Here is a 57,671-nt window from a genome sequence, read left to right on the forward strand (position 1 = left end):
GGTGTGAGTACTGCCCTCGCGGAGGCCCTCTCCGCCGTTCTTCTCGTCGTCGTGCTGGCGTGCGCTGTCATCCGTCCGTTCGGCTGGCCGGAGGCCGTCGTCGCCGTCCCGGCCGCCGGTGTCGTCATCGCCACCGGCGCGATCTCGCTGGACCACGCGGCAGACGAAGCCGCCCGGCTGGGGCCGGTGATCGGCTTCCTGGCGGCCGTACTCGTCCTGGCCCAGCTGTGCGACGACGAGGGGCTGTTCCACGCCTGCGGCGCGTGGATGGCCCGCACCGCGGCGGGACGGCCGCGCCGCCTGCTGGCGCAGGTGTTCGCCCTCGCCTCGGTGATCACCGCGGTGCTCAGCCTGGACGCCACCATCGTGCTGCTGACCCCGGTCGTGTTCGCCACCGCCGCGCGGCTCGGGGCCCGGTCACGGCCGCACGTGTACGCCTGCACCCACCTGTCGAACACCGCCTCCCTGCTGCTGCCGGTCTCCAACCTCACCAACCTGCTGGCGTTCGCCGCCAGCGGGCTCAGCTTCACCCGGTTCGGCGCCCTGATGGCCCTGCCCTGGCTGGTGGCCATCGGCGTCGAGTACGTCGTGTTCCGCCGGTTCTTCGCCACCGATCTGGACGCCGGCTCCGCAGCCCCGGCCACAGCCCCGCCACGCGAGGTGCCGTTGTTCGCCCTGGCCACGGTGGCGTGCACGCTGGCCGGGTTCGTGGTCACCTCCGCGGTCGGCATCGACCCGGCCTGGGCGGCGTTCGCGGGCGCCGCCGTCCTCGCCGTACGTGCCCTCGTAAGGCGCCGCACCACCCCGGCCGCCATCCTGCGCGCCGCCGCGCCACCGTTCCTCGCCTTCGTCCTGGCCCTGGCCATCGTGGTCCGCGCCGTCGTCGACAACGGCCTCGACACGGCCCTCGGTCACCTGATCCCCGACGGCACCGGCCTGCCGGCCCTGCTGGGCATCGCCGCACTGGCCGCCGTACTGGCCAACATGATCAACAACCTGCCCGCCGTACTCGTACTGCTGCCGCTGACCGCCCCGTCCGGACCCGGCGCGGTCCTGGCGGTGCTGCTCGGGGTGAACATCGGCCCCAACCTCACGTACGCCGGCTCGCTGGCCACCCTGCTGTGGCGGCGCATCGTGCACGCACACGACGCCGAGGTGGAGCTGAAGGAGTTCACACGGCTCGGCCTGTACGCCGTACCGGCCAGCCTGGGGGCCGCGGTGCTGGCACTGTGGGTCTCACTGACCGCGATGCAAGGAGGCTGAAACCCATGGCCGTGCTGGTCTGGATCGCCGAGGGCACCTGGCCCGCCTGTGTCGACGCCGCCCGCGACCACACCCCCGCCGGCGCGGACGTCGTCCTGCTCCACGTCACCCCGGTCGACGTCCCCGGCGCGGCGCACGGCGCGTTCGCCGGCCTGCTCGGCCGCGGGCACCCCGAACGCGACCCCGGCACGCGGGTGGAGCACCTGGCCGCCGCCTCCGCCGATCGACTCCTCGCGGACGCCGCGCGGCGCCTGGGCCGCCCGTGCACGCGGCAGGAGCGCACCGGCCGTGCCGAGCGCGAAGTCGTCGCCGCCGCCGCAGATGCCGACCTGCTGGTCCTCGCCCGTGACGGCGACCGTACCCACCTCGGACCCCGCAGCCTGGGACCCGCCAGCCGTTTCATCGTCGACCACGCGCCCTGTCCCGTCCTCCTGGTCTGGCCCGAGACGGCGCCCACCACCACCCCGCCCCCGCCGCCCCCGCACCCCCGGTAGGGACGGCCGGTGCCACGCCCGCCCGGCGGCGGTCGGCCGCAGGGCGCCCGCACCCTGCCACATGCGGCCGCCCGACGGGGCGGAATCGGCGAATCCGGGGCGCGGGCGTGCGCTGATCGGCAGGATGGGGGCATGGACCGTGGGGATGTGGGGCGATCGGCCGGATCGCGGCCGATGGTGGTGCGGGTGCCCGTGGAGCCGGTGGAGGCCGCGGCGGAGGCCGACGCGGCCGATGCCAATGCCCGTGCGGGCGATGTGGTCGTACGCGGCCCGGTGTTCGGGGTGGCGGTGCAGGGCGCCGGGGACGGGCCCCGCTGGCGGGTGGTGAGCGCAGTGACCGACGGCTGCCCGCAGCAGGCCCGCGACGGCCTGAACTCCCTGTTGTGGTTCCGCGCGAAGGACGATGCGTACGACAGGGCGGAGCGGCGCGCCCTGCTCGCGGCGGTCGCCCGCCTGGAGAGCGAACGGGTCGACGAAATCGCGGTGGCCGGGAGCCGGTACCGGATCGTACGCGCCGAGGAGTACGCCGTCACGGGTCCGGACGGCATCGAAGGGCCGCGCCCGACCGATCCGGAACCACCGGTCCCGGACTGGTCCCACGGCAAAACGGGCCCGGACGTCGACGACGACCTGGTACTGGACCCCGACGCTCCGGTCACCCCGGCACAGGCGATCGAACAGCTGGCGCTGCGCGGCCTGTCCTACTCCGGCGGCCGGTTCCCCAAGGACGTACGCTCCGAATCGCAGCGGGCACTGGACAGCCATCCGGACGTACTCCTGCTGCCGCCCTCGTTCACGATCGTCGAGCGGTCGTCGGACGGCTGGACACCGGTCAACGGCCCACACGTGAGCGCGCACGCCGCCCGCAAGGCGCTGGACTTCTCCCTGACGTGGATGTGGCCCCGGATGCGCGGCCTCATCCCGTACGACGCCGACATGCACGCCGACGCCCGCACCTTGGCCGCCGCCGGCGCGGCCTCCGCCGGCCCGGCGGCCGCGGAGCTGGCCGAGTACGCCGCGGCCGCCGACACACTCCGGGCCGGCAGCCGCGTCAACCGGCTGGAATTCCAGGGCAGCGCGTACGAGATCGCCCGCACCCGCCGCCTGGTGCGCTGGGGCCCCGACGGCCCCGAAGGCCCGCGCCCGTCCGACGTCAACACCCAGGACCCCACGCGGCTCCATCCCCCGCTCGACGAGGACGGCCGGGTCCTGCCCGACAACTGCGCCCCGGAGGGCGGCGGGTAGTCTCCCCGGATGTTCTGGAAACGTCCGGGGGAACGGGGCCCGGCAGCGCGCGAGAGCGCCGTCACGGACCTGGAGCGCGCCCCGTCGGCCGAGGAGATGGATGCGGTGGTGCTCGCACCGCCGGAGCCCTGGGACCCGGCCGCTCCCGTCGCCCGGCTCCCGGTCACCAACGGCGCGCGGAACCCGCTGGAGCTCGTCCTCGAACCGCACTGCTGGAGCGAGTGGCTGGAACCGGGCGCCAAGGTCACGGTGGTCACGGTCGGCGACGCGGACGCGGAACGGCCGTGGTCGGGAACCACCGCACCCGATGAGCCCTTCGAACTGGACTACTACCCGGACCAGTTGGTGGTCTGGCCCAACGGCCGTCCGGTCCTGATCCTCGACGCTGCCGGGAACGAGCTGTACCGGTTCTGAGCCGCGCTTTCGCGCTTCTACCGTGGCCCCTTCGGCCGGCCGGGGACGGTCCGGCCCGGTGTCTGCCGGAACTGGCTCCGGTAGGTCGAGGGGCTGACGCCCATCGTCTTCCGGAAGTGGTGGCGGAAGCCGGCGACCGTCAGGCCCACCCGGCCGGCGACCACGTCGACCGGATGGTCCGCGGATTCCAGCAGCACGGCGCCGGCCCGGATCCGCTGGTCCGTGAGCCAGCGTCCGGGCGGCACACCGGTCGTGTCGACGAAGCGGCGTTCGAACTGCCGTACCGAAAGGTGCGCGACGCCGGCCAGTTCGCCGACGGCGAGACGCCGGTGGAGGTTGTCCAGGGCATGGCTCATGGCGCTGCCGATGGGATCGTCCGCCAGGGCCTCGCCCACCACGGGATGCTCAGCGAACTGGGCCTGGCCGCCCTCGCGGTGCGCCGCCACGACCATACGGCGCGCCACGCGGGCGGCGACGGCGGAGCCGTGGTCCTTGCGGACGAGGTGCAGGCAGGCGTCGATGCCCGCGGCGGTGCCGGCCGCCGTAATGAGCGAGCCTTCGTCGATGTAGAGCACGGAGGCGTTGACCCTGACCTGCGGATGGCGCGCCTGGAGCAGCCCGGCGTGCCGCCAGTGCGTGGTCGCCTCCCTGCCGTCCAGCAGGCCCGCGGCGGCAAGGGCGAACGCCCCGCTGCAGATCGACATCACCCGCGCCCCTCGCGCGTACGCGGCGCGCAGCGCGGCCAGCACCGCGGGCGAGACGTCGCGGCGTACGTCCGCCACTCCCGGGACGATGACGGTGTCGGCAAGCCGGAGCCGGTCCAGGGGGTGGTGCACCACGATGTCGAAGCCGCCTACGACCCGGTGCGGTCCGGGTGTCTCGGCGCACAACTCGAACCGGTACCAGCCGTCCACGTCCAGCTCCGGCCGTGGGACCGCGAAGACCTCGGCGACGGTGGCGAGCTCGAACGGCGCCATCCCGTCGAAGGCGAGGCAGGCGACCCGGTGATGTTGCATGACGGGATCCTAGCGGTGCGCGCCGTTTGCGACACTGTCACCGGGGCCCGTCCACCCGGAGCCTGGTGCCATGAACCACGACACCCTCGCCCCGCTCACGCCCGCCCCGCTCACCTTCGGCGTGCTCGTCTTCGACGAGGTCGAAGTCCTCGACCTGGGAGGCCCCTTCGAGGTCTTCAGCACGGCCGGCCGACTGGCTCGTACCGCCGCGGACGAGCCCCTGCTGCGCGTCGTCACGGTCGCGGCGGCCGCCCGGCCGGTCCGCGCCCGCGGCGGACTGAGGGTGGTGCCGGACCACACGCTCGACGAGGACCCGCCCTTCGACGTCCTGGTGATCCCCGGCGGGGTCACCACGGCCGTCGAGGAGGACGCGCGGGTCATCGACTGGCTGGCCCGGCGCCACAAGACTTCCGAGCTCACCTTCAGCATCTGCACCGGCGCCTTCCTGCTGGCTGCCACCGGCGCCCTGAAAGGCCGCCCGGCCACGACCCACTGGGAGGACCAGGACGAACTGACCGCCCGCCGGCCGGACGTCCGGGTGCGCCGTGACGTGCGGTGGGTGGACGACGGTGACATCGTCACCTCCGCGGGAATCAGCGCGGGCATCGACGCCAGCCTCCACATCGTCGGGCGCCTCTACGGTGCCGAACTCGCCCACCGCACGGCCCGCCAGATGGAATACACCTGGAACCAGTGAGGCGCTCACACCGCAATCGGCAGGCAGGGAGCCGGTTTCGGTTCGCCTTGTTGTCTACTACAAGGCCTTGTCCCTGTTGCATCTGGTTCTCAGGAGGTCTGGAAATGGCCGAGCTGTACCCGCCGATCGAGCCGTACGAGACGGGGATGCTCGACGTCGGCGACGGCAACCTCGTGTACTGGGAGGTCTGCGGCAACCCTGACGGCAAGCCGGCACTCGTCGTTCACGGCGGCCCGGGATCCGGATGCGGGACCGAGGCACGCCGGTACTTCGACCCGGACCGGTACCGGGTGGTCCTGTTCGACCAGCGCGGATGCGGCCGCAGCTCACCGCACGCGAGCGACCCCGCGACCGACATGCGGCACAACACCACCCAGCACCTGATCGCCGACATGGAGCGGCTACGCGGGCACCTGGGTGTGGACCGCTGGCTGCTGTACGGCGGCTCGTGGGGCTCCACACTGATCCTGGCCTACGCCCAGACGCACCCGGAGCAGGTGTCGGAGATCGTCATCGCCGCCGTGACCACCACGCGACGCTCCGAGATCGACTGGCTCTACCGCGGGGTCGGCCGGTACTTCCCCGAGCAGTGGGAACGCTTCCTCGCCGGAGCCCCGGGCACACCGCGAGACGGTGACATCGTCGCGGCCTACGCGCGCCTCGCGGAACACCCGGACGCCGCGGTACGGGAGAAGGCCACCGCCGACTGGTGTCGCTGGGAGGACGCGGTCCTGTCCGGGGAAACGAACGGCGCCTCCAACCCGTACGGCGACCGCCCTGCATCCGCGCAACTGGCCCTGGTCCGCATCTGCTCGCACTACTTCTCCCACGGCGCCTGGCTGGAGGAAGGCGCCCTGCTGCGCGACGCACATCGCCTGGCCGGTATCCCGGGCGTGCTGGTCCACGGCAGGCTCGACATGGGCGGACCGCTCGACACCGCGTGGGAACTCGCCCGGGCATGGCCCGACGCGGAACTGACCGTCGTCGCCAACGCCGGTCACCTGGGCAGCGACACGACACGCGCCCACGTACTCCATGCCCTCGACCGCTTCGCTCACCAGAGAGAGGTCAAGAAATCAGGGGCAGGCCTCCTCGGTCTTGGCGACAGTGAAGGCGACGGGCTGGCCGGCTAGCGCCACGCCGGCCTTCGGGTCCTGGGTGCACACCTTCCAGTTCGACTCCTGAAGCACCATGCGGCTCTGCACCGCGTCCTTGACGGTGATGCTCGCGTTCGCGGGCAGGGCGCCACGGACGGCCTTCATCCCCTGGCCGACGAAGTTCGGCATGGTGTCCCCTGCGGGCTTCGGTGCCGGGGCATCAGCCGCAGGGCATGTCTCTTCGAGCTTGACCGCGCCGAAGTCGATGGTGGTGCTGGTGTCGATGCTCGCGCCGGCGGCGGGGGTCTGCGAGCACACCTTCCAGTTCCGATCGAGGGCCTGGAGTCGGTCGCGGCCGAGCGCGTCGTGGGACTTCAGAATGAGAAACCCGGCGGCCTGCGCCTCGTCCTGGGCCGTTTGAAGGCCCTTGCCGACGAGGTTGGGAAGAACCGCGGCCTTGGCGGCGGGCCCGCTGGTCGCGTGCGCGGAGGGAGCGGAAGGTGCCGCGCTCGGGCCGCCGGCGGTCCGGTCCGGGGCGGGGGCGCTCTGCGGGTTGCACGCAGTGAGGGCGAGGGCGGCAACTGCCGCGAGCAGGGCGACGGTTCGGTGTGTGCGCATCGCGCCATATTCGCCGGGATGGAGCCGCTGTGTGGGTGCTGTGACCGGTCTGTGACACGTGAAGGTGCGTTCTCGCGAGTACGGGTGGGCTATCGACAAACCGACCCGGCGATGGTCACCGGCCCGGCGGTGATCGAGGTGCACCAGCCGGCTCCCCGCACAAGTGCGGCGAGACCCCCGGTCTTCCACGATCCCGCTGCAGGCGCGCGGGGACCGCACTACGCTCTGGTCAGCGCACCGCAGGAAGCGTTTCAAGGAGGCCTGCATGGAACCGATCACCCTCGCCGTTGTCAGTTCCCTCGTCCTCACAGAAGGCGTCAAGTTCCTCTACCAGGAGGCCGGTCAGCTGCTCCAGCGCCGAAGGGGGCAGGGCGCAACGGACGGTGGAGAGGGCACCGGTGCGGGCGGCCCCGTGACGCTGGCCGTGACCGAGCCGGGCCTCTTCGCCGGGGCCGTGGCACCCGCCCCCGCGGATGCCGAAGTCGTCCTGCGGTTCCGGGAGGACCTGACCGCGCTCTGGCAGGTGCTGGCCCCGTACGCCCACGGCATCACCGACATCGACCCTGCCGACCGCAACCTGTTGGACACCGCCGACGCCGTCCGCAACATCCTCGAAGCGGTCTACGGGCAGCGCCTCACCTTCGCGGGCGAGACACGCGCCGAGGAGGGGCCCGTGGTGTCGGGACTGGTGCGGGCCGAGGAGATCGCCGGTGACGTCGCCGGTGTCCGCGCCCGAGGTGTCCGTACGGGAAGGGTGGTCGGGCAGGTCGAGGCCGGGAGGGTCACGCAGGACGGCACCGTGTCCGGGATCGAGATCCAAGACGACATCGGCTGACGGCGCCGGGGCCAGGGCCGGGGGCCGGGGCCCGGCGGTGAGGATGAGCGCAGGGACTCGTGGGGAGGAACGCGTCGGGATGAACGAATTCGTTGGGCGCTCCTGGATCGTGGAGCGCGCTCTCGGTCACCTGGCCGCACGGCAGGACGAGCCACTGCTCGTCGTCGGGCAGCCCGGTTCCGGCAAGTCGGCCCTGGCGCGCGAGCTCGTGGACAGGATCGGTCCGGGCGATCCGTCGACGGTGGTGGTCGGGCACCTGTGCCACGCGGACGACGACACGCTCCTGGGGCGTGGCCTCGTCGAGGAGTTGGTCGCCGCCCTGATACGCCGGGACGGGCGCTTCGCCGAACTGATGGGCGCGGAGCCCACCCTGTCTCTGAACGCCACCGTGACGGTCGGCTCCGCCGCGCCGGACGCGCACGTCCGGGGAATCAACATCGAGTCCCTGCACCTGGGGCGGGAATCGGCGCGCTCGGCCTTCAACCGCCTGGTGCGCAAGCCGTTGGAGAACATGCCGGACCCGCCGGCGGTGATCCTCATCGTGGACGCCCTCGACGAGGCCCGGTCGGTCGACTCCGCCGACGGCATCACCGCGCTGCTCGCCCATCTGACCTCGGGCCTGCGCCGTACCGGCCTGGACTTCCGCATCCTGCTGACCAGCCGCGAGGTCGAGCAACCCGCGCTCCGGAGCCTGGGCGGCCACCGCGTGCACCTGACGCGCGACGCGCCCCCCGAGTCCAACGACCTGTACGACTACTGCCTCGCCCGCCTGACGAGCAACGGAACCGCCGCCACGCCGGCCCGGCGACTCCTCGCGTCGAGGATCGCCACCCGGGCTGCCGGAAACTACCTCTACGCCCGCCACGTCATCTCGTCCCTGGCCCTCGACGAGCACGACCGGCACGACGTGCACCTGGACGACATCAGCGACCTCAGGCTTCCCGAGGACCTCTCCGAGGTGTACGACGACTTCCTCGACCGGACGTTCGCGTCCGTCGCCTGGCGCACCGTCCGGCCGATCCTCACCCTGCTGGCCGTCGCCCGCGCACCCGGCATGACCCCCGGGCTCCTCGCGGCAGCGACCGGACGGAGGGACTCCGAGGTCGCGGACGCCCTCGCCGACATCGGCGAGTTCACCCACCGCCAGGGCGATGCGGTACGGCTCTACCACGAGTCCTTCCGCGCCCACCTCCTCACCGGACGCCGGCACCCCCTCTATCCGGCCGAGGCCCACCGGGACGTGGGTACCGCCTTCCTCACCGGGCGGACCGAGGCCCCCTACCTCGCCAGGCACTACAGCCACCACCTTCACCAGGCGGGCATGGACGCCGAGCTGTGCGGACAGGTGCTGGCCACCGTCGGTGGACCGGGTACGACGGGTTCCGCGTTCTCGCGCACGGAGCTGGAGCACCTCCGGAACGCCTTCGCGTCCGCAGTACGCATCGAGGACCTGCCGGCCGTGGCTGCGCTGCTGCTGCGTCGGGCCGAGGCCGCCCGCGGGCTGACCGAGGACCCGCTGACGGTGCTCGCCGACAGTGGCCCCGAGGCGGCCGACGAACTGGCCTCGGCCCACTCCTACGAGGTCGGCGCCCTGTGGCAGCTGATGATCGCGCACAAGCTCCGGGTGACGGGCCGGTCCACCGAGTGCGCCGAGCACCTCCACCGTCTCGACGGCGCGTACCGCGACGAGCTGCCCGGACGACTGCAGGGCCTGGCGGCGGTGCTCATCGCACAGTCGCAGGCGGGCGAGGAGGACGGGGACCCGGCAACGGTCCACGGGGCCGGTCTGCTCGGCGAGTTCCACACCGGGATGCTGGCACGGTACCTGAGCGACCTGGGCGACCCCGAGCGCGCGATGACCGTGGTGGCACGGCTCGAATCCGGCCCGACCCGCGCCAAACTCTTCGACCAGGCACTGGAGTGGTCGGCCGAGCGGTCGGGGCCCGCCCGGGCCCGCCGTGTCGCCGAGCGCGTCATCGCCGCTCTCCCCCGGCACTCCTACGGCAGGAACGCGACCGTCGAGGCGGCCCACGCGACGGCCCTGACCTGGGTGTCCCGGGCAGACGCCGGCAGCCGTCCCGGCATCCTCGCGCGGCTGTCGCGCTTCCCCGTCGAGTACTCCGCGGTGCTGGCCTCCGTACGCCCGCTCACCAGCGCGGCGGGCCGCCGCGAGGCCGAGTGCGCGACGGGGTCGATGGAGCTGCTGCGCGCGCGGGCCGTCCGGTCGTACGAGCGGCTGTGGGTGGAGCTCAACGGGGCCCGGCTGGCGCGGCGTTCCGGGGACAACGTCCTGGCCGACCGGATCATGCGGGAGCTGCTGAAACGCCGGCCGAGTCTGCTCGACACGGAGGCCGACGGCCACTTCGTGAGCCCGCCGCACGACGACTCCGTGCACGGGCCGTGCCTGCAGGGGCTGGTCCTGGAGACGGCCCGCGAATGCGTGCGGGCCGGACGGATCGCGGACGCGGTGGGCCTCGCCCGGGAGATGCACGCCTTCCACGGCCACGACAGCGTGACCCTCACCGTCGATCTCGTCCGCTGGCACCACCGGCACGGCCAGGACCTGCGGGCGGTCGCGCTCCTGGACGACTCCCTGGAGCTGCTGCGCACGGTCGACCAGTCCCGTTCGTACTTCGCGACCTACCTCCTGCGACTGGCCGGTGAACTGTCGGGTTCCCTGCCGGAGCAACGCATCACGGCCCTGCGGGCAGAGGCGGAACGGCACGTGCGGGAGCTCCTGCGCGGCACAAACCCCGGATTCCGCTTCGACGCCTCCCGGATGGCCGACCTGCACGCCCGGCTGGCTCGCGCTTATGAAGGGCGTGCGGACCACGGACGCGTCGAGCAGTGCGTCACCCAGGCATTGCAGTGGGCGGATCTCCCGGATCCCGCAGAGCAGTCGGACACCACCGACCTCGACGCACGGTACGAGTCCCTGGCCGTACACCTCTCGGGGGTCCAGCAGGGAGCCGCCGCCCGTACGGCCCTGGAACGGGTGAGTCGGCGGCAGCGTGAGCGCCGGGTGACGACCGTGGCGAATCGGCTGGCCGCGCGCGGTGACCGGACCGGCGCCCTGGCACTCCTCGACTCGTACGGCTTCTCCGACGACGGCATCCGGATCCTCGCGCTGGCCGAGCAGCGCCGGCCCGAGGAGGCACTCCGGCGGGCGACGGACCCGGACGTCTCGGTCCGTACGGTACTGGAGCTGCGGAGGGTCCTGCTGGCCCAGGGCGACACCGAACGGGCGCGGCTGCTGACCAAAAGGGTGCTGGAGCACACGTCGGCCCTCGGTCGGAAGGGCCGCACCGGGGGATTCTCGGACAGCGGGAGGGAGTTCTCCCTGGCCCAGCTCTACGCGCACATCGGAAGGTACGACAAGGCGCAGGCCCATTTCCGGCGTGGGGGTGCGCTCTTCAGCGACCAGGCCGGCATGTGGCTGGCCATGAGCATGTCGCTCGGCGGTGATCCGTACGCACCGGGCGTGGAGGACCAATCCTTCTACGACAGCCAGCAGGAGGCGCTCGACGAGGAAGCCGTCCGGGTGCAGTCCGCGTTCGCCGAGGCTGTGTGGGCAGGCGGTCAGGTGGACCGGGCCCGTGAACTGGTCGCGGGCATGAACCCGCCGGGATTCGGACGCTTCGGATACCCCTTCACGGAGAGCGGCCCACTCGCCCTCAGGGTCAAGACTCAGGCGGCCGCCGCCTGCGGATTCCTCGATCTGGTGGCCGAGGGCCTGGACCAACTACCGTCCGAGGCACCTCACTTGGCGTCGTTCCTTGCCCTGCGCGCGCCCGAGACAACATACGGGCGCGAGCTGAACAACCTGCGCAGGATCGTCCTCGCTCTGGCCCCCTACTGTATGGGCGACATCGACGCCACACTCGGCCTGTGCACCACGCTCCTGGACGCCGCCCCGGAGACCGCCGACACCATCTACGCCGAGGTACGGGAGTGGCCGGCCTGACCTCTGCCGTGTAGCTGGTCGGCTCACCGGCCAAAAGCCGAGGCATCAGCGAATTCAGGCGACAGGACGACGGAATTGCCGGACGATGACGGGCGGTGGCGGGCAGGACGACGTGATGGTGATCGAGGCAGTGGTGACGGGGATGTCGCGGGCAGCGCTGGATGCCGTGGTGTGGGACGGGCTTGAGACGATTTCTCCGATGGATCCGGTCGAGGACGTACCGCGGGCGCTCCGCCGGCTCCTCGCGGCGGGTGCGGAGGCGGTGGAGGAGGACTGCTACCCGCTCTACTCTCTCGTCACGCTCGACGGGCGCGAAACGCCGTCCGCGGCGGCGGTCGCCCTCCCGTTCGTCATTGCGCTCGCCGCCGACCCGGCCATGGGTATGCGGGTCGACCTCGTCGAACTGTTGGCGGCGATGCACGCACCGGCCCTGGCGGGCGAGGACTGGTCCGGGGCGTGGGCCCTGCTCGCGGACCCGGATCCGGCGGTGCGGCGGGCGGCGATGGCGCTGCCGGCCGGGATCGCACGGCTGCTGGAGCGGTGGCGGGTCGAGGCGGACCCGACGGTACGGCTGCCGCTGCTGCTCGCCCTCGGCGAGGCCGCCTCCGGAGAAGCCGGCGAGCATACCGACGATGCGCGAACGGTGCTGGCCGGCGTACTGGACGGCGATGACCCGGTGCTGTGGGTCGCGGCCGTGCACGCCTCGGCGGAACTCGACCGGGAACTGCCGGTCAGGCGGATAGACCGGCTGATCGAGGTGTTCTCCGATCTCGCGCTGCCACCACGGTTCGAGAGCGTCTGGTACACCCCGGCCGTCGAGACTCCGTGGACCCGCGAGGACCTGGTCCGATCGACGGCCTGGCTGCTCCAGCACGACCCCGAGGCGGAACTCTGCTTCGCCGTGCGGCTGGTCGAGACGGCGCAACGCTCCGGGGACGCCGCGCTGTGCCGGGAGGCGCTGGACGTGGCGTGGCGGCTCCTCACCGATCGGCGATCCGTGGAGGCCGCCCTGCTCCCTCTCGCGGGCGGGCTGCTGACCGATCCGGACGGCGCCGTGCGGCTGAGGGCGGCGAACATCCTCGCGGTGCTGGGCCCGGCGGCCGCCCCGTACGCCGACGGGCTCGCCGACCTGCTCGACGACGACGCGGCCGACCCGTACCTCGACGGAACGGTCCGGGAAATCGCCCGGTGGGCCCTGACCCGGATCGATGACCCGCGCGCCCTGCCGGGGCTGGTCGAGCAGCTGCGCGCGCAGGAAGAGGAGCAGGGGCGGGGCTACTGCATCGGTGATCCCCGGAGGCCGGAGATCCAAGAGGTGCTGATCCCCCTGCGCAGGCACGCGGACATCCTGCTGCCCGCGATACGGGAGGCGATGCGGGAGGGCACGACCCGAGGGTTCCTTGAGGTGCTGGAGGCCTGGGGCGAGGACGCGCTGCCCGCCCTGCCCGAGCTCATCCCGCTGCTTGCAGACACCAGGACCTCTGTCACCGTGCTGACGATACTGCTGGCGATGGGGCCGGCCGCCGCCTCGGCCGAACCCGCCGTACGGAACTGCCGGGTTCTGGACTACCCGGGCAATCACCACTTGGTGGCGAGGACCGCCGCACACATCTCCGCGGACCGCGGGGCAGCTGCGAGGCTCGTCGGCGAAGCGGTCATGGCAGAGGAGGAGCCCGCGTTCGGCCGCGACGCGGCGTCCGATGCGGACCGGGTGCGTCTCGCGATGGAGAACAGCGCGCATTGGCCGCGGCTCACCGCAGCGATCACGCTCTGGGAGCTCACGGGCCAGGTCGAACCGAGCATGCGGGTCCTGGAGGAGTTCGTCCTGCCGATCGCCGACGGCGGTGACCACTTCGGGTTCTTCGGCGACGCGCTCCGGGCCCTGATCCGGATGGGCGAGATCAGCCCCGCGATCCGGGAAGCGCTGCTGGCGGTGCGCCAGTCCCAGTCCCGCCTGTCCACGCACGGGGGATACCCGATGATCCTCCACGACAAGGAACTCCGCGGCTTGGTCGAGGAAGCCCTCGCGTGCACGAGTACCGACTCGGCGGTGGGAACGGCTGCCGCAGGCAATCCGTGACCACTTCGGCGGCCGGCCCGGGGCCCGTGAGCACGAAGGCCGCTCACCGCGGTGGGGACGCGATCGGGCCGGAACATCGGGAGACGGATGTTCCGGCCCGAATGCGGATCAGACGGTTGCGCTACCGGTTTCCGTGCGGACTTGGTGGGCTGCGGCCACCAGGTTTTGCAGGGAGGTGCGGGTCTCGGGCCAGCCTCGGGTCTTCAGGCCGCAGTCGGGGTTGACCCAGAGGCGGTCGGCCGGGATGGCCTCCAGACCCTTGCGGAGCAGGGCCGCCGCCTCCGCGGCGGAGGGGACGCGCGGCGAGTGGATGTCCCACACGCCGGGGCCGGCCTCGCGCGGGTAGCCGTGCGCGGCGAGCTCGGTCGCGACCTGCATGTGGGAGCGGGCTGCCTCCAGGCTGATGACGTCGGCGTCGAGATCGTCGATGGCCTGCACGATGTCGCCGAACTCCGCGTAGCACATGTGCGTGTGGATCTGGGTCTCCGGACGCACCCCCGAGGTCGTCAGCCGGAAGGCCTCCGTGGCCCACTCCAGGTACTCGGCATGGCCGTCGGCGCGCAGCGGGAGCGTCTCCCGCAGCGCGGGCTCGTCGACCTGGATCACAGAAGTACCGGCGGATTCCAGGTCGTTGACCTCGTCCCGCAGGGCGAGTCCGACCTGGCGGGCGGTCTCGCCGAGCGGCTGGTCGTCGCGCACGAAGGACCAGGCGAGCATCGTGACCGGGCCGGTCAGCATGCCCTTGACCGGCTTGGCCGTCTGCGCCTGGGCGTACGTCGTCCAGCGCACGGTCATCGGTTCCGGCCGGGAGATGTCCCCGGCCAGGACGGGCGGGCGCACGTAGCGTGTGCCGTAGGACTGCACCCAGCCGTGCTGGGTGGCGAGGTAGCCCGTCAGCTGCTCGGCGAAGTACTGGACCATGTCGTTGCGTTCGGGCTCGCCGTGTACGAGGACGTCGATGCCGGTCTTCTCCTGGAAGGCGATAACCTCACGGATCTCGTCCTTGATGCGCTTCTCGTAGCCGATGGTGTCGATGCGGCCGGCCCGCAGGTCGGCTCGGGCCACCCGCAGTTCGCCGGTCTGCGGGAAGGACCCGATGGTCGTCGTGGGGAGCAGCGGCAGGCCCAGGTGGGCCCGCTGGGCGGCCGCCCGGTCGGCGTACGGCTGGGCCCGGCGGCCGTCCGCGTCGGTGATCGCCGCGGTGCGGGCCCGGACCGCGGGGTCGCGGGTGATCGGGGACGTGGCCCGGGAGGCCAGGTCGGCGCGGTTCGCGGCCAGTTCGGCGGTGATGGCGTCGGCGCCCCTGGCGAGTCCGCGGGCCAGCGTGGTGATCTCGTTCGTCTTCTGGCGGGCGAAGGCCAGCCAGCGGCGGACCTGCGGATCGATGTCGCGCTCGACGGCCGCGTCCAGCGGGACGTGGAGGAGGGAGCAGGAGGCGGCGACGTCGACGCGGTCGGCGAGACCGAGGAGGGTGCCGAGGAGGGACAGCGACTTCTGGTGGTCGTTGATCCAGATGTTGCGGCCGTTGACCACGCCCGCGACCAGGCGCTTGCCCGGAAGTCCGCCGACGGCGGCGAGGTCGGCGAGGTTGGCGGCGGCCGCATCGGTGAAGTCGAGGGCCAGGCCTTCGACGGGTGCCTTGGCCAGGACGGGCAGGGCTTCGCCGAGGCGGTCGAAGTAGGAGGCGACGAGCAGTTTGGGGCGCTCGGTCAGGGCGCCGAGCTCCCGGTAGGTGCGTGCGGCGACGTTCAGCTCGGCCGGGGTCCGGTCCTGGACCAGGGCCGGCTCGTCGAGCTGCACCCACTCGGCGCCGGCCGCGCGCAGGTCGGCGAGCACTCGGGCGTAGACGGGCAGCAGCCGGTCCAGGAGGGTGATCGGCTCGAAGTCGGCGGCGACGCCGGGCGCGGGCTTGGCGAGGAGGAGGTAGGTGACCGGGCCGACGAGGACCGGGCGGCCCGCATGACCGAGCGCCAGGGCCTCCTTCAGCTCGGCGACCTGCTTGGCGGAGTCGGCCGTGAAGACGGTGTCCGGCCCCAACTCCGGTACCAGGTAGTGGTAGTTGGTGTCGAACCACTTGGTCATCTCCAGCGGGGCCACGTCCTGGGTGCCGCGCGCCATCGCGAAGTACCCGTCGAGCGGGTCGGCCGTGACGGCCGCCCGGTGGCGGTCGGGGATCGCGCCGACCATGACCGTGGTGTCCAGGACGTGGTCGTAGTACGAGAAGTCGCCGGTCGGAACCTCGGTGATGCCGGCGTCGGCCAGCTGGGCCCAGTTGGCCCGGCGCACGTCGCGGGCGGTCTCCCGGAGGGTCTGCGCGGTGACGCGGCCCTTCCAGTAGCCCTCGACGGCCTTCTTCAGCGCGCGGTCGTGGCCTTGCCGGGGGTAGCCGTACACGGTGGCCTGTACTGCCGCGGCTGCGGACTGGGTGGTCACGGAACTCTCCTTCGCGAGCGTGTCTCCATGGACCCGGTGAGGGCCGAGGACGCGAAGGGTGCCGCAACGGGCGGACCCCCGGGGCCACGTACGACGGGTACGCGACGGGGAAGATCCGCCTGGAGCACGCCGACCCGCCCACGAGGTCACCGGGAAACCGGGCGCGGTCGTTCGCGCACGGGCAACGGGCAGGTCTTCGGACTCGCGGGCACGTCTCGTCGTACGAGACTCCTACTGGCCGTCGCTTCCCAGGACCGGTTCCGGTCCCAGTGCGTATGACGGCGGTCGTTCCCGCTCACCGCTGCGGGGCAGTCCCGGATTCCCACCGGGTTCCCTCTTACGACGCATCCCGCCTGGCGGACGGGGCGAACCAGCTGCGAGGCCCACAGTAGGTCGATGACCGGGGAATGAACACCGCTTTCCACATGTCGGACGCTGAAATGAGACACGGTGGGGGTGCGGCGACACCACTCGCCACACCCCCACCGCTCCCGCGCGCCTCCGGAGCACCCTCGGCCCGGAGACCGTGCCGGGGCCCTCAGTCCCGGCCGTACGTGTGGAACCCGCGGCCGGTCTTACGGCCGAGCAGTCCCGCCTGCACCATCCGCCGGAGCAGCGGGGGCGGGGCGTAGAGCGGTTCCTTGAACTCTTCGTAGAGGGACTCGGCGATCGCCGCGACCGTGTCGAGGCCGATCAGGTCGGCGAGCTTGAGCGGTCCCATCGGGTGGGCGCAGCCCAGTTCCATCCCCGCGTCCACGTCCGCGGCGCTCGCGAAGCCGGATTCGGCCATCCGGACGGCCGACAGGAGGTACGGGATCAGCAGCGCGTTGACGACGAACCCGGCCCGGTCCCGGGAGCGGACCACGGTCTTGCCCAGGGTGTCGCGGGCGAAGTCCTCGACCGCGGCGAGTGTGTCCGCCGACGTGTGGAGCGAGGACACGACCTCGACGAGCGGCAGGACGGGCACGGGGTTGAAGAAGTGCAGGCCCACCACCCGGTCCGCGCGGCTCGTGGCCATGCCCAGCCGCATGATCGGGATGGCCGACGTATTGGTGGCGAGTATCGCCTCCGGGTCCTCGACGATCTTGTCGAGCGCGGCGAAGACCCCCGTCTTGGCATCCGGGTTCTCGGTCACCGCTTCGATGACGAGCTGCCGGTCGGCGAGGTCCTCCAGGTCCCCCGTGAACACCAGCCGGGCGAGGGCGTCCTCGGCGGAGATCCGGTCGAGCTTCCCGCGCTGCACGGCACGTTCCAGGGAGACGGCGACGCGGTGACCGGCGGCGCGGGTCGCGGTGGCGTCCGCCTCGGCGACGACCGTGTCGAGTCCGGCACGCGCGCACACCTCGGCGATGCCCGCGCCCATCCGACCCCCGCCGACGACTCCGACGCGCCGGATCCGGGCCGGCCGCACTCCGGCGTTCACGCGTTCACCTGCACGATGGTGCGACGGACGAGGTGGCGGGTGTAGGCCTCGGAGGTGAAGAAGGCGGGCAGCTGCACCGAGAGCGCACAGTCCACGAAGACCTCCCGCGCCTCGGCAACGAGGGCCCGCAGGTCCTCCGCTTCCAGGGCCGCACATTCGGCGTCGAGGAGGTCGGTGACCACCACCCGGTCCACCCGGTCGTGGCGGAGCCACTGCCAGATCTGGACGCGGGCGATCTCGGCGGTCGCGGCGTCCTCCATCAGCCCGTTCAGGGCGACGGCTCCGCTGCCGCGCAGCCAGGCGTCGAAGTAGCGCAGAGCCACGGCCACGTTGGAACGGATGCCCTCCTGCGTGGGCGGGGCGGCGACCCGGCGTACGGACAGCAGGTCGCCGGCCGTGACCTCGACGTCCTCGCGGGTCCGCTCCCGCTGGTTCGGACGGTCTCCCAGGACGTTGCCGAAGACCTCGCGGCAGACGGGGACGAGCCCGGGGTGGGCGACCCATGAGCCGTCGAAGCCGTCCTGCGCCTCCCGTTCCTTGTCGAGCCGCACCTTGGCGAGGACGGCGTCGGCGTCCGCGTCCCGGCTGGGGACGTGTGCGGCCATGCCGCCGATGGCGTGGGCGCCGCGCCGGTGGCAGGTCCGTACGAGGAGTTCGGTGTAGGCGCGCATGAACGGGGCGCTCATGGTGACCTCGGCGCGGTCCGGGAGCTGGAAGTCGGTGCGGTGACCGAACGTCTTGATCAGGCTGAAGAGGTAGTCCCAGCGGCCGGCGTTCAGCCCCGCGCTGTGCTCGCGCAGCTCGTAGAGGATCTCCTCCATCTCGAACGCGGCCGTGATCGTCTCGATCAGGGCGGTCGCGCGCACGGTGCCCCGCGGGATCCCGAGGAGGTCCTGGGCGTACACGAAGATGTCGTTCCACAGGCGGGCCTCGTACCGGTTCTCCAGCTTGGGGAGGTAGAAGTACGGGCCGTACCCGGCGTCGATCTGCCGCTGCGCGCAGTGGAAGAAGTACAGGCCGAAGTCGACGAGGGAGGCGGACACGGGCCGGCCGTCGATCTCCAGGTGCTCTTCGAGGAGGTGCCAGCCCCGCGGGCGCACCATGATCGTGGCGAGGTCCGGCCCGAGGCGGTACTCCTTGCCCTCGGGGGTGGTGAAGTCGATGCGCCGGTCGATGGCGTCGATCAGGTTGATCTGGCCGCCGATGACGTTGTTCCAGGTGGGGGCGGTGGCGTCCTCGAAGTCCGCCATCCACACCTGCGCACCGGAGTTGAGGGCGTTGATCGCCATGCGGCGTTCGGGCGGTCCGGTGATCTCGACCCTGCGGTCGTTCAGACCGGGGGCGGGCGGGGCCACGCGCCAGTCGGGGTCCGCGCGGACGGCGGCGGTGGCGCGGGAGAAGTCCAGGGGTGAACCGGAGGCCAGGTGGGCCGAGCGGCGCCGGCGCTCCTTGAGGATCTCCGGGCGGCGCTCCGCGAACGCGGCGTCGAGCCGGCTGATGAACTCCAGGGCCTCGGGGGTCAGGATCTCCTCGTGGCGCTCACCCGGCGCGCCGAGGACCTGGACACTGCGGGTCAGGGGCTTGAGTGACATGCGGTTCTGCTCCTCGGCGTGGGGTGGTCGCCGCCCGGGGCCGCAAGGGCCCCGGACACCGTCGGACGGCGGGCGCAAGGCGCCGGGTGGGATCGGCGCCGCACTCCCAGGGCGCCCCTCTCCTAGTGGAACTGCTCTTCTTCGGTGGAGCCGGCGAGCGCGGTGGTGGAGGAGGCCGGGTTGACGGCGGTGGAGACCAGGTCGAAGTAGCCGGTGCCGACCTCGCGCTGGTGCCTGACCGCGGTGAAGCCCTGCGCCTGGGCGGCGAACTCCCGCTCCTGGAGGTCGACGTACGCGGTCATGCCGTGCTCGGCGTAGCCGCGGGCCAGGTCGAACATGCCGTGGTTGAGCGAGTGGAAGCCGGCCAGCGTGATGAACTGGAAGCGGTAGCCCATGGCCCCCAACTCCCGCTGGAACTTGGCGATCTGGTCGTCGTCCAGGGCCGCCTTCCAGTTGAAGGACGGCGAGCAGTTGTAGGCGAGCATCTGGTCCGGGTACCGGGCGTGGATCGCCTCGGCGAACTCGCGGGCCTGCTCCAGGTCCGGGGTGCCGGTCTCCACCCAGATCAGGTCAGCGTACGGGGCGTACGCGAGCCCGCGGGCGATGACCGGGGCCATGCCGCCCAGAACGTGGTAGAAGCCCTCGGCGGTCCGCTCGCCGGTGCAGAACTCGGCGTCGCGCTCGTCGACGTCGCTGGTCAGCAGGGTTGCGGCGAGGGCGTCCGTACGGGCGATGATCAGCGTCGGGGTGTCCGCGATGTCGGCCGCCAGGCGGGCCGCGTTGAGGGTGCGGATGTGCTGCGAGGTCGGGACGAGGACCTTGCCGCCGAGGTGGCCGCACTTCTTCTCGGAGGCGAGCTGGTCCTCGTAGTGGATGCCGGCCGCGCCCGCCGCGATCATCGCCTTGGTCAGCTCGAAGGCGTTCAGCAGGCCGCCGAAGCCGGCCTCCGCGTCCGCGACGATCGGGGCCAGCCAGTCCGTCGTGTCGGCGCCGCCCTCGGCGGTGGCGATCTGGTCGGCGCGCAGCAGCGCGTTGTTGATCCGACGCACCACCTGGGGAACGGAGTTGACCGGGTAGAGGCTCTGGTCGGGGTAGGTGTGCCCGGCCTGGTTGGCGTCGGCCGCCACCTGCCAGCCGGACAGGTAGATCGCCTGGAGCCCGGCCCGCACCTGCTGTACGGCCTGGCCGCCGGTCAGCGCGCCGAGCGCGTGGATGTAGTCCTGCTCGTGCAGTTGCCGCCACAGGCGCTCGGCGCCGCGCCGGGCCAGGGTGTGCTCCTCGCGGACGCTGCCGGACAGCCGGACCACGTCCTCGGCCGTGTAGGTGCGCTCGATGCCCGCCCACCGCGGGTCCTCGGCCCAGCGCTGCTTGAGCTGCTCGGCCGCCGCCGTCGTGTTCGCCTCTGCCATGACCGTCACCGTTTCGCTTCCGTCCGTCGCTTGTCTTGCCAATGGCCCCAGTAGGGGATTCACGCATTGGCACTCCGTGCCTGAGAAACCCCAGAAATCAGGGCGTGAGTCGGAGATCCGAGGTCCGTCCCGGCCACCGGTTCCTGCTGGCCGCAGGACCGACTCTGACACTGGCACTGGGTGCCATCAAGGAGGTACATCTGCCAAGCTTTGCGAATCTTCGAGGCTGAAATTGCCAAGTTTGCGAAGGCCCGTGGTGAACGAGGTCCACGTATGCTGCGGAGCCTGTCCGACGGTGGAGGAGTCCGGTGAGCAAGACGTACGCGGGCGCGCGGCTGCGGAGGCTGCGCGAGGAGCGGCGGATGACGCAGGCCGACCTGGCCAGGGTGCTGGGGATCTCGCCCAGCTACCTGAACCAGATGGAGCACGACTCCCGCCCGCTGACCGTTCCGGTGCTGCTGCGCCTCACCGAGGCCTTCGGGGTGGATCCGGGGTTCTTCTCGGAGCGGGACACCGGCCGCATGGTCGCGGACCTGCGCGAGGCGCTCGCCAAGGAGGTCGCCGAAGCCCGCGTCTCCGCCTCCGATCTGGCCGAACTCGCCACCCGGATGCCGGCGGTCGCCTCGGTCCTGCTGGAACTGGGCCGGCGCAGCCAGCTCCTCGCGGAGCGGCTCACCGACGCGGCCGAGGGCCGTGGAGGTGTGACCGAGGCGCCGCGCTCGCCGCACGAGGAGATCCGCGAGTTCTTCTACCGGCGGCAGAACTACCTCCACGACACCGATCTCGCCGCCGAGGAGTTGGCCCGTGAGATCGGTGTTCGCCCCGGGGACGTCATCCGCGCCCTGACCCGGCGCCTGACCGGCCGGCACGGCGTCAGGATCGCCGCGGACTGCGACCGGCTGCACCACTACGACGCCGACGCCCGGGTCCTGCACCTCTCGAACCGGCTCCGGCCCGGCCAGCAGGCCTTCCGGATGGCCACGCAGCTGGCCCTCCTGGAGTACGGGGACGCACTGGACCGGCTGGCAGCCGAGGACTTCCCGGCCGGGTCGGCTGCGCACCCGTTGGCCCGGATCGGCATCGCCAACTACTTCGCCGCCGCGCTGATCCTCCCGTACACGGCCTTCCACACGGCCGCCGAGGAGTTCCGGTACGACATCGAGCGGCTCACCGACCACTTCGGCATCGGCTACGAGACGGTCTGCCACCGCCTCAGCACCCTGCAACGCCCCAGGCTGCGCGGGGTTCCGTTCTCCTTCGTCCGGGTGGACCGGGCCGGGAACATGTCCAAGCGGCAGTCGGCCACGGGGTTCCACTTCTCCCGGGCCGGCGGCACCTGCCCGCTGTGGAACGTGTACGAGGCCTTCACCGCCCCCGGCCGCATCCACGTCCAGGTCGCCGCCATGCCCGACGGGCAGCGGTACCTGTGGACCGCGCGCGCCGTCACCCGGCACCGCGGCGGCTGGGGCGAGCCCGGCAAGACCTTCGCCATCGGGCTGGGCTGCGAGATCCGGCACGCCTCCCGGCTCGTCTACGCGGACGGGCTCGACCTCGACAACTCGGCGGCCGCGACCCCGATCGGGATGGGCTGCCGGCTCTGCGAACGCCTGGACTGCCCGCAGCGTGCGGTGCCGCCGCTCGGCCGGGTGCTGGCCGTGGACGAGAACAGCAGCACCTTCGTCCCCTATCCCGTCGAGGGCCCGTCCGCTGCGGCCCGCGGCTGACACCGGCGGGTCGCGCCGTGGGGGTGGACTGGGCCACCCACTGCGGGGCACCCGGGGTGACGGGACCGGCGGAGCCGTGGTGAAGCCGCCGCCGGCGACCGCGCGCAGCGCGTCGATGGACGGGTAGAGGCCCGCTTCCAGGCCCCGATCCACTTCCGGCCCCGCGCGTCGGCATCCGGCGGGCTGGGCAACACGACTGCCAAGTCCTCTTAATACTCCGGTCATTGAGTGGCGCCGCCGCCCGGCGTAGCGTTTTTCGGGAGAATTTGATGACGGGTTGAATTCGCCCACCCCGCATCGGCCTCCCATTTCCGCACGCCGATCAGGAAGGCGTCATTCACCATGCCCGCTTCCGATTCCGCACCACTGCACCTCGCCGTCTCGCTGGACGGCGCGGGCGCGCACGCGGCCGCCTGGCGCGAGCCGGGGGCCCGGCCCGCCGAGCTGTTCACCGCCCGCTACTGGGCCGGCCTCGTCGCGGAGGCCGAGGCCGGGCTGCTCGACTTCGTCACCTTCGAGGACGGGCTCGCCCTCCAGTCCTCCTCCCCCGGTGGCCACGACGAGCGCACGGACCGGGTCCGCGGCCGGCTCGACGCGATCCTCACCGCCGCCCGGGTGGCGCCCCTGACCCGCCGCATCGGGCTCGTGGGGGCCGTGACCACCACCCATACCGAGCCCTTCCACATCTCCAAGGCCGTGGCCACCCTCGACCACGTCAGCCGCGGCCGCGCCGGCCTGCACGTACAGGTCTCCGGGCTCCCGTACGAGGAGCGGCACTTCGGCCGGCGCCCCGCACCGCTCGCGGAGGACGCGCTGCACGAGGAGGCCGCTGACCACGTCGAGGTGGTCCGGCGCCTGTGGGACAGCTGGGAGGACGGCGCGGAGATCCGCGACGTGGCCACGGGCCGGTTCGTGGACCGCGACAAGCTCCACCACATCGACTTCGAGGGCCGCCACTTCAGCGTGCGGGGCCCTTCGATCACCCCGCGCCCGCCCCAGGGCCAGCCCGTCGTGAGCGCGCGTGCCACCGACAGCGCGGCGTACGGGCTCATCGCCCGGTCCGCCGACATCGGGCACCTCGTGGCCCGCGACACCGAGCAGACGCGGGCGGCCGTCACCGCCGTCCGCGGGCTGCGCGCCTCGGCGGGGCTCGGCGAGCGGCCGCTGCACCTCTTCGGGGAGCTGACCGTGTTCCTCGACGAGACCGCCGCAGCGGCGGCAGACCGCCGCGGCCGCCTCGACGAGGCCGCGCGCGACCCGTACGACGGTGACACCGCCGTGTTCACCGGTACGTCGGGGCAGTTGGCCGATCTGGTCCAGGAGCGCCGGGAGGCGGGTCTGTCGGGTTTCCTGCTGCGGCCCGCGGTCATCGCCCACGACCTGCCCGCCATCACCCGAGCCCTGGTGCCGGAGCTCCAGCGGCGGGGCCTGTTCCGCCGGGAGTACGAGGCCGACACCCTGCGCGGCCTGCTGGGACTCGACCGGCCCGCGAACCGCTACGCCGCGGCCACGCTCCCGGCCGCCTGACGCCCGCCCTCTCCTCTCCTCCGCCTCCGCCTCCGCCTCCGCCTCCGGAAGGACGCACCATGACCGCCAAGCCGCTCAAGCAGATCCACCTCGCGGCCCACTTCCCGGGCGTCAACAACACCACCGTCTGGAGCGACCCGGCGGCCGGCAGCCACATCGACTTCGATTCCTTCGTCCACTTCGCCCGGACCGCGGAGCGCGCGAAGTTCGACTTCCTCTTCCTCGCCGAGGGGCTGCGCCTGCGCGAACAGGGCGGGCAGATCTACGACCTGGACGTCGTCGGCCGGCCCGACACCTTCACCGTGCTGGCCGCCCTCGCGGCCGTCACCGACCGCCTCGGGCTGACCGGCACCATCAACTCCACCTTCAACGAGCCCTACGAGGTGGCCCGCCAGTTCGCCTCCCTGGACCACCTGTCGGACGGCAGGGCCGCCTGGAACGTGGTCACCTCCTGGGACGCGTTCACCGGCGAGAACTTCCGGCGCGGGGGCTTCCTGCCCCGGGAGGAGCGCTACAGCCGGGCCAAGGAGTTCCTGGCCACCGCGCACGAGCTGTTCGACTCCTGGGACGGCGGCGAGATCGTCGCCGACGCCGGATCCGGCACCTTCCTGCGCGACGCCCGGGCCGGGGCCTTCGCCCACAAGGGCCCGCAGTTCGACATCGAGGGCCGGTTCAACGTGCCGCGCAGCCCGCAGGGCCGTCCGGTGATCTTCCAGGCGGGCGACTCCGACGAGGGCCGCGAGTTCGCCGCCTCCGACGCCGACGCGATCTTCGGCCGGTACGGGACCCTCGACGAGGGCAGGGCGTTCTACGCCGACGTCAAACGCCGCCTCGCGAAGTACGGGCGTACGCACGACCAGTTGAAGATCCTGCCCGCGGCCACCTTCGTCCTCGGCGACACCGACGCCGAGGCCCGCGAGAGCGCCCACGAGGTGCGCCGCCTCCAGGTCAGCGGGCAGACCGCGATCAAGTACCTCGAACACGTCTGGAACCGCGACCTGTCCGGCTACGACCCCGACGGCCCCCTGCCTGACATCGACCCCGTGACCGGCGAGAACACCATCGCCCTCGGCCGGGCGAGCGTGCGCCAGTTCCGCGACCCGCTGGAGACCGCCCGGCAGTGGCGCGCGCTCGCCGAGGCCAAGAACCTCTCGATCCGGGAACTGGTCATCGCCACGGCTTCCGGCCAGACCTTCGTCGGCTCCGCGGCGACCGTCGCCGAGCAGATCGACACACTGGTGCAGGCGGACGCGGCCGACGGCTTCATCCTGGTCCCCCACATCACCCCGGGCGGCCTCGACACCTTCGCCGACACCGTCGTCCCGCTGCTCCAGGAGCGCGGGGTCTTCCGCAGCGAGTACGAAGGCACCACCCTGCGCGACCACCTCGGCCTCGCGGTGCCACAGACGGACTCCGCCCGACGGGCAGCGGCCTCGTGAAGTTCCTGGCCATCACCCTGATCACCGACAACACGGACCCGGTGACGGGCGCTGGCGCCCCCACCCGGGAACGGTTCCGCGAGGTCGTCGCGAGCGCGCTGCTCGCGGAGGAGCTCGGCTTCGACGGGTTCGGCGTCGGTGAGCGCCACGAACGGCCGTTCCTCTCGTCCTCACCGCCCGTGGTGCTCAGCCACATCGCGGCGCTGACCCGGCGGATCCGCCTGTTCACCGCCGTCACCACGCTGAGCCTGCTGGACCCGGTCCGGGCGTACGAGGACTACGCGACCCTGGACCATCTCTCCGACGGCCGCCTCGAACTGATGATTGGCAAGGGCAACGGCACGGCCCAGCGCGAGCTGTTCCACGTGACCCCCGAGGACCAGTGGGAGCGCAACGCCGAGAGCTACGAGCTGTTCCGGCGGATCTGGCGCGAGGACAAGGTCAGCGCCGAGCCGCGCTTCCGCCCCGCGCTGTCCGGAGCGGAGGTGCTGCCGCGGCCGCACCAGCGCACCCTGCGCGTCTGGCACGGCAGCGCGACGAGCCGGGAGTCGGTGGATCTGGCGGCACGGTACGGGGACCCGCTGTTCTCGGCGAACGTCACCCACCCCATCGGTCCGTACGCGGAACTGGTCCGCCACTACCGGGAGCGCTGGGAGCACTACGGGCACGACCCGGCCCGTGCCGTCGTCGGCGCGGGCACGGCCGGCTACCACGCGGCACGCACCTCGCAGCGGGCCGTCGCCGCGTACCGGCCGGCCTTCGCCCGGTACCTCGCGGCGCACCGCGCGCAGGGCGTGGAGCCTGTGTTCGCGACCCTGGAGGACTTCGCCGAGCGCAGCTCGGCGCTGATCGGCAGCCCTCAGCAGGTGATCGAGAAGGTCCACCGCTACCACGCGGAGTTCGGCCACACCGTCCTGCACCTGCAGGCCGAGGCGGGCGGGCTCCGGGAGGCGGAGCACCGAGCCTCCCTCGAACTCTTCCAGTCGGAGATCGCCCCGGTGCTGCGCCGGGAGATACCCGACCCGTCGTTCCCCGATCTGTAAGGAGCCAGGCCATGTCCGGAATCCCCCTCGGGGTCCTCGACCTCGTCCCGGTCGCGTCCGGTTCGACCGCCGCCGAGGCCCTCACCAACAGCATCGACCTGGCCCGCCGTACCGAGGAGTTCGGCTACACGCGCTACTGGTTCGCCGAGCACCACCTCAATCCGGGCGTCGCCGGGACCTCCCCGGCGGTGGTCCTGGCCCTGACCGCGTCCGCGACCAGCACCATCCGGCTCGGTTCCGGCGCCGTCCAGCTCGGGCACCGAACCGCGCTGTCGACGGTGGAGGAGTTCGGCCTCATCGACGCGCTGCACCCCGGCCGCCTGGACCTGGGGCTGGGCCGCTCGGCGGGGCCGCCGCAGCGCCGCCGCCCGGTGGAGGACGGGGGCGAGCCCGCCCCGGCCACCCAGGTCACCGGCGGGTACACCCCGAACGGGCTGCGCATCCCGGACCGGTTCTCCTTCGCCCACCTGCTGGGCCATCCGCGGGTGGCGCTCCAACAGAAGCTGCTCAACCTGCCCGGCGCGCAGCCGCAGGACTACTCCGAGCAGGTCGACGACGTCCTCGCGCTGCTGCGCGGCGAGTACCGCACGCCGGAGGGCGTGGAGGCGCACGCCGTTCCCGGCGAGGGGGCCGACGTACAGGTGTGGATCCTGGGCAGCAGCGGTGGGGTGAGCGCGGAGACGGCGGGCCGCAACGGGCTGCGCTTCGCGGCGAACTACCACGTCAGCCCGGCCACGGTGCTGGAGGCCGCCGAAGGGTACCGGGCCGCCTTCAAACCGTCCGCGGAGCTGGACCGGCCGTACGTGACGGTCTCCGCCGACGTGGTGGTCGCCGAGGACGAGGAGACGGCCCACGAGCTGGCCACCGGGTACGGGCCGTGGGTACGCAGCATCCGCACGGCCGAGGGTGCGATCCCCTATCCGACGCCTGCCGAGGCGCGCACCCTTCCCTGGTCGGAGGAGGACCGCAAGCTGGTGGCGGACCGGGTGGAGACCCGGTTCGTGGGCTCACCCCGCACCGTCGCCGACCATCTGGAACGGCTGCGGGAGGCGACCGGCGCCGACGAACTGCTGATCACGACGATCACCCACCGGCACGCGGACCGGGTCCGCTCCTACCGGCTGCTGGCGGAGGAATGGCGGCGGCGCGGCTGACGGCCGGCCGTGGGAATCGTGCACGCCGGGTCACCGGCCGAGTTCCTCGCTGCCGGCTGAGGTGACGAGGACGACGCGCCAGCCGCGCCGGTCGAGGGTGCGCAGCAGTTCGTCCGCCGCCTCGATGCGGGGCAGCCGGTCGAAGAAGGTGCCGTAGAGGGTGTCGTGCGCGGTGCTGAGCACATCGTCTTCGCCGGTGTCCCGGCCGTCGCCCAGCAGGTGGGCGAGCAGGTCCTCGCCCGGCAGGCCGGTCGCCCGGTGGATGGCGTGCACGGAGACGTCGTGGCCGGCCTGGCGCAGTGCCTCCCACCAGCACACGCCATGCAGATGATTGGTGTCGGCGAGCGTCCCGTCGACGTCGAACAACGCGGCTCGGTCCATGGGCGGCGCCTACCCGTCTCCGACCGTGCAGTCCTTCCGCAGGCGTACGAGGTTTCGGCGGCGCCGGACCGGCAAGGCGCAACCGTGCAGCCCGCAGCGGGTGCGCCGTCCGCTCAGCTCCGCTCCCCGTCGAAGAGAACTCCGGGGTTCAGGATCCCTGCCGGGTCGAGTGCGTGTTTCGCGGCCCGCAGCGCCCGGGCGAACGGCTCCGGGCGCTGCCGGTCGTATCCGGGGCGGTGGTCGCGGCCGACGGCGTGGTGGTGGGTGACGGTCACCCCGTGTGCGCCGAGCACGTCCATCGCGGCGGCCTTGATCTCGTCCCACATCGCGACCTCCGAGCCTCGCCTCGCCGGGGCTATGACGGTGAAGTAGGGGGCGGGGCCGTCCGGGTAGACGTGGGTGAAACGGCAGTTGATCATCCCCTCGGCGCCGGTGACCCTGCGTACGACGGCGCCCAGGTCCCGGTGCACGGCCTCGTACAGAGCCCCGGCACGGTCCCAGGTGCAGGCCGTTTCGAAGGTTTCGCTGATCACGCTCATCCGCGCGAGTCCGTCACGCAGGTAGGGCATGCGAAGGAACGCGGAGCGCCACGCGCCGGCCGCGGAGTCATCGGCGGGACCACCCGCCGCGGACGGTGTCAGGGCCGGGGTCACGGACGGCGAACCGCCGTGATCCCGCGCCAGGGCGACCAGTTCGGCGAGCCGGTCGGCGACGGGGAAGTGCGCGGACTCCACCCCGAGGACCAGTACGCTCCGGCAGCCGCCGGCCACGCCAGCGAGCGCCGCCTCTCCCGGGTCGAGCAGCCGGCAGTTGGCCGGGTGCAGGCCCGACTGCGCGATGGCGCGGACCGCACCGGCCGCGGCCTCGAAGTCGTCGAACAGGACCGAGGCGGACGCCTTGTGGCGGGGCCGGTCCTGGAGCCGCATCCACGCCTCGGTGATCACCCCCAGCGTGCCCTCCGATCCCAGGAACAGCCGGTCGGGGGACGGGCCCGCACCCGAACCGGGCACGCGCAGCGACTCGTTGACGCCGACCGGGGTGACCACACGCAGGGACTCGGTCAGGTCGTCGATGTGGGTGAGGAGCGTGGCGTAGTGGCCGCCGGCCCGGGTCGCCAGCCAGCCGCCGAGGGTGGAGAACTCGAAGCTCTGCGGAAAGTGGCGCAGGGTCAGTCCGTGCGGCCGTAGTTGGGCTTCCAGGTCGGGTCCGAGCACGCCAGCCTGGATCCGTGCCGCCCTGCTCGCGGTGTCGATGTCCAGTACGCGGTCGAGGGCGGCGAGGTCCAGGGACACCACGCCGCGGCGCCGGTCGCCGCGGTACTCCACTCCCCCGACCACCGAACTGCCGCCCCCGTAGGGCACGACGACCACGTCCGCGCTCTCGGCCCAGTCCAGGACGTCCACGACGTCCTGCTCGCGGCGGGGGAAGGCGACCTGGTCCGGAGCCGCCCCGAGTTCGCCGCGCAGAGCCCGTACGACGTCGCGGTAGGCCTTGCCGTAGGTGTGGGAGGCCCGGGCCGGCGGGGTGTCGGACATCAAGTGGGCGAGGGAGGACGGCGGGGTGACCCGGGCCTTGGGCAGATCGACGGACCGGATGTCGGGTACGGGCAGCGGGGTGTCGGCCGCCCCGGGGACGAGCGTGCCGAGGGCGACGCACTCGCTGTCGGGCAGGGCCTTGTCGTCGGTGCCCCAGCCCCACCAGGAGCGGCGGCGCCCGGGCGAGGTGAGCGGGGCGGCGGGCACGGTCTCGGCCATGGCGATATAACCCTTCGGTAATTTACCGCTTGGTAATTTACTCCACCGTATAGTTCCCTTCATGGACTCCACAAGCGCCGGCGCCGCGCCGGGCAGCCCCCCGACCACCTCGTCGCCGCCGGGCAGGCGCCGGGGCAGACCGGCGGGGACGAAGGGCGTACCGCGCGCCGAGCGCGAGGAGCAGATCCTCACCGCCGCGCTGGAGGAGTTCGGCCGGCACGGGCACGCATCCGCGTCGATGGCCGCGATCGCCCGCAGGGTGGGCGTGACGAAGCCGATGCTCTACGCCTACTTCGACTCGAAGGACGGGCTCTACCTCGCCTGCCTCGAACACATCGCCGCCCGCGTCATCGCGGCCATCGACGAGGCGATGTCCCGCGGACCGGCCGCGACCGACGAGGAGCAACTCCCCCACGCCGTCCTCACCGGGCTCTTCACGGCCCTCGAAGAACGGCGGCACGCCTGGTTCGTCCTCTACGACAGGACCTTGCCGCCCGGCTCCGAACTGCGCCTCGCCGCCCAGCGGCACCGCGAGGCCGTCGACGTACTCGCCGCGACGGGCACCGCGGCGCTGCTCAGCGGCCGCGGCAACGAGGACCCCCTCGACGCCGACGCCCTCAAGCACGTGTGGACGGGCACCGTCAGCGCCCTCATGGGCTGGTGGATCGCCCACCCCGACCAGTCCGCCCAGGACATGAGCAGCCGCTGCGCCCGTCTGCTGACGGCCATCCGCAACGCCTGAGGAGCAGCCTCCGATCGGCTCGTTCGGCACCCCCGGGCCGGAGGCAGAGCCGACAGGCCCGGGGAAGCACCGCGTGGTGGCGCCCGCAGTACGGGACGGTCAGGTGGTGGCCGGCACCGGAGTGTTTTCCGTCTCCTTCCCGGCCACTGCCTCTTCTGCGGCAACCGGGGCCCCGGCCGCCTCGCCGTGGTGCGGGAGGGCCGTGTAGTACACGGTGGCGCCCTGCTTGACGCGCTCCGCCAGGCTGCGGGCGACCAGACGTTCGGTGGTCGTGCGCACCAGGTTGTCGCTGACACTGCGGTCCGGCTGCGCGGTCTTCAGGGCCTGGGCGATCTCGCGGGCCGTCTTCGGCTCCGCCTGGCCGCTCAGGTGCCGGTGGATCAGCTCGGTCAGCGGGACCTGCTTCTCCTTGGACGCGACGGCCTTCTCCTTGGGAGCGGCAGCCTTCTCCTTCGGCGTGGCGGCCTTCGCCTTCGCGGGCTCCTTCGCCGCGGCCTTCACGGCGGTCGTCTTCCTGCCGGTCGACTTCTTCGCCGTCGCCTTCTTCGCGGTGGTCGTCTTCGCGGTGGTCGTCTTCGCGGTGGTGGTCGTCGCGGTGGTGGTCGTCGCGGTGGTGGTCGTCGCGGCCTTCTTGCCGGTGCGCGGGGCGGGCACCGCAGTCGCGATGCCACCCAGGGCCGCCCGCATCCCGACCAGGAGTGCGTGGTCCTGCTCCAGACCGGCCAGGCGCCCCTGGAGGGAGGCGATCTCCTCTCGGATGCGCTCCTGCTCGCCGGTGTTGAGGTCGAGGTCGGCGGCGACCTTCTCTGCGTACTGGGACTTGAGGGTGGGAATCTCCTGAGCGGACATGCGGGCTCCTTCGATGGACGGTGTTGGGTGCGGACTCTACTCAGGTGACCTGTGAGGTGTGTGAGTTTGAGCGGTACCGGGCCCAAAGGAAGCGCCTGCGGTCGGAGTTGCTCGCCTCTCGAATGTGTGGCCTAGGGACGGGTGGCGGTGACCAGGTAGTAGTCCAGGATCTGCTGCTCCCAGGCGGCCAGGAAGTTCCGCGGCCAGGTGCCCGGCTCCCAGAGGCGCGCGAGCCAGCGGTCCCAGCCGGGCCAGACCTGCGGACCGATCGAGTCGATCCGTACGTCGACGAAACCGGCGTCCGTCAAGGCTTCGTCGAGGCCGGAAACGGGCCTGGCGATGTCCAGGCCACTGGCGAACGAGTCGAGCAGCCCCGCGAGCCGCTGCGCCGGCGCGGGCGCACCGTCGACGCTGAAGAAGCTGGCGATCGCCACCCGCCCGCCGGGGCGCAGTACCCGCGCCGCCTCGCGGGCGAACGCGGGCAGGTCCGGGAAGTGCTGGGCGGCCTCGACGCTGTACAGGCAGTCGAACTCGGCCTCGCCGAGCGGCAGGCTCTCCGCCGCCCCGAGCACGAAGCGCAGCCGGGGCGGCCGGGCTTCGAGGAGGAGGGAGTTCGCTTCGCGGGCCCGCCGGAGCTGGTGGGGGTGGACGTCCACCCCGGTCATCTCCGTGGGCCCGTACTCCTCCAGGGCAAGGGCGCACCCGAGGCCGAGACCGCAGCCGACCTCCACGGCCCGACCGCCCGCGGGTCCGACCGCGTCGAGTACGTGCCGGTAGAGGTCCTGCTCGCTGCGGATCCGGTCACCTTGGGACAGCGGCTGTTCGAGATCGACCGCCTGCCAGTAGCCGAAGTTGATGAACCCTCCGGCGAACACCGGCACGGCGCTGAGATCGGCCGGCCCGTAGGTCTCCCACACCTCGGGCCGCACGACCGGAGCGGGCTGTTCTGCAGGGGTTCCCGACAACACCGCACCACCTCCTCGTGACGGGGCGTTGCGCCCCGGAGTCCCCAGTGTGGCGTGTGGGCCCCCGTCGCGACAGAGGACCCGCCCGGCCTGCGGCCGAAGGCGCGGGTCCTGGGGGATCATTGGCCGACCCGGAAGGCGCTTTCGTCGTGCGGGTCGGCGAGGATGGCGGGGTCACCCGTCCGCAACACCTGAGGAGTCCGCGCAGATGCCCGCGTCCGGTCCCGGCCCCAAGCCTCCGACGATCGCCGATGTCGCGCGCGTCGCCGGGGTGTCGCGCACGACGGTCTCGCACGCCCTCAACGGGCTCGGCAAGGTCGACCCCCGCACCCGGGAGCGGATCAAGCAGGTTGCCGTCGAGCTCGGATACCGGCCCAACCTCCGCGCCCAGCGGCTGCGGCACGGGCAGGCCAAGGCCATCGCGCTCGCCTCCTCGATGCCGTTCGCGGTGGCCGGCGGGCCCTCCCGGCTCGGGTTCTACATGGAGATCGCCGCCGCCGCGGCCGAGAGCGCCCTGCTGCACGACTACGCCCTCGTGCTCGTACCGCCCGTCCAGTCGGGTTCCGGGCTGCACTCCGTCGACATCGACGGGGCCATCGTCGTCGAGCCGGACGTGAACGACCCCGCCACGGCCCGGCTGCGGGAGCGCGGGCTGCCGTACGTGGCGCTCGGCAGGCCCGTCTCCCCGGACGAGCAGGCTCCGTACGTGGACCTGCGCGGCGGGCTCGTCGCCGAGATGCTCCTCGCCCACCTGCGCGAGCAGGGTGCCGAGCGGCCCGCACTGATCATCGGGTCCGGCGAACGGCACTCCTCCGTCGACGCGCGCGAAGCCTACGGACGCATGGCCGCTGAACACGGCTGGCCGCCGGTCGTGGAGACCGCCCCCGAGGCGGGCGGCGAGCAGGCCGGATACGAGCGCTGCGCGGCCCTGCTCGCCGAGCATCCCGGGATCGACGCCGTCTGCGCGCTGGTGGACGCCTTCGCGGTCGGTGCGGTCCGGGCGATCCGGGACAGCGGGCGGACCGTACCGGACGACGTCATGGTCGTCACCCGGTACGACGGACTGCGCGCCCGTACCTGTGATCCGCTGCTCACCGCCGTCGACCTGCATCTGGACCGGGCGGCGGCCGACGCGGTGGAGCTGCTGCTGGGACGGCTGCGGGGCGGGGCGGAGCCCGCCGTGCCCGTGACGGCGGCGCCCGCGCCCCGGCTGGTCGTACGGGCCTCCTCGCTGCGGATCACACCCCCAGCATGAGGACCACACCGGAGACCAACGCGAACAGCAGGACGAACAGGCGCATCCTGCGGGCGTCCAAGCGGTGGTGCACCAGCCGGCTCAGCCACGCCCCGGCGGCGATCGCCGGAAGCAGCAGGACGGCCGGGCCCAGGTCCTGGACACGGCCCTGCCCGGTGGCGAACAGCAGTACCAGCGAAGCCACTTCACCGATGAGGAAGCAGACGGCGACGGTGGCGCGCAGCTCCGCGGGCGGCCGGTGCTGGTAGACCAGGGCGAGCGGTGGGCCGCCCACGCCGGTCGCGGTCTCCGTCAGCCCCGTCACCGCGCCCGCCCCGACGTAGGCGGCGCGGCCGGGGGTGAACGCGGGTGCGGCGAGGCTCACCGCCGCCGCCAGGACGGTGGCGATGCCCACGAACAGGCCGAGGCTGCGGTCCGGGATCAGCCAGAGCAGTGCCAGCCCGCCGGGGGTCGCGGCGAGCCGGGCGACGGTGATCCAGCCGGCGCCCCGCAGATCCAGCGCGGCCCGCTCGCGCCAGGCGACGTACAGGTTCAGCGGGACCATCGACGCCAGGACGAACACCGGGAGCAGGCCCGGATCGAGGATCCCCGCCACGGGGGCGACGATCAGGGCGAAGCCGAGCCCGCTGCTGCCCTGGACGAAGGCGGCCACGGACACGGTGAGGGCGAGCACCGTCAGCGTCGCGGGGTTCATCGTGCGGTGTTCCGCTCACGGGCGGCCGTGGAGGTGGGGTGGACCCGGGTGATGGGGGCCCGTTCCACGGCGACGCGGGCCAGTTCGGCGGCTCGCCGTACGAGCGCGGGACCGTCCCATCCGGTGGGCCGGCCGCGCCACAGGCGCATCCGGCCCGCGACGAACACGGCGGTGATCTGGTCGCGGTTGCCACGGCGTACCAGCTCCCACGGCAGGTCCCAGGACAGCGCGAGTTCGGGGTTGGTGACGTCGACGAGGAGGAAGTCGGCGGCCAGGCCCACCGCGACGGTGCCGGTACGGGAGGCGAGGCCGACGGCGTCGGCGCCGCCGTGGGTGGCGTGTTCGAGCCAGGTCCACCCGGCGCCGCAGGAGGAGTCGCCGGTGGCCAGGCCGTACGCGATCCGCTGGGCGAACTCGGCCGCGTCGGCGAGCCGGAACCCGTCGCCCCGGGTGCCGTCGGTGCCGAGCCCGAAGCGGATGCCGCGCTCGGCCATGGCGGTGGCCGGGGCAACGGCGTTGCCCTTCCAGGCGCTGGCGACGGGGTTGTAGCTGACGGCGGTACCCGTGTCGGCGAGCAGGGTCATCTCGCGGGGGGTGAGCAGGGTGGCGTGTGCGGCGAGCAGTTGCGGGCCGAGCGCGCCGATGTGGTGCAGGTGCTCCAGCGGGCGCATGCCGTGGCGTATCAGCGAGCGTTCGACTCCGGCCAGGTGCTCGTTGACGTGGATCTGCACGGTGGCCCCGGCTTCCGCGGCGAGCCGGGCGGTGCCCCGCAGGGTGGCGTCGGTGGCGGCCTCGGGGACGGAGACGGCGAGGGAGGCGTGGACGAGCGGGTCGCCGTCGTACCGGGCCAGGTGCTCGCCCGCGGCGTCGAACACGGAGGGGCCGTCCGTCGCGGCGCCGGCGTCGTCGCAGACGAGTCCCAGGACGCAGCGGATGCCCGCGTCGCGGGTGGCCGAGGCCACGACGTCGACGTCCACGCCGGTGCGGTTGCCGGCGTCGGCGACGGTGGTGAACCCGCCCCGTAGTGCTTCGAGCGCCGCCAGTTTCGCCGCGGTGTACGCCGACTCCTCGTCCAGGGCGCCCTCCAGCGGCACCCAGACCCGGCGGAAGATCTCCGACGGCTCCCCGTAGGCGAGAGCGGAGCCGAAGCTCTGCGTGAGGTGGTGGTGGGCATCGACGAAGCCGGGCATCAGGAGGTGGCCGGGCAGCCGTACGGGTTCGAGGTCCGGGTGCGTGCGCCCCAGCTCCTCGGCGGGGCCGACGGCCCGAAAGGTGCCGTCGGCGACGATGACCGCCGTGCCGTCGCAGGGGCCTTCGGGCAGCAGTACGGCATCGGGTACGAGGAGGAACGGGCCGGAGCCTTCAAGGAGGTCGCGGTGGTCGCGGTGGTCGTGGATGAGCTGGTTCATCGGTCGCTTTCCGTACGGGCTGTGGCGACGCGCGCGGCGACGCCGGGCCTGACGTGGTGGAAGAGGAAATGGAGCAGGGCGGCCACGAACGCGCCGACGGCGACGCCGCTCTCCAGGAGGATGCGGAGGTTCGGCGGGAAGCCCGCGTACACGCCGGGGATGAGGATGGGCAGCAGGCCGAGCGCGAGGGCGACGGCGCAGACGAACGTGTTGGTGTGCTGGTCAAGGTCCGAGCGGCCGAGCATCTGCACGCCGAGCACCGTGATGACGGCGAACACGACCATGGCGGTGCCGCCGATGACCGCGGACGGGATGACGCTGACGGCGCGGGTCACGGGCGCGAGGAAGCCGATGGCGATGAGGACGACGCCGGCCGCGGCGGTGACAAAGCGGCTGCGCACGCCGGTGACGCGGACGATCCCGATGTTCTCGCCGCTCGTCACCATCAGCGGCAGTCCGAGGAATCCGCCGGCGAGGGAGGTGAGCGCGTCGCCCCTGATGGTCTTGGGGACGGCGGTGCGCCGGTCGATCTCCTTGCCGACGGCCTCGGCGTTGATGACGGTCTGCCCGGTGGCCTCCGCCATGGAGGCGAGGCTGTAGAGCATCAGCGGCAGCGCGGCCACGAGGTCGAACCGCGGTGAGCCGAACGGCAGCAGCTGCGGGGCGTTGAACAGGCCGCCGTCGGCGGCGCGGCCGAGGTCCACGGTGCCGAGGACTGCCGCCAGTGCGGTGCCGGCGAGCAGGCCGAGCATGACGGCGAGCCGGCGCACGATGCCGGTGGACACCAGGTAGAAGACGACGGTGAACCCGATCGTGGCCATGCCGAGCCCGAGATGCGCGGGATCGGCGAATCCCGGCTCGCCGGGACGCCCGGTGACGAGGACGGCGCCGACCTTCACCAGGTTGACGCCCACGATGACGATCATCGTGCCGATGACGAGGGTGGGAAAGAAGGCCAGCAGCCGCGAGAAGACGGGGAGGACGACGAAGGAGAAGAGCGCGGTGAGGATAACCGCCCCGGTGGCCGTGCGCAGGCCGTGCTGCTCGGCGATGGCGAGGAAGAGCACGAGGGGCGCGCCGCCCGGCAGCATCACGAACGGGAGCCGGGGACCGAACTTCCAGGGCCCGAGCGACTGGATGAGGGAGCCGACGCCGGAGAGCACGAAGGCCGCGGAGAGCAGGTTGACGGTCAGGCGCGGGTCGAGGCGGAGGGTGGCGCTCATCAGGAAGATCGCCGAGATCGGTGTGGCCGCCATGACGAGGACGTGCTGGATGCCGAAGAGGAGGATCCGGCCGAGGGGGCGGGACTCGTCGACGGGGTGGACGCCTTGGGGGTGTGTGGCTTCCGGGTCGGCGGTGTGGGAGTCGGGCGGCTGCGGCGTCGGGGGCTGCTGGGTACCGGGGATGGTGTGGCGGGGACTTGACACGTTCGAGCTCCGATCGGCGTTCGACACGCATGAGTTCAGCCGCGATCCGGCCCTGGACGGGGAGCCAAATCGATTTGGCCAAATCGATTTGGCCGCCAGTATGTGAGGGCCCCGGACGGCCGTCAAGGGTCCCGGCAACCGACGCGCGGCCCTCGGGCGTAGGCTTCGCTGAGCACGGGCGCGACGGGGGCGGGGCGGGGCACATGACGAACAAGACGGCACGGACCTGGGGTTCGACCCTCGATTCGGTCGTGGTGTACGCGCAGGGGGCGGTCTGCCGCCGCCTGGTCCGCGGCAGCATGCCGCCCGGCGCCCGGCTGCGGGTGACGGGACTGCCCCGCTCGCTGGACCCGGGATCCCTGCGGGCCCGTGTCCTGAACACCCCCGCAGTACGCGTCACCGAGGCCCGGGTGGAGGTCGAAGCCGAACCCCTCGGCGCCGGCACACCCGACGCGTTGCGGCGCGAGGTCGTGCGGTTGCGCGAGGAGTGCGCGGCGGCGCAGGGCCGCCGGGAGCGCCAACTGGTCCTGATCGAGGAGGTCAGGGGTCTGCACCCGGTGCCGCCGGAGCGCAGGCGCGGGGACCCGCACCGCCGCACCCCGGTCGACGCATGGCTGGAGCTCGCCGAGTTCGTGGACGCCCGGCTGACACGGCTGCACGCGCGTCTCGTCGAACTGGAGGAGGCGCAGCGCCTCGTCGAGCACGAGCTCTCCGTCGCCGCGGACAGGCTCGCCCGCGCCTCCACCGACGCGCCGTCGGCGCACGTGGAGACCACGGTCTGCGCGGTGCTGACCCTCGACGGCGCCACGGACGCGGAGGAACCGGAACCGGAGCTGGAGCTGGAGCTGGAGCTGGAGTACGCGGTGCCCGGCGCCGTCTGGGTGCCCGGCTACCGTCTCACCCACCGTCAGGGCGACGGCGCCGGCCGTCTCCTGCTGCGCGCCTCGGTCGCCCAGCGCACCGGCGAGGACTGGACCGGCGTACGCATCGCCCTGGCCACCGCCGACCTCCGGCGCCGCACCGACCTCCCGAAGCTGCGCTCGCTGCGGATCGGACGCCGTCAGCCCGCCCCCGCACCGTCCGGCTGGCGCGAGCCTCCGGCGGGGCTCGCCGGCCTGTTCGCCGGGTACGAGGCGGCCGGCGCGCGTCCGGCTGTCGGGGCCGGCTCCGCGCCCGGTGCCGTTCCGCCACCGCCGCCCGCTCCCGTACCCGTACCGGTGTCGGCACCGCCGCCGGCCCCGCAGGGTTACGGCGCGCGGCCCGCTGCATTCCCGGTACCCGGCGGCGCGGACGGCGCCTCCGGCTTCGGCGCCGCCGTGCCCGCCCCCGCACCACCGGCCCGCTCACGGGCCGCCGGCAGGCCGGGTGGCGGCGGCGCGGGCTTCGCCGGGCGCGCCCCGCCGCCCTGGCATCCGCACCGATGGCCCCCGCGGCTCCCGGCGGGGCACCGCCGCCGCCCACGCCGCCGGCCGGTCCGCCGCGGCCGAGCGGCGCCGAGCTCGACTACGCGGCCCTCGTCCTGTGCGGCCCCGACGAGCAGAGCGGTCGCCGGGGCCGGCTGTTCCCGGACGCCCCCTTCGACCCGGTCGCGGCCGAACACCGGCGCCGCGCCGAGGCGGTGGCCGCGCTGCCGCTGCCCGGACACGCCGTGCGTCCCCGCGAGTCGGCGGGATCCTTCGACCACCGCTTCGATGCCGCCGCCCGCGCCGACATTCCCTCGGACGGCACCTGGCACACCGTCACCGTCGGCGAGATCCCCCTCGGTCTGCGCACCGAGTACCTCTGCGTGCCGTCCGTCGAGCAGACCGTGTACGCGACGCTGGTGCTCTCCAACGCCACCGACCAGGCCCTGCTGGCCGGCCCGGTGGAGGTCACCGTCGACGGCCAGTTCCTGCTGACCGCCGCCCTGCCCACGCTCGCCCCCGGCGGTGTCCGCCGGGTGGGGCTCGGGCCGGCCGAGGGCATCGCGGTCACCCGCCGTACGAACCTGCACGAGTCGACCGCGGGCCTGCGGGGCAACACCACCGTGCTCGACCACCGCGTCCACGTGGAGCTCGCCAACCGGCTCGCCGGGCCCGTCACGGTCGAGGTCCGCGAGCGGGTGCCGGTCACCACCGAGCCGGACGTCCGGATCGAGGAACGGGCCGACTGGACGGCACCCGAGGAGGGCGCGGGCCCCGAGCACCACGCACCGGGTACCCGCATCTGGCGGGTGGACCTGCCCGCCGGCGCCACCACCGCCCTCGACGGCGGCTACGAGATCCGCATCCCGGCCGGCAAGGGCCTGGTCGGCGGCAACCGCAGGAGCTGACACAGCCATGTCCACGGCCCCCATGCCGATCGCCCTCCCCGTCACCGCGGTCACCTGTCTGGAGGACCGGGCCCACGTCGAGCGCACCGCCGTGCTGGACCTGGAGGCCGGCGTCCAGCGGCTGCGTCTCGGACCGGTCAGCGCACTGGCCGTCGACCGCACCCTCCATGCCGAGCTGACCGCCGATCACCCGGCGGCCGTGCTCGACGTACGGATGGTCCGCACCTGGACGCCCGGCGGACCGCTGCCGTCCCCCGACGACTCCGCCCTGCGCCGCCGCGTCCACGAACTGGAAGGCGAGCGGTACGCCGCGGAGCAGCGGCGCGACCGGCTGCACGCCCGCCTCGACGTGCTCGGCCGCCTCGCCGCCGATCTGCTGCGGGACATCGGCGAGGGAGCCGGCTCCGGGGAGAGCGACGGGCCCCGCTGGGCCCGTGAACTGGACCGGGTGGACGGTGAGCGCGAGGAGTTCGGCGAGGAACTCCGCTCGGCCCAGGCCCGGTTGGTCTCGCTCGATACCGAACTCGATGCGGTCCGACGGGCCATGGCCGGGTCCGGGACGGAACCCGCCGAGCTGGTCGGCCATGTCGAGCTGACCGTGGACGCCTCGGCCGCCGGGCCGGTCCGACTGCGCCTGAGCCACCTCACCCCGTGTGCGCTGTGGCGTCCCGCCTACCGGGCCGTACTCGACGGCGACCGGCTGACGCTGGAGACCGACGCGATGGTCTGGCAGCGCACGGGCGAGGACTGGTCCGACGTACGGCTGACGTTGTCGACGGCCCGGTCGGCGCTGGCCACCGATCCGCCGCGGCTCGGCGAGGACCGGCTGACGCTGGGCGACCGTACTGCCGCCGAACGCCGTTCGGTCGACGTCGAGTTGCGCGAGGAGGCGATCGGGGACATCGGCCCGGCCCCGGTGCTCGGCCTGCCGGGGGTGGACGACGGTGGTGAGGCGCGGGTGCTGGGCTCGCCCACACCGGTCTCCGTACCCGGTGACGGGCGCGCCCACCGGGTGCCGCTGTCCGCGTTCACCGCGCCCGCGAGCAGCGAGTACGCCTGCTCGCCCGAGCTGTCCCCTCAGGTCACCCAGGCGGTGCGGTTCGACAACGGGTCCGGCCACGCGCTGCTCGCCGGTCCCGTGGACCTGGTCCGGGCGGGCGGGTTCGGTGGCCGCGGCACGCTGGACTTCACCGCCCCCGGCGCCCCGGTCGTCCTGGCCTTCGGCAGCTGCGACGACCACAGCGTGGTCCGGGAGGCCGAGGAGTCGCGGACCACCGCCGGAATCGCCCAGCGGACCGTGGTGACCCGCACGGTCCGCCTGCACCTGTCCCGGTTCTCCGCGCCGGCGGAGCACGGCGAACGGGTGGTCGTCGTACGGGAGCGGATCCCGGTCTCGGAGGTCTCGGCGGTGGAGGTGCGCCTACGCAAGGAGGCCTGCTCCCCCGCACCCGCCGCGGTCGACGCCGAGGGCATCGCGCGCTGGGACGTCGCGCTCCCGCCCGGCGGCCGGCGCACGGTCACCCTGGTCTACGAGCTGTCGGCGAGCGCCAAGGTCGCGGGGATCTGACGCGTCGCACCGGACGAGGGCCGGCGGGGTCAGCCGACCTGGATTCCGATGACGCAGGTGTCGTCGTCCGTGTCGGAGCGGCTCTCGGCGAGGAGGCGGTCCAACTGGTCGTCCAGGTCGCCGACCCCGGAGGCCGCCGCGCTCACGAGGTGGCCCAGGGAGTCCTCCACCGAGGAGTCCCGCCGCTCCACCAGCCCGTCCGTGAACATCAGCAGGGTGTCGTCCGGTTCCAGCTGGATCTCCCGTTCGATGTAGGTGACGTCCGGCAGGGCTCCGAGGAGCAGGCCCTCGATGAGCGGGAAGACTTCGGGCTCGCCGCCGCGGACGAGCACGGGTGGCAGGTGCCCGGCGCGCGCCCAGCGCATCACCCGGGTACGGGGGTCGAAGAGCCCGCAGACGGCGGTGGCCGTCACGTGCTTCGCCAGGTGGTGGGTGACCGTGTTGAGCCAGGACAGCAGTTGGGCGGGGCCCGCGCCGGTCACGGCGAGGCCCCGCAGGGCGTTGCGCAGGACGACCATGCCGGTGGCGGCCTCGATGCCGTGTCCGGCGACGTCTCCCACGGAGAGCATGATCAGCCCGGAGGGCAGGACCACGGTGTCGTACCAGTCGCCGCCGACGAGCGACTCGGACTCCGCGGGCCGATAGCGGACGGCCACGCGCAGGCCCGGGGCTTCGACGGCCGGCGGGGTGGGCGGCATGATGGCGTGCTGGAGTTGAAGGGTGAGGCGGTTGCGTTCCGCGGACTCGGCCGCGGTGTGGGCGAGCTGGTCCCGGGTCGCGGCCAGGGCGACTTCGGTCCAGTGCTGGGCGGAGATGTCCTGGTAGGCGCCGCGGATGGCGTGCAGGCGCCGGTCGGCGTCGAGGACGGGCTCGGCGACGACGCGGATGTGGCGGGTGATCCCGTCGGACCTGCGCAGGCGGAGATCGACGGATGCGGGGCGGCGGTAGCTCAGGACGGCCCGCAGGAAGCGGCCGAGGGCGGCGGAGTCGTCGGGGTGGGCGTAGCCGGGCAGTTCCCGCAGCGGTACGGGCGGGGCGCCGGCCGACAGGCCGTGCAGCGCGTACAGCTGGGCGTTCCAGGTGATCTCGCCGGTGACGAGGTTCTCCTCGAAGCCGCCGATCCGGCCCAGGCGCTGGGCGTGCTGGAGGAGGTCGGCCAGGCGTGCCGTCTCGTCCTCGATCCGCCAGATCAGCAGGACGGCCGCGCCGTGCCGGCTGACGCTGATGTCCGCGACCGAGGTCAGCGGGATCTGGTCGACGAGGGCGGTCAGGCTCATGCGTTCGGCCCTGAAGGGTTCGCCGGTCGCGTGCACGCGCTCGATGATGTCGAACAGCCCGTTCTCGCCGGCGGCCATCGGATAGGCCTCCAGCAGCAGGGCGCCGTTCACGTCGGCGCGCTGCCGTCCGGCGGGGTCGACGAAGCGGCTGCTGGCGTGGCGGATGCGGAAGTCGGTCAGCCGGCCCTCGGGATCGAGGACGGGGGTGAGGATGACGGCGGGGTCGTGCAGTCCCTCGGCGAGGTCGGTCAGCTCGGAGACGTCCGGGAGTACCGCTTCGGGGAGGTCGGGATCGCCCGGGGCCGAGGTGTCCATGGTGCGGGCGCAGAGTTCGGCGAGGGCTTCGACCTGGCGCTCGATCTGCGGGGGCTGCGGCGCCAGGGGCCCGGGCCAGCAGATTTCGAGGACGCCGTGGATGCGGCCGCCCGTCCCGGCCGGTACGGCCATCCGTCCGCCGTCGGGCCAGTGCAGGTGCGCGATCGAGGGCAGTCCTTCGCGTTGCAGGCGGGCGAGGGTGACCAGGCGGCGCTCGCGCAGGGCGAGGCGGGCGACGGTGGAGACGCCCGGGGGGACGTGGCGCCAGCGCGCGGCCTCCCCGGGCGGGAATCCGGCGTACCCGGCGAGGGCCAAGGAGCCGTCGGGCGCCGCGGTCCACACGGCGACGGCGATCGCTCCAAGGGGTTTGAGGGCGTTCGTCAGGAGGGATTCGGCGACCGCCTGGGTGTCGTCGGCGGCGGCCAGCATCCCGCTCTCGGCGGTGCGCAGCCGGACCGCCACCCTGGTGGACGGCTTGGCCGGTTCGAGCGTGCCGGTGCGCTCGACGAACTCGGCGGCGACCTCGCTGACGTGGTCGCGGGCGGCCTGGTTGACGATGTCGGCGGCGAGGTCGAGCGGGGACAGCCCGGTCTCGCGGGACAGCTCGTCCAGCTGCCGTGCCGCCGCAGCGGGGGTGCAGCTGAGTTGTCCGATCAGGATGCCCTTGGCCAGTTCGACCAGGGCCCTGCCGTCCGCGGCGGCGTGCGCCGCCTGCACCTCGCCGCGCAGCCGTTCGACGGTGGCGACGAGGCGGCCCAAGGGGGTCGGGGCCTGGTGCGGGATCGTCTTGCGGCAAGGCTCCTCGGTGACCGCTTCCGGTGCCCGCGCATCGCCGTGCCACTGTGTGTCGGGGGTGCTCACGGTGCTTCCGGCTCCTTGCTGGGGCGGTCCCGCTCGTGATGGCCGGGCCGTGGGGTGGCTGCGCGGGCGGACGGGGTCGGCGGGTGCGCGGTCATCTCGTGAGCCAGTGCCGGACGCGGGCGATGAGGTCGTCGGCGTCGACCGGCTTGGTCACGTAGTCGCTGGCTCCCGCGGCGAGGCTCTTCTCCCGGTCGCCGGGCATCGCCTTTGCGGTGACCGCGATGATGGGGAGGCCGGCGTGGGCCGGCATCCGCCGGATCTCGGCAGTCGCCGCGTACCCGTCCAATTCGGGCATCATCACGTCCATCAGGATGAGGTCGACGCCCTCGTTGCGGGTGAGCGTCTCGATGCCCTTGCGCCCGTCCTCCGCGTGGAGCACGCGGATTCCGTGCAGTTCGAGCACGCCGCTGAGGGCGTACAGGTTGCGCGCGTCGTCGTCGACGACGAGGACGGTGCGTCCGGCCAGGCCGTCGTCGGGCACGTGAGCGGGGGTCTGCTCTCGCTCCGCTTCCGCGTGGGCGAAGGGCAGTACGTCCCCCGGCTGGTCCGCGGACAGGTGCAGCACGATGCGTTCGCGGAGCTCGTCCAGACTGGACAGCAGCTCCAGGCGGCGCGACGCGGCCCGTTCCCGCAGCGCCGTCTCCTGGCCCGTGTTCAGACGGGGGTTGTTGTGCGCGAGAACGGGGAGGGAGGAGAGCGCCGGGTCTCCGTCGAGGGCGTCGAGGAAGCGCAGGGCCTCGCCGTCGGGCATGTCGAGTTCGAGGACGACGCAGTGGAAGGAATCCGATGCGAGGGCGGCGGCGGCTTCCCGTGAGCTCGTGACGCCGACGACCTGGATGCCTCCGAGGTCCCCGGCCGGGCGGTGGCCGGGGGCGAAGTCCCGATCGGCGCTCTCGGCGACGAGGGAGAGCAGTCCGCCCTGGCGTTCCTCGATCACCAGCAGCCGGCGGGCCTGCCGCTGCCTGGGCAGTACCGGTGTGCCCGCGTGACCTGGCTCCGCGGACCCGGCGGCGGCGCCGTGCGGGTCGGGCGCCGGAGCGTCGGGGAGGGGGTCCTTCTCGTACTCCGCCCCCTTGACCGGCAGGTAGAGGGTGAAGGTGCTGCCCTGTCCCGGTGTGCTCTCCGCGGTGACGGCGCCGCCGAGGAGCTGGGCGATCTCGCGGCTGATGGAGAGGCCGAGGCCGGTGCCGCCGTACTTGCGGCTGGTGGTGCCGTCGGCCTGTTGGAAGGCGCCGAAGACGGAGGCCAGCTGCTGCTCGGGGATGCCGATGCCCGTGTCCCGTACCCGGAAGGCCACCACGGGTCCGTGGCCGCGCAGCCCGGCGGGTACCTCGGGCGCGGTCGCCTGTTCGATCCGGAGCTCGACGCCGCCGCGCTCGGTGAACTTGACGGCGTTGGACAGCAGATTGCGCAGGACCTGGCGCAGCCGCGAGTCGTCGGTGCGCAGGGCGTCCGGGGCGTCGGGGGCGGTGGTGACAGTGAAGTCGAGGCTCTTCTGCGTGGTCATGGGGCGGAAGGTGGCGTCGACGTATTCCAGCAGCTGCGGCAGGGACACCGTCTCGGGGTTGATGTCCATCTTCCCGGCCTCGACCTTCGACAGGTCGAGGATGTCGTTGATCAGCTGGAGCAGGTCGGATCCCGCCGAGTGGATGACGCCCGCGTACTCGACCTGCTTCGGAGTGAGGTTGCGGGTGGGGTTCTGGGCGAGCAGCTGGGCGAGGATGAGGAGGCTGTTGAGCGGTGTGCGCAGCTCGTGGCTCATGTTGGCGAGGAACTCGGACTTGTACTTGGAGGCGAGCGACAACTGCTGGGCCCGGTCCTCCAGTTCCTGCCGTGCCTGTTCGATCTCCAGGTTCTTGGCCTCGATGTCGCGGTTCTGGCTGGCGAGGAGGGCCGCCTTCTCCTCCAGCTCCGCGTTGGAGCGCTGGAGTTCCTCCTGCTGCACCTGGAGTTCCGCCGAACGTGCCTGGAGTTCGCCGGTCAGCCGCTGGGACTCACCGAGGAGCTCGTCGGTGCGGGCGTTGGCGACGATCGTGTTGACGTTGACGCCGATGGTCTCCGTCAACTGGCTGAGGAAGTCGCGGTGTACGGGGGTGAAGGCGGTGAAGGAGGCGAGCTCGATCACTCCGAGGACCTGCTCGTCCGCCGCGATCGGCAGGATGATCAGGCTGCCCGGGGTGGCGCGGCCCAGCCCAGAGGAGATGACGTAGTCGCCGGGGACCTGGTCCGTGGCGATGATCCGGTGACTGCGCGCGGCCTGTCCGACCAGGGACTCGCCGAGGGCGAAGCCGGTGGACTCGCCGGTGCCGGCGGGGCGGCCGTACGAGCCGACGAGGGTCAGCACGGTGCCGCCGGGGCGGTCCTCGGCGAGGTAGAAGGCGCCGTACTGGGCGGCGACCAGCGGTGTCAGCTCGTCCATGACGAGTGCGGCGACGACGGAAAGGTCCCGGTGGCCCTGCATCAGGCCCGAGATCCGGGCCAGGTTGGACTTGAGCCAGTCCTGTTCCTGGTTGGCCCGGGTGGTCTCCCGCAGGGAACCGACCATCGAGTTGATGTTGTCCTTGAGTTCCGCGACCTCGCCCGAGGCATCGACCGTGATCGAGCGGGTCAGGTCGCCCTCGGCGACCGCGCTGGCGACCTCGGCGATGGCCCGGACCTGGCGGGTGAGGTTCCCGGCCAGTCCGTTGACGTTCTGCGTCAGTCGCTTCCAGGTGCCGGAGACGCCCTCCACCTCGGCCTGGCCGCCGAGCCGGCCCTCGCTGCCCACCTCGCGGGCCACGCGCGTGACCTCCGCGGCGAAGGCGGAGAGCTGGTCGACCATCGTGTTGATGGTCTCCTTCAGCTCCAGGATCTCCCCGCGCGCGTCCACCCGGATCTTCTGGGTCAGGTCGCCCTGGGCCACCGCGGTGGTGACCTGGGCGATCGAACGGACCTGTGCGGTCAGGTTGTCGGCCATGACGTTGACCGATTCCGTGAGGTCCTTCCACGTACCGGAGACGCCCTTGACGTCGGCCTGGCCGCCGAGCCGGCCCTCGGTGCCCACCTCGCGGGCCACCCGCGTGACCTCCCCGGCGAAGGCCGAGAGCTGGTCGACCATCGTGTTGATGGTCTCCTTCAGCTCCAGGATCTCCCCGCGCGCGGTGACGGTGATCTTCTGGGAGAGGTCGCCCTTGGCCACGGCGGTCGCGACCTGGGCGATGGAGCGCACCTGGTCGGTGAGGTTTCCGGCCATGAAGTTGACCGAATCAGTGAGATCCAGCCAGGCACCGCCGACTCCGGGTACGTCGGCCTGGCCGCCCAGGGTGCCCTCGGTGCCCACCTCGCGGGCCACCCGCGTCACTTCCGACGTGACCAGCGACAGCTGGTCGGCCATCCCGTTGAAGACGGTGGCGATCTCGCCGAGCAGTCCGTCCGACGTATCGGGCAGCCGGGTACGGAAATCCCCGTCCCGTACGGCCGTCAGGCCGGCCAGCAGCCGGCGCAGCTCCGCCTCGCCTATCCCGTCCCTGCCCTCGGGCCCCGGCGAACTGCTCGGTGATTCCGGGCTCGTCCGCTCAGACATCCGTCAACCCCTCGCCACACGACCGGTCGGCGAAGGTTGACGCCGACCCGAAGGACCTTATGGCACCGCCGCGTCGGTCATGACCCGCCGGCCGACCCGGCGACGGCGTCTTCGACGCTGGGGTACAGGGACAGGACCGTATCCGCGCCCGTCAGGGCGAAGAGGCGGCGGAGCTGCTCCCCGGGGGCGGCGATGCGCAGGGCGGTCAGTTGGTGCGCCCGCAGCAGCAGGTTCAGGAACGACGAGTCGCCGAAGGTGACGGAGCCCGCGTCCAGTACCACCAGCCCGTGCCGGTCCGCGGCGGCGGCGAGGGCCTCCTCCAGAGGGGCCAGCGTGTCCTGGTCGAGCTCCCCGTACGCGGCCACCACCCAGGCCGCCCCGGCCGGGTAGCCGTCCCCGACCACGCCTTCGTGGTGCGCGTTCCCTACTCCGGTCATGTCCGCCTCCCCGGATCGTCGCCTGTACGTCCTCCGCTAGGGAGTATGCCTGCCCGGCTGCCGTACGGAAGCGCCGGGACCGCGGCACACCGCACCGGGTGGCCGACACGGCCGCCCCTGAGGGCTTCCGGAAGAAAGATTTCGCGCGAGCCGTGTAAGAACGAGAAGCCGGGGCATGAGCGCCCGGGCAGCGGTCAGTCAATCGGGAGGGAACGGCCACCATGTCTCGCTCGGCCAGCGCCGTAGGCCCCATTCGTGCAACAGACGTGCAGATCACGCCCTCTGTGCCCGCCGACAGGATCGTGGGAGACCCACCGCAGGACGTGGCGCTGCCCGAGGTGGACAACCCCCGGGAGGTGGCGCCCGGCGACGCCCGCGAGCTTTCGCGGCTCTTCTTCGGCAGGCTCCGCAGCGTGGAGGAAGGCACGCGCGAGTACCAGTACGCCCGCAACACCCTGATCGAGATGAACCTCTCCCTCGTGCAGTTCGCCGCGCGGCGCTTCCGCGCCCGGGTGCTGGGCGGGGGTCTGGACATCGAGGACATCATCCAGGTGGGCACCATCGGTCTCATCAAGGCCATCGACCGCTACGACCCCGACCGCGAGGTCGAGTTCTCCACGCTCGCCCTGCCGTACATCACCGGTGAGATCAAGCGCTACTTCCGCGACACCACCTGGGCCGTGCACGTACCGCGCCGGCTCCAGGAACTGCGTACGGAGCTCGCCAAGGCCCAGGAGTCCCTGACCGACGTCCTGGGGCGGGCCCCGACGGTCAAGGAGGTCGCCCATCACCTCGAACTGACCGAGGAGGAGGTCATCGACGGGCTGGTCGCCGCGAACGGCTACACCAGTGGCTCCCTGGACACCACCGGCGCCGACGGGGACGAGCCCGCGACCTCGACGAGCCGGACGACACGGCCGCTGGCGGACCGTATCGGTGACGTCGATCCCGCGATGGAGCTCTTCGAGGAGTTCCACACCCTCGCGCCCCTGCTGGAGCAGCTCGACGAACGCGACCGGCTGATCCTGCAGTTGCGTTTCGGCCAGGACAGGACGCAGGCCGAGATCGGCGCCGAACTGGGCATATCGCAGATGCAGGTCTCGCGCCTGCTGTCGCGGACGCTGGCCCGGCTGCGCGCCGGAATGCTCTCGGTGTAGGCAGCCACATGCCCCAGGCTCACCGGAACGACGGGTCCGTCCCGCCCGTCGGCGCGCAGGCGCTGTACGACGAGGTGACGTGGGCGGGCGCCGTCGTACGGTGCGCGGACGCAGCGAACGCCGGGACGGTCGCGCGGCGGCTGCTGACCGCCCAGCCGCTGCGCGACCGTCCCGGCGCCCTGCTGTGCGGCAGCTGCGACCTCGACACCCGGCCCGTCCTGTCCGCGGCGCTCGGAGTCGTCACCCGGATCCCCGGCCCGGTCGTCCACCTCGACCTCTCGGGCGTGGCCTTCCTCGATGCCGCGGCCGTCGCCGCCCTGGTACGGGCGAACGCCACCGTCACGGGCCAGGGCCGTCGTCTGCTGCTCCACCACCCGCCGTACTCGCTCCGCAAGGTAGTGGAGCTGTTCCCGGACGAATGTGCCGCGCTGGAGGTCGCAGCATGATGAACGTGTCTGCGTCCACCGCCCCCGGGGACTTCGTCCACCCCGCCCTCTTCTACCAGGGCCGGGCGGAGTACCTGGCAGGAGTGGGCGGGTTCGTACGGGCCGCCCTCGCGGCCGACGAGCCGGTGCTCGTGGCCGTGCCCGGCCCGGGGCTGGACGCCCTGCGCGAGAGCCTCGGCGTCCCCGCGGCCGAGGTCACCTGGGCGGACATGACACGGCTGGGCCGCAATCCCGGCCGCATCCTGGCAGCCCTGCAGGATTTCGCCGACCGGCACGCGGGCCGGGCGGCCCGGATCGTGGGCGAGCCGATCTGGCCCGGCCGCTCGCAGGCCGAGGTGCTGGAGGCCACGCGTCACGAGGCCCTCATCAACACCGCCTTCGCGGGGCGGCGCGCCACCATCCTGTGCCCGTACGACGTCCTGGGCCTGCCGGCCGCGGTGGTGTCCGATGCCCGGCGTACCCATCCCACCGTGATGGCGGGGGGCGAGGACCGGCTCAGCCCGGAGTACGCCGATGCCTCGGCGGTCTGCGCCGACTGCGACGGCCCGCAGCCCGAGCCCGACGGGGGTGTGCCCCGGTTCTCGTACGCCTGCGGGGAGCTGGGCGAGGTACGCGCGTACACCGAGAGCTGGGCCCGCGGCACGGCCCTGAGCGCGGGGCGGCGCGGCGATCTGATCCTCGCGGTGAGCGAGGCCGCCGCCAATTCCCTCGCCCACGGCGGCGGGAGCGGCTCCCTTCGGCTGTGGAAGACCGCCGGCGGCGGTGTCGTCGCCGAGATCCGCGACGGCGGCCACCTGGCCGACCCGCTGGCGGGGCGCCGTCGCCCCTCCCTGACGTCGGTCGACGGTGGCCGCGGGCTGTGGATGATCCATCAGCTGTGCGACCTGGTCGAGATCCGCGCCTCGGACAGCAGCCTCACTCTGAGGATGCACATGACATGTTCCTGAGACCGGCGGGTCCCCTAAACTGTCACGGCCATGCTCGGGCCGGGCCACAAGGGTCCCCGCGGGCAGAGAGACCAGAGTCAACGGCGGGGGTGAGGTACTCAGTGGAAACCATCGGATCGGGAACCGGCGATCCACTGCACGCCGGGCCGCCCTCAGCCGTGGTGCAGCGCCGTCGCCTCGCCCTGTCCGGCGTCCGCGGCCACGTCGCCAAGGGCCGCGACTTCACGCGCCATGCCCTGCTGGACTGGGGCTGGGACGGCACCGACACCTCCGAGGACGCCCTGCTCCTCGTGTCCGAGCTGCTGACCAACGCCTCACTGCACGCGGGTGGTTGCATCGAACTCGTGGTCTCGGCCGGTGAGGTCCTGCGGATCGAGGTCTTCGACGGCTCGACGGCACTGCCGCGCCGCCACCCGTCCCCGCAGCGCGGACTCCCGGGCGGACACGGCCTCTACATCGTGCAGCGCCTCTCCGACCGCTGGGGCACCCACACCCACGAGCACGGCAAGGCGGTCTGGGCCGAGATCGACGCGTCCCGGCTGACCTCGGGCAGACCCACCGCCCGCTGACCCCGCGGTGCACGCACCTGCCGTAGCGGGGACCGGATGCACGGGCTGGCGGGGCGTTCACGGGGTATCCGGGGAGTATGGAAACCTCTTCGAACCGTCCGGGCGTCCCGCGGCGCCCGTGGTGGGGTCGGATCGCGGCCGTTCTGGCGGTGGTCGTGGTGCTGATCGTGCTCGTGGCGCGTTTCGGCCTGGTTCCGGGATTCAGCGGCCTCTTCGGTGATGAGACCCGGGACCGCTCCGGCCCGGCTCTGCTCAAGTCGATCCAGGACATGGACCGTTACGAGGCTGCCGTCGGCAACTTCCAGGTGGTCGTGGACCTGGAGAAGGACGCGGCGTTCCTGCCGGACGCCATCCGCGGAACGCGCACCCTGTACGTGGGGGCCGGCACGGTCAGCGGTTACGTCGACCTGGGCGGGCTGGGCGAGCGGAACGTCTCCGTGAACGGCGACCGCACCACGGCGTCGATCCGGCTTCCGCACGCGGTGCTCGGCACGGCAGCCCTCGACCCGAACCGCTCGTACGCGGTGTCGAAGCAGCGGGGCCTGCTGGACCGGATCGGCGATCTGTTCTCCGACAACCCGGCCGGTGAGCAGGCCGTGCAGAAGCTCGCCGCACAGCACATCAACGAGGCCGCCCGCGACAGCGGTCTCGCGGGGCGCGCCGAGAAGAACACCACAGCGATGCTGGAGGGCCTCCTTCGCTCCCTCGGCTTCCGCGAGGTGACGGTCGCCTACGGGTGAGGTGGTGCAGCCGAGCCCGGGCCACCCTGCTGTCAACGAGTGTCCGTACGCCTTTCGCGGCGGGTGCCGCGACGAAGGGTGATCGACATCAGGTCGCCGGGGGCGTCCAGCTCCAGGCGGTGCCAGCGGCCACGCGGCACGATCGCGGCGGCCCCCGGCTGCAACTGCACCATCCTCGGCGCCGTCCGGCCTGCGCCGAGGCGAACAGGTCGATGGGTGAGAGGGGAACTGCTCGTCCTGGTGCTGGACGACTACGCCGCGCGGACAGTGCACCGCCCCGAACTGCCGGCCCAGCCTCGCGAACGGGTCGTCGTCGCCGCTGCCACGATCCACGAGGCGCTCGCCGCCTGCCCGTGGATCGTGGAGGTGCTGACCGCCGACGACCTGATGTCCACATCCGCTCCCTGGTTCGTCGAGCAGATCGTCGACGGACTGGTCGAATGCGGCCTGTCCCCCGAGCGGGCCGTACACGGGTACCGCGCGATCTGGTACTACACCGCCGGCGAGATCGGGGTCCGCGCGACAGCGGCCCGGCAGCGCGCGGACGCCGACCGCCCCGCCTACCAGGAGCGAGTCTTCGCCGATCTCGACCCGAGCGAGCCACCCCGCCTGGCACAGGCCGCCGACGGCTGGTCACAACTGACCGCCGAGGACACCTACCTGGACGGACTCCGAGCCCTGGTGGACGGCCTCATCGCTTGACCGGGGAGTGACGCGAGCGCGCTCCTCCACGCCCCCTCGCCTCGCCGGAGTCGCGGCGTCAGGGGGGGCGAAACCGGCCACATCGGGTGGAACGGGCCGGGAGGGTGGGCGGTCGGCGCACCCCGGCGGGGCGGAGGGCGGGGTTCCAACTGCCGCCCCAGTACGGCTTCGTCGCAGCTCAGAGGCGGCGTGAAGCGGTGTGGCCGGATATGTGGGGGCGACCTGACACAGCGCCCGGAGGGCCCTAGCCGACCGCGGTGTCCCCGTGGGATTCCAGGAGGGTACGCAGCGCCGAGGCCACCGCGTCGCAGGTGTCGCGGTCCAGGGGAGCGAGGAGGGAGGCGAAGTGATCCAGGTGTTCCGCCATCACCTTCTCCGCGACCTCGCGGCCCCGGTCGGTCAGGCGAATGCGGACCGAGCGGCGGTCCTGGCCGTCTCGGATCCGCTCGACCAGGCCCTTGGCCTCCATCCGGTCGATGCGGTTGGTGATGGCCCCCGAGGTGACCATCGCGGCCGGGATGAGCGCGCCGGCGGTGAGCGTGTACGGCGGGCCCGAACGCCGCAGCGTCGTGAGGATGTCCAGCTCGCCGACCTCAAGGTCGCGTTCGGCCACGAAGGCCTTGAGCTGCTTCTCGATGATGCGGTTCATCCGCTGGATCCGGGCCAGGACCTCGATGGGCCACAGCTCGTCCGCCAGGTCCGGCCGCTGCGCCACCCACTGGCCGACGATCACGTCCACCGCGTCACTCATCAGGTCCTCCGCCTCGGTCACTCGCTCGCGCAGGACCCAGCATAACCCAGATATCTCAGCGTTAAGAGACTTGACGTTCAGGGGCATCTGGTGATTTTATCTTAACGTTGAGATTGTTAGCCTTCAGATGGATTGGAGCGGCGCCATGACCACCGCGCCCGCACGCACAGCCGCCGGCATCGGTGCCGACACCGGAACATCCGCCACCCGCGCACCGGGAGCCCCGGCCGCCCCCGGGAGCCCGGCGGCCCGCGGGCCCGTCCCCGCCTTCTGGCTCGCGCTGCTCGCCACCCCCATCGCCGCCGGGGCCAACGCCCCGGTCCTGATCCTTCCGGACATGGCCCGCTCCCTCGGGGTGTCCACCTCCACCGCGTCCTGGCTGGTCTCCGCCTTCGCCTGGGCCATGGCCGTCGGCACCCCACTCCTCGCCGGACTCCTGCGCCGCACCGGTCTTCGGCCCGTGCTGCGCCTCGCCTCCGCCCTCGTCCTCGTCGGCACCCTCCTCGTCGCGGTCTCCCCCTGGCTCCCGCTCACCCTGGCCGGCCGGGCGGCCCAGGCCGCGGGGGGTGCGGGACTGGTCGCGTCGGCGATGAGCCTGGCCGGCACGGCCCGCCGGATGGGCGTCATCAGCGCCGGGTTCGGCATGCTCGGCGCGGCCGGCCCGCTCCTCGGCGAACAGCTCGCGCACACCGTCTCCTGGCGGCTCTCCCTCTCCGTGTCGGTGGTCGCGGTGCTCGCCGTGCCCGCGGTGATGCGGTACGCCGGGGCCATCACGCCCTCCTCCGACCGCTTCGACGGCCGCGGCGCCACCCTGCTGACCCTGCTGGCCACCGCCCTTGTCACGCTTCCGCACGCCCCGTTGGCCGCACTCGGCGCGGCTCTCGTCGCCGCGGTCCTGCTCGCCCTGCACATCCGGCGCCGCCCGGAGGGGTTCGTCCCGGCCGCCCTGCTGCGCACGCCGGTCTTCCTGACCTCGGGCCTGCTGGCGCTCGTCCTGTCGGGGTCGTACTTCACGCTGCTCTTCGCGGTGCCGCGGCTGCTCGGCGACCGGGCCGGCTGGGACACCGGCGCCGCCGGGGCCGGTCAGCTGGTCGCGCTGCTCGTCGGCTCGGCACTGTCCTGGCTGCTCGCCGCGGCCTCGGCCCGGATGGGACGCCCGGCCGTGCTGGCCGTCCTGATCGGCGTCGGATCCCTGGCCGCTGCCGCCGCGGCGTTCTCCGACTGGGGCCCGCTCCTGCTGGCGGCCACCGTCGGCGGGGTCTTCGCCGCCACCGGCGCCAACGCCTGCCTCTCGATGCACGCCGCGGCCGGCGCCCCCGAGGCCCAGCGGCCCACCGCCATCGGCCTGTTCGCCCTCTGCTACCAGCTCGGCGGCGCCTTCGGCCCGGCGGTCGCCGCGGCCCTGGTACTCGGCTCCTGATCCACAGCCGGCCGCAAGCCCCCAGCCCCCTCCCTCTCTCCCCCCCATTACGTTCCTCGCGGCTCCGCAATGGGGCCAAGGCCGGACGAGAGCGTGATGGGGTGGAGGTCTGCGATCCGCCCCCGCCGTACGCACCCGCCCGGCTCTGCCGCTCAGAGCACGGTCACCCGGGCGAGGGCCCACGAGGTGTGGTCGAACGCCGAATTGGCGTTGGCGTCCTCGACGACCAAGTGCAGCAGCTTCACTCCGCGTACGTCCAGATCCACCTGCACGGGTCCGCCCGCGCCGGTCAGCTTGCCGGTGGTGAACAGCACCTTGCCGTCGCCCCGTACCGAGGCCTTCGTAGCGCCGGTGGCGGCCTGGTTCGTGGAGAAGTCGTCGATGCCGACGAGCGCGGTGAAGCGGTCCGCCGTTCCGCCGAGGTGGTAGACGATCTCGGAGGGTGCATGGACGCCGAGGCCCTTGGGGTAGGTCACTCCACCGAACGAGATCGGCGTACCGTCCCCGGCGGCGCTTCGCCCGTTGGACCGGTCGCGTTCCACCGGACCCCATCCGTTGGTGGCCGACACCCACACGAGATCGCTCAGGTAGGCATCGGCAACCGGCGCCGCCGGCGCCGTGGAGACCCGTTCCGTGGCGGAGTAGCGCAGCGGCCCGGTCGGCGATTGCGCCGTGCCGTCGACGGCGAGCGGCCACTGTGTGCCGGGGGCTGCCGTCGCCGGCGGGGTGACCCGCCAGGACGTGTTCAGCGTGGCTCCGGCGGCCAGCAGGTCCTGACCGGTCGCGGCGGCCGCCTGCACCTGCCAGCCCGCGGGGGCACGGAGCGCGAGGAGTGCGCGGGTCCAGGGCTTGCCCGACCCGTTGCCCAGGGTCGCCGTCACCGTGAAGGCCTGACCGGGTACGGCCGGCCCCTGGACCTGTGCGCGGACCCCGAAGGGCTTGCGGGCGTAGGTGTCCACCCACGAGGAACGCATGAGGGCGACGAGGCCGGTCACCACGGACGGATTGACGGCGGCGACGTCGCGCTGCTCGCCGGTGTCGGAGGCGAGGTCGTACAGCTCGACCTGCCACTGTGCGTCGGGCAGCGTGTGGTCCCTGACGGGCGCGAACCGCACGGCCTTCCAGTTGTCCTTGCGTACGGCCTCGGCGAGCCAGCTGGCGCGGCCGCCGTCCTCGGTGTTGGCGCGGCTGGTGACGCCGCGTTCGTCCCGGTACCAGTACAGGTGGTTGTGGCGTGCGGCGTTCGGGCTTCCGGCGAGCAGCGTGGCGGCCGACAGTCCGTCGATGTCGGCGGGTGCGGGTGCACCGCCCAGCTCGGCCAGAGTCGGCAGCACATCGGTGAGCGGGGTGGGACGGTCGCTGGTCCCCGCCCCGATCCGGCCCGGGGACCAGGCGATCAGCGGGACGCGGATGCCGCCCTCGTAGAGGTTGCGCTTGTAGCCGCGCAGCGGGCCGTTCGCGTCGAACAGGTCGGGGTCGACCCCGCCTTCCTCGTGCGGGCCGTTGTCACTGGTGACGAGGACGACGGTGTTCTCGGCGATGCCCAGCGCGCGCAGCCGGTCGGTGACCTTCCCGACGAGCGTGTCGAAGTAAGTGATCTGGGCGGCGTGGCCCTTGTTCTGCTGGGTCCAGGTACGGGAGGCGTAAGCGCCGACGTCGGGGATGTCGCTCGGTGCGTGCGGCACGGTCGGCGTGAGGAAGAGCAGGAAGGGTTCATCGGCGTGGTCGCCGATGAAGTCCAGCGCGCGCTGCTCGATGAGCTGGGGGGCGTAGGCGCCCTTCGCACCGCCCGCGTTGGCGGCGATGGTCTCCTTCGCACCGTTGTGCCACAGGTACTGCGGGTAGTACTCGTGTGCGTGCCCGTGGTCGATGCATCCGTAGAACTCCTCGAAACCACGGGAGTTGGGGTGGCTGGGCTGGTCGCCCTCCTCCGGCCCGAAGCCCCACTTCCCGATCACCGCGGTCCGGTAGCCGCGGGCGCGCAGCACCTCGGCGAAGGTGGTGTCCCCGGCCTTCAGCGCGCCGGGGGCGCCGTCGGGATTGGCCCGGACTGCGGAGTGCCCGGTGTGCAGGCCGGTCAGCAGCGAGCAGCGGGAGGGCGCGCAGACCGCGGCGGTGGAGTAGGCGTCGGTGAACCTCAGGCCTTCGGCGGCGAGCCGGTCGATGCGCGGTGTGGTGATCAGCGTCTGGCCGTACGCACCGAGGTCGCCGTAGCCGAGGTCGTCGGCGAGGATCACGACGAGGTTGGGAGTCGCCGTACCGGCGGTCGTGGCGGCCTGGGTTGCCTCAGCTGCCTGAGCTTCCGCCAGGGCCTCCGGCGCGGCAGGGAGCGCGGCGAGGCCGAGCGTGGCCGCGGACCCGGCGATGAAGTGGCGGCGGGTGGGCATCAGGTGGCTCCTCGGCTCTCGCGGACGGGAGTTCGATCATGCGGAGAGCACCGTCCCGATGGCCATGCACCTGGCATTAAAAGCGTGTGACAGCCCGCCGACCGGCGCCTGAGCGGCGGCGCTGCCCTTGACGAGCAGGGGAGTATTCCTCCCAGGGTGCCGAGATGGGGTGCAACCCGTGGAACGGATCTTGGTGGTGGGTGTCACCGGTGCAGGCAAATCCACGCTCGCCCAAACCTTGAGCAGGCGTCTGGGCCTGCCCTACCACGAGATGGACGCGTTGTACTTCAACGGCCCCGACTGGGCCATCAACAACAACTTGGCCGAAGACGTATCGACGCTCACCGCCGGCCCTCGCTGGATCATCGACTCCTACGGCTATCCGGAAGTCCGTGAACTGCTGTGGGACCGGGCCGACACGGTGATTTGGCTGGACTACCCCAAGCGCGTCATCATGCCCCGCGTTCTGCGCCGGTCCTTCCGGCGCACGATCACACGCGAGGTCCTGTTCGGCGGCAACCGGGAAACCTGGAGGGACTGGCTGAGCCGGGAACACCCCGCGTGGTGGGCCTGGTCCCAACACGGGGCCCGCCGCCGCGAAGTCGGGCGTCGCGTCCACGATCCCCGCTTCGCGCCTCTCCACACCCTTCGCTTCGCCCACCCCGATGAGACGGCGGCCTGGCTGGCATCCGTCTGATCCGGTGGGGCGCTGGCCCGGCTATTCCTGGTCCCGGTCCGCTAGCGCCGCCGCGCAGGCGCGGGCGAAGGCTTCCGGGTTGTCCAGCATGATGTTGTGTCCACAGTCCGGGATCGCGGCTACGGACACCCCTGCCTCGGCGAGTACGTCCGCACCCGGGAGCGGGCCATCGGCATCGGGCAGCAGGAAGGTGCGGGGAATCTTCAGGTCCAGCAGAAGCTCACGCATGGTGGGAACGGTGCCGCGGGTGAGGTGCACCGCGCTGCGATACAGGGCCTCACGGCCGGCCAGGCGCATCGTGGACCACCAGTGGGCGCCGGCCCGGTCGCGGACCTCTTCCCAGCCGTACGTCAGAAACTCCTGCTCGGAATAGGCGGCGATGCCGCTGCTTCCCGAAGAGGCGGGCAGCGGCAGGATCGGGTCGAGGTTGGCGTCGACCAGTACCAACCGGGAGACCAGGCGCGGATGCCGGGCAGCCAGGACGATGGCCACCGAGCCTCCCATGCTGTGGGCGATCAGCTCCGCACCGGTGACGCCTGCGGAGGTCAGGGCCACCGCGAGTGCATCCGCGTGGGATTCCAG

Annotated in this window: 44 protein-coding genes, 3 pseudogenes and 1 riboswitch (1 of these 48 only partly in view); of the genes and pseudogenes, 27 read left to right on the forward strand and 20 right to left on the reverse strand. The window is 72.5% G+C overall.

Going from position 1 to position 57,671, the window contains the following annotated elements; translation table 11 throughout:
- The first annotated feature begins 3 nt into the window (after positions 1-3).
- The 4 genes from OG509_RS02815 to OG509_RS02830 all read left to right on the forward strand — a co-directional run bounded on the left by OG509_RS02815 (position 4) and on the right by OG509_RS02830 (position 3,416).
- A complete protein-coding gene (locus OG509_RS02815; protein ID WP_406179784.1) occupies positions 4-1,263 on the forward strand; it encodes an SLC13 family permease in 1,260 nt (419 codons plus the stop codon).
- 5 nt (positions 1,264-1,268) lie between these two features.
- Positions 1,269-1,757: a universal stress protein gene (locus OG509_RS02820; RefSeq protein ID WP_406179785.1), complete on the forward strand. Its 489-nt coding sequence runs from the start codon at positions 1,269-1,271 to the stop codon at positions 1,755-1,757.
- Between the two features lie 132 nt (positions 1,758-1,889).
- Positions 1,890-3,002 (forward strand): DUF5954 family protein, encoded by a 1,113-nt coding sequence (locus OG509_RS02825; RefSeq protein WP_406179787.1) that lies wholly within the window; start codon positions 1,890-1,892, stop codon positions 3,000-3,002.
- 9 nt (positions 3,003-3,011) lie between these two features.
- The gene (locus tag OG509_RS02830; RefSeq protein ID WP_406179789.1) at positions 3,012-3,416 is read left to right on the forward strand and encodes a hypothetical protein; all 405 of its coding nucleotides are present in this window, start codon (positions 3,012-3,014) and stop codon (positions 3,414-3,416) included.
- Between the two features lie 17 nt (positions 3,417-3,433).
- On the opposite strand, the gene OG509_RS02835 is transcribed toward OG509_RS02830, so the two are convergent.
- A complete protein-coding gene (locus OG509_RS02835; RefSeq protein ID WP_406179791.1) occupies positions 3,434-4,432 on the reverse strand; it encodes a helix-turn-helix domain-containing protein in 999 nt (332 codons plus the stop codon).
- A 70-nt stretch (positions 4,433-4,502) separates the two neighbouring features.
- Between OG509_RS02835 and OG509_RS02840 the strand changes: the two genes are divergently transcribed.
- Together OG509_RS02840 and pip are read left to right on the forward strand one after the other, a co-directional pair.
- Complete coding sequence (locus OG509_RS02840) at positions 4,503-5,129, forward strand: DJ-1/PfpI family protein (protein WP_406179793.1); 627 nt, start codon at positions 4,503-4,505, stop codon at positions 5,127-5,129.
- A 104-nt stretch (positions 5,130-5,233) separates the two neighbouring features.
- On the forward strand, positions 5,234-6,262 hold the full coding sequence (pip, locus tag OG509_RS02845; RefSeq protein WP_406179795.1) for a prolyl aminopeptidase: 1,029 nt from the start codon (positions 5,234-5,236) through the stop codon (positions 6,260-6,262).
- On the opposite strand, the gene OG509_RS02850 is transcribed toward pip, so the two are convergent.
- On the reverse strand, positions 6,206-6,844 hold the full coding sequence (locus tag OG509_RS02850) for a hypothetical protein (protein WP_406179797.1): 639 nt from the start codon (positions 6,842-6,844) through the stop codon (positions 6,206-6,208). The genes pip and OG509_RS02850 overlap by 57 nt on opposite strands.
- A 265-nt stretch (positions 6,845-7,109) precedes the next feature.
- Here OG509_RS02850 and OG509_RS02855 point away from each other — a divergent pair, with 265 nt between their 5' ends.
- The 3 genes from OG509_RS02855 (at position 7,110) to OG509_RS02865 (ending at position 13,723) form a co-directional block, all read left to right on the forward strand.
- Positions 7,110-7,679, forward strand: a complete 570-nt coding sequence (locus tag OG509_RS02855; protein ID WP_406179799.1) for a hypothetical protein — start codon at positions 7,110-7,112, stop codon at positions 7,677-7,679.
- Between the two features lie 79 nt (positions 7,680-7,758).
- Complete coding sequence (locus OG509_RS02860; RefSeq protein WP_406179801.1) at positions 7,759-11,643, forward strand: AAA family ATPase; 3,885 nt, start codon at positions 7,759-7,761, stop codon at positions 11,641-11,643.
- Between the two features lie 115 nt (positions 11,644-11,758).
- On the forward strand, positions 11,759-13,723 hold the full coding sequence (locus OG509_RS02865; RefSeq protein WP_406179802.1) for a hypothetical protein: 1,965 nt from the start codon (positions 11,759-11,761) through the stop codon (positions 13,721-13,723).
- Between the two features lie 108 nt (positions 13,724-13,831).
- On the opposite strand, the gene metE is transcribed toward OG509_RS02865, so the two are convergent.
- The 4 genes from metE to aceA all read right to left on the reverse strand — a co-directional run bounded on the left by metE (position 13,832) and on the right by aceA (position 20,580).
- Positions 13,832-16,156: a 5-methyltetrahydropteroyltriglutamate--homocysteine S-methyltransferase gene (gene metE / locus OG509_RS02870; RefSeq protein ID WP_406179804.1), complete on the reverse strand. Its 2,325-nt coding sequence runs from the start codon at positions 16,154-16,156 to the stop codon at positions 13,832-13,834.
- Positions 16,157-16,325: 169 nt separating this feature from the next.
- A riboswitch (cobalamin riboswitch) is annotated at positions 16,326-16,546 on the reverse strand.
- 148 nt (positions 16,547-16,694) lie between these two features.
- Entirely contained in the window at positions 16,695-17,579 is an 885-nt protein-coding gene (locus OG509_RS02875) for a 3-hydroxybutyryl-CoA dehydrogenase (RefSeq protein WP_406179806.1), read from the reverse strand.
- The gene (gene aceB, locus OG509_RS02880; RefSeq protein ID WP_406179808.1) at positions 17,576-19,171 is read right to left on the reverse strand and encodes a malate synthase A; all 1,596 of its coding nucleotides are present in this window, start codon (positions 19,169-19,171) and stop codon (positions 17,576-17,578) included. The genes OG509_RS02875 and aceB overlap by 4 nt, the downstream gene beginning before the upstream one ends.
- Before the next feature lie 122 nt (positions 19,172-19,293).
- Positions 19,294-20,580, reverse strand: coding sequence for an isocitrate lyase (aceA, locus tag OG509_RS02885; RefSeq protein WP_406179810.1), 1,287 nt, complete (start codon positions 20,578-20,580; stop codon positions 19,294-19,296).
- Positions 20,581-20,888: 308 nt separating this feature from the next.
- Between aceA and OG509_RS02890 the strand changes: the two genes are divergently transcribed.
- The 5 genes from OG509_RS02890 to OG509_RS02910 all read left to right on the forward strand — a co-directional run bounded on the left by OG509_RS02890 (position 20,889) and on the right by OG509_RS02910 (position 27,467).
- Positions 20,889-22,304 carry a short-chain fatty acyl-CoA regulator family protein gene (locus OG509_RS02890; protein WP_406179811.1) on the forward strand — a complete coding sequence of 472 codons (1,416 nt, stop codon included), beginning with the start codon at positions 20,889-20,891 and terminating at the stop codon, positions 22,302-22,304.
- Positions 22,305-22,646: 342 nt separating this feature from the next.
- Complete coding sequence (locus OG509_RS02895) at positions 22,647-23,831, forward strand: LLM class flavin-dependent oxidoreductase (RefSeq protein WP_406179813.1); 1,185 nt, start codon at positions 22,647-22,649, stop codon at positions 23,829-23,831.
- Between the two features lie 59 nt (positions 23,832-23,890).
- Positions 23,891-25,270, forward strand: a complete 1,380-nt coding sequence (locus tag OG509_RS02900; protein ID WP_406179815.1) for an NtaA/DmoA family FMN-dependent monooxygenase — start codon at positions 23,891-23,893, stop codon at positions 25,268-25,270.
- Positions 25,267-26,313, forward strand: a complete 1,047-nt coding sequence (locus OG509_RS02905) for an LLM class flavin-dependent oxidoreductase (RefSeq protein WP_406179817.1) — start codon at positions 25,267-25,269, stop codon at positions 26,311-26,313. The genes OG509_RS02900 and OG509_RS02905 overlap by 4 nt, the downstream gene beginning before the upstream one ends.
- A gap of 11 nt (positions 26,314-26,324) precedes the next feature.
- Entirely contained in the window at positions 26,325-27,467 is a 1,143-nt protein-coding gene (locus OG509_RS02910; protein WP_406179819.1) for an LLM class flavin-dependent oxidoreductase, read from the forward strand.
- Positions 27,468-27,497: 30 nt separating this feature from the next.
- On the opposite strand, the gene OG509_RS02915 is transcribed toward OG509_RS02910, so the two are convergent.
- Entirely contained in the window at positions 27,498-27,848 is a 351-nt protein-coding gene (locus OG509_RS02915) for an HAD family hydrolase (protein WP_406179821.1), read from the reverse strand.
- 113 nt (positions 27,849-27,961) lie between these two features.
- Positions 27,962-29,602: an FAD-binding oxidoreductase gene (locus tag OG509_RS02920; RefSeq protein ID WP_406179823.1), complete on the reverse strand. Its 1,641-nt coding sequence runs from the start codon at positions 29,600-29,602 to the stop codon at positions 27,962-27,964.
- 61 nt (positions 29,603-29,663) lie between these two features.
- On the opposite strand from OG509_RS02920, the gene OG509_RS02925 reads away from it, so the two are divergent.
- On the forward strand, positions 29,664-30,344 hold the full coding sequence (locus OG509_RS02925) for a TetR/AcrR family transcriptional regulator (RefSeq protein ID WP_406179824.1): 681 nt from the start codon (positions 29,664-29,666) through the stop codon (positions 30,342-30,344).
- Between the two features lie 99 nt (positions 30,345-30,443).
- On the opposite strand, the gene OG509_RS02930 is transcribed toward OG509_RS02925, so the two are convergent.
- Positions 30,444-31,193 (reverse strand): hypothetical protein, encoded by a 750-nt coding sequence (locus OG509_RS02930; protein WP_406179826.1) that lies wholly within the window; start codon positions 31,191-31,193, stop codon positions 30,444-30,446.
- Positions 31,194-31,324: 131 nt separating this feature from the next.
- Positions 31,325-32,161: a class I SAM-dependent methyltransferase gene (locus OG509_RS02935; RefSeq protein ID WP_406179828.1), complete on the reverse strand. Its 837-nt coding sequence runs from the start codon at positions 32,159-32,161 to the stop codon at positions 31,325-31,327.
- 205 nt (positions 32,162-32,366) lie between these two features.
- On the opposite strand from OG509_RS02935, the gene OG509_RS02940 reads away from it, so the two are divergent.
- Complete coding sequence (locus OG509_RS02940) at positions 32,367-33,413, forward strand: substrate-binding domain-containing protein (protein ID WP_406179829.1); 1,047 nt, start codon at positions 32,367-32,369, stop codon at positions 33,411-33,413.
- On the opposite strand, the gene OG509_RS02945 is transcribed toward OG509_RS02940, so the two are convergent.
- Genes OG509_RS02945 through OG509_RS02955 form a run of 3 tightly spaced genes read right to left on the reverse strand, consistent with a single transcriptional unit; the run spans position 33,397 to position 36,943 of the window.
- Positions 33,397-34,107, reverse strand: a complete 711-nt coding sequence (locus OG509_RS02945; RefSeq protein ID WP_406179831.1) for a TSUP family transporter — start codon at positions 34,105-34,107, stop codon at positions 33,397-33,399. The two genes, OG509_RS02940 and OG509_RS02945, sit on opposite strands and share 17 nt — an antisense overlap.
- Positions 34,104-35,516, reverse strand: coding sequence for an amidohydrolase family protein (locus tag OG509_RS02950; RefSeq protein ID WP_406179832.1), 1,413 nt, complete (start codon positions 35,514-35,516; stop codon positions 34,104-34,106). The genes OG509_RS02945 and OG509_RS02950 overlap by 4 nt, the downstream gene beginning before the upstream one ends.
- Positions 35,513-36,943, reverse strand: coding sequence for a uracil-xanthine permease family protein (locus OG509_RS02955; RefSeq protein ID WP_406179834.1), 1,431 nt, complete (start codon positions 36,941-36,943; stop codon positions 35,513-35,515). The genes OG509_RS02950 and OG509_RS02955 overlap by 4 nt, the downstream gene beginning before the upstream one ends.
- Before the next feature lie 299 nt (positions 36,944-37,242).
- Between OG509_RS02955 and OG509_RS02960 the strand changes: the two are divergent.
- The 3 genes and pseudogenes from OG509_RS02960 to OG509_RS02970 form a co-directional block, all read left to right on the forward strand.
- Positions 37,243-37,974, forward strand: a pseudogene (locus OG509_RS02960) (DUF4139 domain-containing protein); the annotation flags it as partial.
- Between the two features lie 389 nt (positions 37,975-38,363).
- Positions 38,364-39,254 carry a DUF4139 domain-containing protein gene (locus tag OG509_RS02965; RefSeq protein WP_406179836.1) on the forward strand — a complete coding sequence of 297 codons (891 nt, stop codon included), beginning with the start codon at positions 38,364-38,366 and terminating at the stop codon, positions 39,252-39,254.
- A 7-nt stretch (positions 39,255-39,261) separates the two neighbouring features.
- The gene (locus tag OG509_RS02970; protein ID WP_406179838.1) at positions 39,262-40,821 is read left to right on the forward strand and encodes a mucoidy inhibitor MuiA family protein; all 1,560 of its coding nucleotides are present in this window, start codon (positions 39,262-39,264) and stop codon (positions 40,819-40,821) included.
- Between the two features lie 29 nt (positions 40,822-40,850).
- Here OG509_RS02970 and OG509_RS02975 read toward each other — a convergent pair whose 3' ends face one another.
- From OG509_RS02975 to OG509_RS02985, 3 genes are all read right to left on the reverse strand, one after another.
- Positions 40,851-43,274 (reverse strand): SpoIIE family protein phosphatase, encoded by a 2,424-nt coding sequence (locus OG509_RS02975; protein ID WP_406179839.1) that lies wholly within the window; start codon positions 43,272-43,274, stop codon positions 40,851-40,853.
- Positions 43,275-43,365: 91 nt separating this feature from the next.
- Complete coding sequence (locus OG509_RS02980; RefSeq protein ID WP_406179840.1) at positions 43,366-46,836, reverse strand: HAMP domain-containing protein; 3,471 nt, start codon at positions 46,834-46,836, stop codon at positions 43,366-43,368.
- A gap of 77 nt (positions 46,837-46,913) precedes the next feature.
- Complete coding sequence (locus OG509_RS02985) at positions 46,914-47,273, reverse strand: STAS domain-containing protein (protein ID WP_406179842.1); 360 nt, start codon at positions 47,271-47,273, stop codon at positions 46,914-46,916.
- A gap of 221 nt (positions 47,274-47,494) precedes the next feature.
- Here OG509_RS02985 and OG509_RS02990 point away from each other — a divergent pair, with 221 nt between their 5' ends.
- The 5 genes from OG509_RS02990 (at position 47,495) to OG509_RS03010 (ending at position 51,132) form a co-directional block, all read left to right on the forward strand.
- Entirely contained in the window at positions 47,495-48,430 is a 936-nt protein-coding gene (locus tag OG509_RS02990; protein ID WP_406179844.1) for a SigB/SigF/SigG family RNA polymerase sigma factor, read from the forward strand.
- Positions 48,431-48,438: 8 nt separating this feature from the next.
- Positions 48,439-48,876: an STAS domain-containing protein gene (locus OG509_RS02995; RefSeq protein ID WP_406179846.1), complete on the forward strand. Its 438-nt coding sequence runs from the start codon at positions 48,439-48,441 to the stop codon at positions 48,874-48,876.
- A 5-nt stretch (positions 48,877-48,881) separates the two neighbouring features.
- Positions 48,882-49,823 (forward strand): anti-sigma factor RsbA family regulatory protein, encoded by a 942-nt coding sequence (locus OG509_RS03000; RefSeq protein WP_406179848.1) that lies wholly within the window; start codon positions 48,882-48,884, stop codon positions 49,821-49,823.
- A gap of 101 nt (positions 49,824-49,924) precedes the next feature.
- Positions 49,925-50,392 carry an ATP-binding protein gene (locus OG509_RS03005; RefSeq protein WP_406179850.1) on the forward strand — a complete coding sequence of 156 codons (468 nt, stop codon included), beginning with the start codon at positions 49,925-49,927 and terminating at the stop codon, positions 50,390-50,392.
- Positions 50,393-50,469: 77 nt separating this feature from the next.
- Positions 50,470-51,132, forward strand: coding sequence for a DUF4230 domain-containing protein (locus OG509_RS03010; RefSeq protein WP_406179851.1), 663 nt, complete (start codon positions 50,470-50,472; stop codon positions 51,130-51,132).
- A gap of 32 nt (positions 51,133-51,164) precedes the next feature.
- Here OG509_RS03010 and OG509_RS03015 read toward each other — a convergent pair.
- Positions 51,165-51,314, reverse strand: a pseudogene (locus tag OG509_RS03015) (cupin); the annotation flags it as partial.
- Between the two features lie 43 nt (positions 51,315-51,357).
- Here OG509_RS03015 and OG509_RS03020 point away from each other — a divergent pair.
- Positions 51,358-51,834 (forward strand): annotated as a pseudogene (locus OG509_RS03020) (TetR/AcrR family transcriptional regulator C-terminal domain-containing protein); the annotation flags it as partial.
- A 244-nt stretch (positions 51,835-52,078) separates the two neighbouring features.
- Here the strand turns inward: OG509_RS03020 and OG509_RS03025 are convergent.
- Entirely contained in the window at positions 52,079-52,585 is a 507-nt protein-coding gene (locus tag OG509_RS03025; protein ID WP_406179853.1) for a MarR family winged helix-turn-helix transcriptional regulator, read from the reverse strand.
- A 145-nt stretch (positions 52,586-52,730) separates the two neighbouring features.
- On the opposite strand from OG509_RS03025, the gene OG509_RS03030 reads away from it, so the two are divergent.
- The gene (locus tag OG509_RS03030; protein ID WP_406179855.1) at positions 52,731-54,005 is read left to right on the forward strand and encodes an MFS transporter; all 1,275 of its coding nucleotides are present in this window, start codon (positions 52,731-52,733) and stop codon (positions 54,003-54,005) included.
- Positions 54,006-54,157: 152 nt separating this feature from the next.
- Here OG509_RS03030 and OG509_RS03035 read toward each other — a convergent pair whose 3' ends face one another.
- Positions 54,158-56,392 (reverse strand): sulfatase-like hydrolase/transferase, encoded by a 2,235-nt coding sequence (locus OG509_RS03035; RefSeq protein WP_406179857.1) that lies wholly within the window; start codon positions 56,390-56,392, stop codon positions 54,158-54,160.
- 178 nt (positions 56,393-56,570) lie between these two features.
- Here OG509_RS03035 and OG509_RS03040 point away from each other — a divergent pair, with 178 nt between their 5' ends.
- The gene (locus tag OG509_RS03040; RefSeq protein WP_406179858.1) at positions 56,571-57,089 is read left to right on the forward strand and encodes an adenylate kinase; all 519 of its coding nucleotides are present in this window, start codon (positions 56,571-56,573) and stop codon (positions 57,087-57,089) included.
- Positions 57,090-57,110: 21 nt separating this feature from the next.
- Here OG509_RS03040 and OG509_RS03045 read toward each other — a convergent pair whose 3' ends face one another.
- A protein-coding gene (locus tag OG509_RS03045; RefSeq protein ID WP_406179860.1) for an alpha/beta fold hydrolase crosses the window boundary here: on the reverse strand, positions 57,111-57,671 show its 3' portion. 219 nt of this gene lie beyond the right edge of the window; 561 of the gene's 780 nt are visible here — the last part of the coding sequence; its start codon lies beyond the right edge, outside the window — the gene reads right to left on this strand; the stop codon is at positions 57,111-57,113.

This window comes from Streptomyces sp. NBC_01006, from assembly GCF_045162725.1.
Lineage (GTDB): Bacteria > Actinomycetota > Actinomycetes > Streptomycetales > Streptomycetaceae > Streptomyces.

What these genes read in the sequence shown, in the direction of transcription:
- OG509_RS02820 (WP_406179785.1), top strand. Translation starts at nt 1,269, where the DNA reads ATGGCCGTGCTGGTCTGGATCGCCGAGGGCACCTGGCCCGCCTGTGTC.
- OG509_RS02825 (WP_406179787.1), top strand. Translation starts at nt 1,890, where the DNA reads ATGGACCGTGGGGATGTGGGGCGATCGGCCGGATCGCGGCCGATGGTG.
- OG509_RS02830 (WP_406179789.1), top strand. Translation starts at nt 3,012, where the DNA reads ATGTTCTGGAAACGTCCGGGGGAACGGGGCCCGGCAGCGCGCGAGAGC.
- OG509_RS02835 (WP_406179791.1), bottom strand. Translation starts at nt 4,432, where the DNA reads ATGCAACATCACCGGGTCGCCTGCCTCGCCTTCGACGGGATGGCGCCG.
- OG509_RS02840 (WP_406179793.1), top strand. Translation starts at nt 4,503, where the DNA reads ATGAACCACGACACCCTCGCCCCGCTCACGCCCGCCCCGCTCACCTTC.
- pip (WP_406179795.1), top strand. Translation starts at nt 5,234, where the DNA reads ATGGCCGAGCTGTACCCGCCGATCGAGCCGTACGAGACGGGGATGCTC.
- OG509_RS02850 (WP_406179797.1), bottom strand. Translation starts at nt 6,844, where the DNA reads ATGCGCACACACCGAACCGTCGCCCTGCTCGCGGCAGTTGCCGCCCTC.
- OG509_RS02855 (WP_406179799.1), top strand. Translation starts at nt 7,110, where the DNA reads ATGGAACCGATCACCCTCGCCGTTGTCAGTTCCCTCGTCCTCACAGAA.
- OG509_RS02860 (WP_406179801.1), top strand. Translation starts at nt 7,759, where the DNA reads ATGAACGAATTCGTTGGGCGCTCCTGGATCGTGGAGCGCGCTCTCGGT.
- OG509_RS02865 (WP_406179802.1), top strand. Translation starts at nt 11,759, where the DNA reads ATGGTGATCGAGGCAGTGGTGACGGGGATGTCGCGGGCAGCGCTGGAT.
- aceB (WP_406179808.1), bottom strand. Translation starts at nt 19,171, where the DNA reads ATGTCACTCAAGCCCCTGACCCGCAGTGTCCAGGTCCTCGGCGCGCCG.
- aceA (WP_406179810.1), bottom strand. Translation starts at nt 20,580, where the DNA reads ATGGCAGAGGCGAACACGACGGCGGCGGCCGAGCAGCTCAAGCAGCGC.
- OG509_RS02895 (WP_406179813.1), top strand. Translation starts at nt 22,647, where the DNA reads ATGCCCGCTTCCGATTCCGCACCACTGCACCTCGCCGTCTCGCTGGAC.
- OG509_RS02900 (WP_406179815.1), top strand. Translation starts at nt 23,891, where the DNA reads ATGACCGCCAAGCCGCTCAAGCAGATCCACCTCGCGGCCCACTTCCCG.
- OG509_RS02910 (WP_406179819.1), top strand. Translation starts at nt 26,325, where the DNA reads ATGTCCGGAATCCCCCTCGGGGTCCTCGACCTCGTCCCGGTCGCGTCC.
- OG509_RS02915 (WP_406179821.1), bottom strand. Translation starts at nt 27,848, where the DNA reads ATGGACCGAGCCGCGTTGTTCGACGTCGACGGGACGCTCGCCGACACC.
- OG509_RS02920 (WP_406179823.1), bottom strand. Translation starts at nt 29,602, where the DNA reads ATGGCCGAGACCGTGCCCGCCGCCCCGCTCACCTCGCCCGGGCGCCGC.
- OG509_RS02925 (WP_406179824.1), top strand. Translation starts at nt 29,664, where the DNA reads ATGGACTCCACAAGCGCCGGCGCCGCGCCGGGCAGCCCCCCGACCACC.
- OG509_RS02930 (WP_406179826.1), bottom strand. Translation starts at nt 31,193, where the DNA reads ATGTCCGCTCAGGAGATTCCCACCCTCAAGTCCCAGTACGCAGAGAAG.
- OG509_RS02940 (WP_406179829.1), top strand. Translation starts at nt 32,367, where the DNA reads ATGCCCGCGTCCGGTCCCGGCCCCAAGCCTCCGACGATCGCCGATGTC.
- OG509_RS02945 (WP_406179831.1), bottom strand. Translation starts at nt 34,107, where the DNA reads ATGAACCCCGCGACGCTGACGGTGCTCGCCCTCACCGTGTCCGTGGCC.
- OG509_RS02950 (WP_406179832.1), bottom strand. Translation starts at nt 35,516, where the DNA reads ATGAACCAGCTCATCCACGACCACCGCGACCACCGCGACCTCCTTGAA.
- OG509_RS02965 (WP_406179836.1), top strand. Translation starts at nt 38,364, where the DNA reads ATGGCCCCCGCGGCTCCCGGCGGGGCACCGCCGCCGCCCACGCCGCCG.
- OG509_RS02970 (WP_406179838.1), top strand. Translation starts at nt 39,262, where the DNA reads ATGTCCACGGCCCCCATGCCGATCGCCCTCCCCGTCACCGCGGTCACC.
- OG509_RS02980 (WP_406179840.1), bottom strand. Translation starts at nt 46,836, where the DNA reads ATGTCTGAGCGGACGAGCCCGGAATCACCGAGCAGTTCGCCGGGGCCC.
- OG509_RS02985 (WP_406179842.1), bottom strand. Translation starts at nt 47,273, where the DNA reads ATGACCGGAGTAGGGAACGCGCACCACGAAGGCGTGGTCGGGGACGGC.
- OG509_RS02990 (WP_406179844.1), top strand. Translation starts at nt 47,495, where the DNA reads ATGTCTCGCTCGGCCAGCGCCGTAGGCCCCATTCGTGCAACAGACGTG.
- OG509_RS02995 (WP_406179846.1), top strand. Translation starts at nt 48,439, where the DNA reads ATGCCCCAGGCTCACCGGAACGACGGGTCCGTCCCGCCCGTCGGCGCG.
- OG509_RS03010 (WP_406179851.1), top strand. Translation starts at nt 50,470, where the DNA reads ATGGAAACCTCTTCGAACCGTCCGGGCGTCCCGCGGCGCCCGTGGTGG.
- OG509_RS03025 (WP_406179853.1), bottom strand. Translation starts at nt 52,585, where the DNA reads ATGAGTGACGCGGTGGACGTGATCGTCGGCCAGTGGGTGGCGCAGCGG.
- OG509_RS03030 (WP_406179855.1), top strand. Translation starts at nt 52,731, where the DNA reads ATGACCACCGCGCCCGCACGCACAGCCGCCGGCATCGGTGCCGACACC.
- OG509_RS03035 (WP_406179857.1), bottom strand. Translation starts at nt 56,392, where the DNA reads ATGCCCACCCGCCGCCACTTCATCGCCGGGTCCGCGGCCACGCTCGGC.